At 71.4% G+C, this 55780-nt stretch carries 52 protein-coding genes, 1 other RNA gene and 1 pseudogene (2 of these 54 only partly in view); 24 read left to right on the top strand and 30 right to left on the bottom strand.

Going from position 1 to position 55780, the window contains the following annotated elements:
- Together OV079_RS36855 and xdhB are read left to right on the top strand one after the other, a co-directional pair.
- Nucleotides 1-394 carry the 3' portion of an FAD binding domain-containing protein gene (locus tag OV079_RS36855; RefSeq protein WP_267774247.1) on the top strand. 275 nt of this gene lie to the left of the window's left edge, so the window shows 394 of its 669 coding nt (coding positions 276-669); the start codon falls outside the window, past its left edge; it ends in the stop codon at nt 392-394.
- A 271-nt stretch (nt 395-665) separates the two neighbouring features.
- On the top strand, nt 666-3086 hold the full coding sequence (gene xdhB / locus OV079_RS36850; RefSeq protein ID WP_267774246.1) for a xanthine dehydrogenase molybdopterin binding subunit: 2421 nt from the start codon (nt 666-668) through the stop codon (nt 3084-3086).
- A gap of 229 nt (nt 3087-3315) precedes the next feature.
- Here the strand turns inward: xdhB and OV079_RS36845 are convergent, their stop codons facing one another.
- The 3 genes from OV079_RS36845 to OV079_RS36835 all read right to left on the bottom strand — a co-directional run bounded on the left by OV079_RS36845 (nt 3316) and on the right by OV079_RS36835 (nt 7321).
- Nucleotides 3316-5109, bottom strand: coding sequence for an IgGFc-binding protein (locus OV079_RS36845; protein WP_267774245.1), 1794 nt, complete (start codon nt 5107-5109; stop codon nt 3316-3318).
- A gap of 309 nt (nt 5110-5418) precedes the next feature.
- Nucleotides 5419-6327: an acyl-CoA dehydrogenase family protein gene (locus tag OV079_RS36840; protein WP_267774244.1), complete on the bottom strand. Its 909-nt coding sequence runs from the start codon at nt 6325-6327 to the stop codon at nt 5419-5421.
- On the bottom strand, nt 6260-7321 hold the full coding sequence (locus OV079_RS36835) for an acyl-CoA dehydrogenase family protein (protein WP_267774242.1): 1062 nt from the start codon (nt 7319-7321) through the stop codon (nt 6260-6262). Before OV079_RS36835 ends, OV079_RS36840 begins: the two co-directional genes overlap by 68 nt.
- Nucleotides 7322-7602: 281 nt before the next feature.
- Here OV079_RS36835 and OV079_RS36830 point away from each other — a divergent pair, with 281 nt between their 5' ends.
- The gene (locus tag OV079_RS36830; RefSeq protein ID WP_267774241.1) at nt 7603-8649 is read left to right on the top strand and encodes a hypothetical protein; all 1047 of its coding nucleotides are present in this window, start codon (nt 7603-7605) and stop codon (nt 8647-8649) included.
- Between the two features lie 44 nt (nt 8650-8693).
- On the opposite strand, the gene OV079_RS36825 is transcribed toward OV079_RS36830, so the two are convergent.
- Nucleotides 8694-9011 (bottom strand): hypothetical protein, encoded by a 318-nt coding sequence (locus OV079_RS36825; RefSeq protein ID WP_267774240.1) that lies wholly within the window; start codon nt 9009-9011, stop codon nt 8694-8696.
- Between the two features lie 1244 nt (nt 9012-10255).
- Between OV079_RS36825 and OV079_RS36820 the strand changes: the two genes are divergently transcribed.
- From OV079_RS36820 to OV079_RS36810, 3 genes are all read left to right on the top strand, one after another.
- Nucleotides 10256-11281 (top strand): radical SAM/SPASM domain-containing protein, encoded by a 1026-nt coding sequence (locus tag OV079_RS36820; RefSeq protein WP_267774239.1) that lies wholly within the window; start codon nt 10256-10258, stop codon nt 11279-11281.
- Nucleotides 11254-11538, top strand: coding sequence for a hypothetical protein (locus OV079_RS36815; protein WP_267774237.1), 285 nt, complete (start codon nt 11254-11256; stop codon nt 11536-11538). Before OV079_RS36820 ends, OV079_RS36815 begins: the two co-directional genes overlap by 28 nt.
- A gap of 229 nt (nt 11539-11767) precedes the next feature.
- On the top strand, nt 11768-12223 hold the full coding sequence (locus tag OV079_RS36810; RefSeq protein ID WP_267774236.1) for a hypothetical protein: 456 nt from the start codon (nt 11768-11770) through the stop codon (nt 12221-12223).
- A 43-nt stretch (nt 12224-12266) separates the two neighbouring features.
- On the opposite strand, the gene OV079_RS36805 is transcribed toward OV079_RS36810, so the two are convergent.
- Both OV079_RS36805 and OV079_RS36800 read right to left on the bottom strand, forming a co-directional pair.
- Nucleotides 12267-12860 (bottom strand): hypothetical protein, encoded by a 594-nt coding sequence (locus tag OV079_RS36805; RefSeq protein WP_267774234.1) that lies wholly within the window; start codon nt 12858-12860, stop codon nt 12267-12269.
- Nucleotides 12861-13376: 516 nt separating this feature from the next.
- A complete protein-coding gene (locus OV079_RS36800) occupies nt 13377-14117 on the bottom strand; it encodes a hypothetical protein (protein WP_267774232.1) in 741 nt (246 codons plus the stop codon).
- 191 nt (nt 14118-14308) lie between these two features.
- On the opposite strand from OV079_RS36800, the gene OV079_RS36795 reads away from it, so the two are divergent.
- Nucleotides 14309-15094, top strand: a complete 786-nt coding sequence (locus OV079_RS36795; protein ID WP_267774230.1) for a coiled-coil domain-containing protein — start codon at nt 14309-14311, stop codon at nt 15092-15094.
- A gap of 279 nt (nt 15095-15373) precedes the next feature.
- Here OV079_RS36795 and OV079_RS36790 read toward each other — a convergent pair whose 3' ends face one another.
- The gene (locus OV079_RS36790) at nt 15374-16153 is read right to left on the bottom strand and encodes a GNAT family N-acetyltransferase (RefSeq protein WP_267774229.1); all 780 of its coding nucleotides are present in this window, start codon (nt 16151-16153) and stop codon (nt 15374-15376) included.
- A gap of 122 nt (nt 16154-16275) precedes the next feature.
- On the opposite strand from OV079_RS36790, the gene OV079_RS36785 reads away from it, so the two are divergent.
- Entirely contained in the window at nt 16276-16608 is a 333-nt protein-coding gene (locus tag OV079_RS36785; RefSeq protein ID WP_267774228.1) for an OmpA family protein, read from the top strand.
- 130 nt (nt 16609-16738) lie between these two features.
- Here the strand turns inward: OV079_RS36785 and OV079_RS36780 are convergent, their stop codons facing one another.
- Genes OV079_RS36780 through OV079_RS36765 form a run of 4 tightly spaced genes read right to left on the bottom strand, consistent with a single transcriptional unit; the run spans nt 16739 to nt 20180 of the window.
- Nucleotides 16739-18130, bottom strand: a complete 1392-nt coding sequence (locus tag OV079_RS36780; RefSeq protein WP_267774227.1) for a high affinity choline transporter 1 — start codon at nt 18128-18130, stop codon at nt 16739-16741.
- A gap of 13 nt (nt 18131-18143) precedes the next feature.
- Entirely contained in the window at nt 18144-18965 is an 822-nt protein-coding gene (locus tag OV079_RS36775; protein ID WP_267774226.1) for an SDR family oxidoreductase, read from the bottom strand.
- Nucleotides 18966-18983: 18 nt separating this feature from the next.
- Entirely contained in the window at nt 18984-19499 is a 516-nt protein-coding gene (greB, locus tag OV079_RS36770) for a transcription elongation factor GreB (RefSeq protein ID WP_267774224.1), read from the bottom strand.
- A gap of 33 nt (nt 19500-19532) precedes the next feature.
- Nucleotides 19533-20180 carry a hypothetical protein gene (locus tag OV079_RS36765; protein WP_267774222.1) on the bottom strand — a complete coding sequence of 216 codons (648 nt, stop codon included), beginning with the start codon at nt 20178-20180 and terminating at the stop codon, nt 19533-19535.
- 55 nt (nt 20181-20235) lie between these two features.
- Here OV079_RS36765 and OV079_RS36760 point away from each other — a divergent pair, with 55 nt between their 5' ends.
- Both OV079_RS36760 and OV079_RS36755 read left to right on the top strand, forming a co-directional pair.
- On the top strand, nt 20236-21099 hold the full coding sequence (locus OV079_RS36760) for a hypothetical protein (RefSeq protein ID WP_267774220.1): 864 nt from the start codon (nt 20236-20238) through the stop codon (nt 21097-21099).
- Nucleotides 21099-21356 carry a hypothetical protein gene (locus OV079_RS36755; protein ID WP_267774219.1) on the top strand — a complete coding sequence of 86 codons (258 nt, stop codon included), beginning with the start codon at nt 21099-21101 and terminating at the stop codon, nt 21354-21356. The genes OV079_RS36760 and OV079_RS36755 overlap by 1 nt, the downstream gene beginning before the upstream one ends.
- Nucleotides 21357-21381: 25 nt before the next feature.
- Here OV079_RS36755 and OV079_RS36750 read toward each other — a convergent pair whose 3' ends face one another.
- From OV079_RS36750 to OV079_RS36725, 6 genes are all read right to left on the bottom strand, one after another.
- Nucleotides 21382-21666 carry a hypothetical protein gene (locus tag OV079_RS36750; RefSeq protein ID WP_267774217.1) on the bottom strand — a complete coding sequence of 95 codons (285 nt, stop codon included), beginning with the start codon at nt 21664-21666 and terminating at the stop codon, nt 21382-21384.
- On the bottom strand, nt 21663-23303 hold the full coding sequence (gene lysS / locus OV079_RS36745) for a lysine--tRNA ligase (protein ID WP_267774216.1): 1641 nt from the start codon (nt 23301-23303) through the stop codon (nt 21663-21665). The genes OV079_RS36750 and lysS overlap by 4 nt, the downstream gene beginning before the upstream one ends.
- Nucleotides 23221-24663 (bottom strand): hypothetical protein, encoded by a 1443-nt coding sequence (locus tag OV079_RS36740; RefSeq protein ID WP_267774215.1) that lies wholly within the window; start codon nt 24661-24663, stop codon nt 23221-23223. The genes lysS and OV079_RS36740 overlap by 83 nt, the downstream gene beginning before the upstream one ends.
- Nucleotides 24660-25055: a hypothetical protein gene (locus OV079_RS36735; protein WP_267774214.1), complete on the bottom strand. Its 396-nt coding sequence runs from the start codon at nt 25053-25055 to the stop codon at nt 24660-24662. Before OV079_RS36735 ends, OV079_RS36740 begins: the two co-directional genes overlap by 4 nt.
- 325 nt (nt 25056-25380) lie before the next feature.
- Nucleotides 25381-25995, bottom strand: coding sequence for a retropepsin-like aspartic protease family protein (locus tag OV079_RS36730; protein ID WP_267774213.1), 615 nt, complete (start codon nt 25993-25995; stop codon nt 25381-25383).
- Nucleotides 25996-26190: 195 nt separating this feature from the next.
- Nucleotides 26191-26583, bottom strand: a complete 393-nt coding sequence (locus tag OV079_RS36725; protein WP_267774211.1) for a hypothetical protein — start codon at nt 26581-26583, stop codon at nt 26191-26193.
- Between the two features lie 253 nt (nt 26584-26836).
- On the opposite strand from OV079_RS36725, the gene OV079_RS36720 reads away from it, so the two are divergent.
- Nucleotides 26837-27841 carry a response regulator gene (locus tag OV079_RS36720; protein ID WP_267774209.1) on the top strand — a complete coding sequence of 335 codons (1005 nt, stop codon included), beginning with the start codon at nt 26837-26839 and terminating at the stop codon, nt 27839-27841.
- A gap of 178 nt (nt 27842-28019) precedes the next feature.
- On the opposite strand, the gene OV079_RS36715 is transcribed toward OV079_RS36720, so the two are convergent.
- The 3 genes from OV079_RS36715 to OV079_RS36705 are packed head-to-tail and all read right to left on the bottom strand — an operon-like array spanning nt 28020 to nt 29264.
- Complete coding sequence (locus tag OV079_RS36715; protein WP_267774207.1) at nt 28020-28403, bottom strand: hypothetical protein; 384 nt, start codon at nt 28401-28403, stop codon at nt 28020-28022.
- Nucleotides 28404-28428: 25 nt separating this feature from the next.
- A complete protein-coding gene (locus tag OV079_RS36710) occupies nt 28429-28728 on the bottom strand; it encodes a hypothetical protein (protein ID WP_267774206.1) in 300 nt (99 codons plus the stop codon).
- A 26-nt stretch (nt 28729-28754) separates the two neighbouring features.
- On the bottom strand, nt 28755-29264 hold the full coding sequence (locus tag OV079_RS36705; protein WP_267774204.1) for a Fur family transcriptional regulator: 510 nt from the start codon (nt 29262-29264) through the stop codon (nt 28755-28757).
- Nucleotides 29265-29344: 80 nt separating this feature from the next.
- Between OV079_RS36705 and xseB the strand changes: the two genes are divergently transcribed.
- Nucleotides 29345-30520: an exodeoxyribonuclease VII small subunit gene (gene xseB / locus OV079_RS59215; protein ID WP_420829445.1), complete on the top strand. Its 1176-nt coding sequence runs from the start codon at nt 29345-29347 to the stop codon at nt 30518-30520.
- Nucleotides 30521-30658: 138 nt separating this feature from the next.
- On the opposite strand, the gene OV079_RS36690 is transcribed toward xseB, so the two are convergent.
- Both OV079_RS36690 and OV079_RS36685 read right to left on the bottom strand, forming a co-directional pair.
- On the bottom strand, nt 30659-31876 hold the full coding sequence (locus OV079_RS36690; protein ID WP_267774202.1) for an ATP-grasp domain-containing protein: 1218 nt from the start codon (nt 31874-31876) through the stop codon (nt 30659-30661).
- Between the two features lie 11 nt (nt 31877-31887).
- Entirely contained in the window at nt 31888-33048 is a 1161-nt protein-coding gene (locus tag OV079_RS36685; protein WP_267774200.1) for an ATP-grasp domain-containing protein, read from the bottom strand.
- Nucleotides 33049-33209: 161 nt separating this feature from the next.
- On the opposite strand from OV079_RS36685, the gene OV079_RS36680 reads away from it, so the two are divergent.
- The 7 genes and pseudogenes from OV079_RS36680 to OV079_RS36655 all read left to right on the top strand — a co-directional run bounded on the left by OV079_RS36680 (nt 33210) and on the right by OV079_RS36655 (nt 39715).
- Nucleotides 33210-34133 carry a Type 1 glutamine amidotransferase-like domain-containing protein gene (locus OV079_RS36680; RefSeq protein WP_267742411.1) on the top strand — a complete coding sequence of 308 codons (924 nt, stop codon included), beginning with the start codon at nt 33210-33212 and terminating at the stop codon, nt 34131-34133.
- Nucleotides 34133-34885: pseudogene (locus OV079_RS59210) on the top strand (alpha/beta hydrolase); the annotation flags it as partial. The gene OV079_RS36680 and the pseudogene OV079_RS59210, both read left to right, overlap by 1 nt.
- Nucleotides 34886-35039: 154 nt before the next feature.
- Nucleotides 35040-35300, top strand: coding sequence for an alpha/beta hydrolase (locus OV079_RS36675; protein ID WP_267774198.1), 261 nt, complete (start codon nt 35040-35042; stop codon nt 35298-35300).
- Nucleotides 35301-35375: 75 nt separating this feature from the next.
- Nucleotides 35376-36887 (top strand): ATP-grasp domain-containing protein, encoded by a 1512-nt coding sequence (locus tag OV079_RS36670; RefSeq protein ID WP_267774196.1) that lies wholly within the window; start codon nt 35376-35378, stop codon nt 36885-36887.
- A gap of 227 nt (nt 36888-37114) precedes the next feature.
- Nucleotides 37115-37723, top strand: a complete 609-nt coding sequence (locus OV079_RS36665) for an alpha/beta hydrolase-fold protein (protein ID WP_338088980.1) — start codon at nt 37115-37117, stop codon at nt 37721-37723.
- A gap of 55 nt (nt 37724-37778) precedes the next feature.
- The gene (locus OV079_RS36660) at nt 37779-39020 is read left to right on the top strand and encodes an ATP-grasp domain-containing protein (RefSeq protein WP_267774193.1); all 1242 of its coding nucleotides are present in this window, start codon (nt 37779-37781) and stop codon (nt 39018-39020) included.
- A gap of 341 nt (nt 39021-39361) precedes the next feature.
- Nucleotides 39362-39715 (top strand): hypothetical protein, encoded by a 354-nt coding sequence (locus OV079_RS36655; protein WP_267774191.1) that lies wholly within the window; start codon nt 39362-39364, stop codon nt 39713-39715.
- 420 nt (nt 39716-40135) lie between these two features.
- Here OV079_RS36655 and ssrA read toward each other — a convergent pair.
- Nucleotides 40136-40496, bottom strand: a transfer-messenger RNA (tmRNA) gene (ssrA, locus tag OV079_RS36650).
- A 164-nt stretch (nt 40497-40660) separates the two neighbouring features.
- Here ssrA and OV079_RS36645 point away from each other — a divergent pair.
- Together OV079_RS36645 and OV079_RS36640 are read left to right on the top strand one after the other, a co-directional pair.
- Nucleotides 40661-41572 (top strand): diguanylate cyclase domain-containing protein, encoded by a 912-nt coding sequence (locus tag OV079_RS36645; RefSeq protein WP_267774189.1) that lies wholly within the window; start codon nt 40661-40663, stop codon nt 41570-41572.
- 75 nt (nt 41573-41647) lie between these two features.
- Nucleotides 41648-43993 (top strand): lytic transglycosylase domain-containing protein, encoded by a 2346-nt coding sequence (locus tag OV079_RS36640; RefSeq protein WP_267774187.1) that lies wholly within the window; start codon nt 41648-41650, stop codon nt 43991-43993.
- A gap of 284 nt (nt 43994-44277) precedes the next feature.
- Here the strand turns inward: OV079_RS36640 and OV079_RS36635 are convergent, their stop codons facing one another.
- The 4 genes from OV079_RS36635 to OV079_RS36620 form a co-directional block, all read right to left on the bottom strand.
- Entirely contained in the window at nt 44278-45066 is a 789-nt protein-coding gene (locus tag OV079_RS36635) for a helix-turn-helix domain-containing protein (RefSeq protein ID WP_267774185.1), read from the bottom strand.
- Between the two features lie 323 nt (nt 45067-45389).
- Complete coding sequence (locus OV079_RS36630) at nt 45390-47726, bottom strand: M20/M25/M40 family metallo-hydrolase (protein ID WP_267774183.1); 2337 nt, start codon at nt 47724-47726, stop codon at nt 45390-45392.
- A 472-nt stretch (nt 47727-48198) separates the two neighbouring features.
- Nucleotides 48199-50685: an efflux RND transporter permease subunit gene (locus OV079_RS36625; protein ID WP_267774182.1), complete on the bottom strand. Its 2487-nt coding sequence runs from the start codon at nt 50683-50685 to the stop codon at nt 48199-48201.
- Between the two features lie 156 nt (nt 50686-50841).
- Complete coding sequence (locus OV079_RS36620; protein ID WP_476703784.1) at nt 50842-51675, bottom strand: SGNH/GDSL hydrolase family protein; 834 nt, start codon at nt 51673-51675, stop codon at nt 50842-50844.
- Between the two features lie 261 nt (nt 51676-51936).
- Between OV079_RS36620 and grxD the strand changes: the two genes are divergently transcribed.
- Entirely contained in the window at nt 51937-52269 is a 333-nt protein-coding gene (gene grxD / locus OV079_RS36615) for a Grx4 family monothiol glutaredoxin (RefSeq protein WP_267774180.1), read from the top strand.
- 22 nt (nt 52270-52291) lie between these two features.
- Here grxD and OV079_RS36610 read toward each other — a convergent pair whose 3' ends face one another.
- Nucleotides 52292-52432, bottom strand: coding sequence for a hypothetical protein (locus OV079_RS36610; protein ID WP_267774178.1), 141 nt, complete (start codon nt 52430-52432; stop codon nt 52292-52294).
- Nucleotides 52393-52944 carry a hypothetical protein gene (locus OV079_RS36605; RefSeq protein ID WP_267774176.1) on the bottom strand — a complete coding sequence of 184 codons (552 nt, stop codon included), beginning with the start codon at nt 52942-52944 and terminating at the stop codon, nt 52393-52395. Before OV079_RS36605 ends, OV079_RS36610 begins: the two co-directional genes overlap by 40 nt.
- Before the next feature lie 347 nt (nt 52945-53291).
- Here OV079_RS36605 and OV079_RS36600 point away from each other — a divergent pair, with 347 nt between their 5' ends.
- Together OV079_RS36600 and OV079_RS36595 are read left to right on the top strand one after the other, a co-directional pair.
- A complete protein-coding gene (locus tag OV079_RS36600) occupies nt 53292-53933 on the top strand; it encodes a hypothetical protein (protein WP_267774175.1) in 642 nt (213 codons plus the stop codon).
- Between the two features lie 49 nt (nt 53934-53982).
- On the top strand, nt 53983-55197 hold the full coding sequence (locus OV079_RS36595; RefSeq protein WP_267774174.1) for a patatin-like phospholipase family protein: 1215 nt from the start codon (nt 53983-53985) through the stop codon (nt 55195-55197).
- A 423-nt stretch (nt 55198-55620) separates the two neighbouring features.
- On the opposite strand, the gene OV079_RS36590 is transcribed toward OV079_RS36595, so the two are convergent.
- Nucleotides 55621-55780 carry the 3' portion of a hypothetical protein gene (locus OV079_RS36590; protein ID WP_267774173.1) on the bottom strand. The gene runs 260 nt beyond the window's last position, so only the last 160 of its 420 coding nucleotides appear in the window; its start codon lies off the right edge, out of view; it ends in the stop codon at nt 55621-55623.

Raw genomic sequence — 55780 nt, 5'->3', positions numbered from 1 at the left:
CGCGGGGGCGCGCATGGCGGCCTACAAGGTGTCGAAGCGGCGCGAGCTCGACATCAGCGCGGTGGCGGCGGGGCTGTACGTCGAGACATGTCCCGAGGGACTTGTCACGGAAGTGCGCGCGGCGTTCGGCGGGATGGCGGCGACGCCCGCACGGGCCCGCGGGCTCGAGGCGGCGCTGCGCGGCAAGCCGTGGACGGAGGCGACGGTCGAGGCGGCCCTGCCGGCGCTGGCGGGCGACTTCACGCCGATGACGGACCACCGCGGCTCGGCGTGGTTCAGAGGCCAGGTGGCGGAGAACCTGGTCCGCGGGTTCTATCTCGAGACGGCCGCGACGCCGCGCCCGGACCTGCCGCCGCGCCCGGCCGCGACGGTGCGTCTGGAGGTGGTGCCGTGAGCGAGACCTCTTGCGCTTTCACGACATGTCCCGGAGGACATGGTACCGAGGACGCGGACCGCGAGGTGCCCGCGAGCGGCGGTGAGGCCGGGGCGGGGCGGGCTCGTCGCGGTGATGCGGCCGCGGGCGGAGACGAGGCGGCGTTCGGCCGCGCGCGGGCGGAGCGTTCCGTGGGGGCATGGGATGCATGGCTTTGGAGACATGTCGATTTGGACATGTCCGAAGATGATTGTCACGCGACGGCCGTCGAGCCGCGCCGGGAGGTGGTGCCATGACGGAGGTCTCGCAATCGCCGCTGGGGCGGCCGGCCGTCCACGAGAGCGCGCTCGGGCACGTGACCGGGTCGGCGCGCTACGTCGACGACCTGCCCGAGCCGGCGGGCATGCTGCACGGGCTGCCGGTGGGCTCGCCGGTGGCGCGGGGGCGGCTGGTGGCGCGCCGGGCCGAGCGCGCGCTGGCGCTGCCGGGGGTGCGCGCGGTGCTGTTCGCGGCCGACGTGCCGGGGCACAACCGGATCGGGCCGATCGTCCACGACGAGCCGCTGCTGGCCGAGGACGAGGTGTTCGCCGAGGGGCAGGTGGTCGCGCTGGTGCTGGGCGACTCGGTCGCGGCCTGCCGCGCGGGGGCGAAGGCGCTGGAGCTCGAGTTCGAGGAGATGCCGGCGATCCTCACCGTCGCCGAGGCGCTGGAGGCCGGGTCGCTGCTGGCGCCGCCGCACGAGATGCGCCGCGGCGACGTGGCAGGGGCGATGGCCCGCGCGGCGGTGATCGTCGCGGGCGAGCTGCACACCGGCGGCCAGGATCACTTCTATCTCGAGACCCAGGCGACTCTGGCGATCCCCGGCGAGAACGACACGCTGCACCTCGAGAGCTCGACGCAGCACCCGACCGAGGTGCAGGTCGCCTGCGCCGAGGTGCTGGGCTGCGCCCGCAATCAGATCGTCGTGGCGGTGCCGCGCATGGGCGGGGCGTTCGGCGGCAAGGAGTCGCAGGCCTCGCAGTTCGCGGCCCTCGCGGCGCTCGGCGCCCGTCACACGGGGCGGCCGGTCAAGGTGTGGCTGAGCCGCGACCTCGACATGACGATGACCGGCAAGCGCCACCCGTTCTGGTCGCGCTACAAGGCCGGCCTCGACGTCCGCGGGCGCCTGCTCGCGCTCGAGGTCGAGCTGGTCGCCGACGGCGGCTGGAGCGTCGACCTCAGCCCGGCGATCCTCGACCGCGGGATGTTCCACCTCGACAACGGCTACTTCGTGCCGAACCTGCGCTTCGTCGGCAAGGCGGTGCGCACCAACAAGGCCTCGAACACGGCCTTCCGCGGGTTCGGCGGGCCGCAGGGGATGGCGGTGATCGAGGAGGTGCTGTCGCGCGCGGCCGAGCGGCTCGGGCTCGACCCGGCGGAGATCCGCCGCCGCAACTACTACGGCGACTGTCCCGATGAACATGGCCCGGAGAACATGGTCGATGTGCCAGTCCCGGACGGGGACCAGACGAGCGCCGGCGCCAGCGTGATCAGCCTGGTGCGCGCGCGCTGCCTGACGCCGTACTACCAGGAGGTGCCGCACTGCCGGCTGCCGCGGATCCACGCCGAGCTGCTGGCGCGCTGCGACTGGGAGGCGCGGCGGGCCGAGATCGCGGCGTGGAACGCCCGCTCGCCGTGGCAAAAGCGCGGGCTCGGCTTCATGCCGGTGAAGTTCGGGATCTCTTTCACCAACACGATGCTCAACCAGGCCGGCGCGCTGGTGCTGGTCTACGCCGACGGCAGCGTGCAGCTCAACCACGGCGGGACCGAGATGGGCCAGGGCCTGCACACCAAGATGGTGGCGGTGTGCGCCCACGAGCTCGGGGTCACGACGGCGCAGGTCCGCTGCATGGCAACCGCGACCGACAAGGTGCCCAACACGTCGGCGACGGCGGCCTCGAGCGGGTCCGACCTCAACGGGATGGCGGTGCAGGCGGCGTGCGCGGAGATCCGCGAGCGCGTGCGACCGCTGGCGGCCGAGCTGCTCGGCACGACGTCCGAGGCGGTGCAATTCGCCGACGGCGCGGCGCACGGCCCGGGCGGCCGCAGCGTGCCGTGGAGCGACCTGGCCAAGACCGCGTGGATGCGGCGGATCTCCCTCAGCGCCGCCGGCTATTACGCGACGCCCAACATCGCCTACGACCGCACCGCGGGGCGCGGCAAGCCGTTCCACTACTTCGCGTACGGGGCGGCGGCGGTCGAGGTGGAGATCAGCGGGTTGACGGGCGAGCACCGGATCTCGCGCGTCGATATCCTCCACGACGTCGGCAGCTCGTTGCTGCCGACGATCGACGTCGGCCAGATCGAGGGCGGCTTCATTCAGGGGGTCGGCTGGCTCACCGGCGAGGAGCTGGTGTGGGATCCAAAGGGCCGGCTCCTGACGCACGGGCCGTCGACCTACAAGATCCCGGCGATCGGCGACTGCCCGGCGATCTTCAACGTCGCGCTGCTCGAGCGCGCCGAACAGGACAGCACGATCCACGGCAGCAAGGCCGTCGGCGAACCGCCGCTGATGCTCGGCCTCGGCGTGGTCTCGGCGCTGCGCCAGGCGATCGCGGCGTTCGGGCCGGGGGAGGTCGAGCTCGGCATCCCCTGCACGCCCGAGGCGATCCTGCGCGCGGTGGTCAAGCAGCGCGCGGCGGCGGTGACGCGGGCGGCCGACGCGGCGGAGTGAGGGCGCGAGCTCGGGCGAGCCCGAGCCAACGAGGCCTCGCGCGCGAGCTCGGGCGAGCCCAAGCGAACGATCCCCCGCGCGCGAGCTCGGCCGGTCCGAGCGAAGATCTCTGGCGCGCGAGATGAACGCTGCGCCGGCGATGCCAGGAGAAGTCTTCTCTCAGGGGCGTCGATGCGCGAGGCTGTTCATCAGGACATGACCTGATGCGCATGCTTTAAAGGACATGCGCTCATTCAGGCGGGAGCAGCGCGAGGTCGAGGCCGCCGGGGTACCAGTAGCTGCCGTAGTCCATGACGCCGTAGGTGCTGACGCCGAACTTGACGGTGGAGCTCATGCTGTGGCCGCCGGTGGGGGTGTCCTGCAGCTCGAGGTGGGCGAGGGAGTAGCCGGCGCCGATGGGCTTGAAGCCGGTGACCATGGCGCCGTCGACCGTCACGTTCGCGCCGTCGGGGGCGATGATGTCGGCGAAGTTCTGGACCCACAGCTTGTTGGCGTAGACGATGTAGTTGTCGCGGTACTGCAGGATGGGGACGGCCTGCAGCATGGCGGGGTCGCTGGTGCCGTAGCCGGCCTCCTGGCTGACCATGTACTGGACGACGAGGACGCGCTTGTCGGCGTCGACCTTGAAGCGGTCGGTGGTGGTGGCGATCTCGATGAAGTCGCCGGCCTTGGCGATGGTCTTCGCGGCGGCCTGGTCGGGGGTGTAGACGATGTTGGTGTCGTCCTCGGCGGCGATGATGCGGACGAAGGTCGCCTTCTCGAGCGCGTTGTCGGGGGTCTGGACCGGCGGGCCGACGAAGTACTCGCCCGAGAGGGTCTCGAGCGGGAACAGCGACTCCTCGAGGTGATCGCAGGCGACCACGCCGATCGGCACCTGCGTGCACTCGTGGCCGCCGATCACCTGCACCGGCTTGTCGGCGTGGACGAACGAGCCGGTGAGGTCGCCGCCGGCGGCGCTGAAGACGGTGAGCACGTCGCCCGTGTTGAGCAGCGCCATGCCGCTGCCCTTGTTGTCGACGCCGCCGCCGGCCTGGGTGTTGGTGCCGCCGGGCGGGCCCTGCAGCTTGACGATGGTGTTGTCCTGGCTGGCGACCACGGAGTAGAAGCCGGGCAGCAAGTAGTCGTCCCAGTACTGCCAAGAGGCGACCAGGTAGTTGCCGGTCCAGGTGTTGACGGGGAGGAGCAGCGAGGCGTCGTTCGACTGGGCCGCGTTGAGCGGCATGAACTGGTAGACGGTGACGGGCTTGGTCGAGCGCAGGCGGTAGGCGCCCTTCTTGGCGTGCTTGGTCGGACCTGACCCTTGAATCAGCTCGGTGACGAACGGCAAGGTGATGACCTTGACGTCCTCGGCGGGCACGGTGACCTGAGCGACGAGCTCGTCGCCGCGGGTGATCGTCACCATCGCGGTGGCGTCGGCGGCGTTCGAGACGGCGACCGCGAACGGGTTGTTGAGGTCGAAGATGTCGTACTGCTGGGTGACCGTCGGGTAGTACTCGCAGCCGATGTAGCTGAGGCTGCCGAGCTGGGCGCAGGGGCCGACGCAGCCGCCCCACTGGCCGTCGCAGCTGAGGCCGAGCAGCGGGTCGCAGTACCCGTCGTCCTCGTAGCCGGTGCCCTCGGCGTTGCACACGAGGACGTTCTGGCCGTCGCACTCCTTGGTGCCGGGGACGCAGTCGGCGCAGCCGATCCCGGGGGCGCAGGCGCTGACACACTGGGTCTCGTCGCTGAAGCCGCCCATGCCGTCGCACACCTGGGCGACGTCGCCGTCGCATACGATCTGGCCCATGGGACAGGGTCCCGGCGGATCGGTGGTGGGCGGGTCGGTGGTGACGTCGCCGCCGGTGCTCGTGGTGCTGGTGGTCGGCGCGTCGGTGGTCGCGTCGCTCGTCGGGTCGCCCGACGTGGTGGTCGTCTCCGGCGCGGTCGCGCTGGTGGGCTGCGGCGTTCCGGTGACCTGGCCGGTGCTGTCACCGCAGGCCGCGAGGGCGAGGACGAGAGACACACACGCGAGAGAGCGGACCATGAGCGCATGGTATGAGGCCCGACCGCCAGGCCTGGCCGCCGATCCGTGAGTTACGGAGGGAGGCCGAGGCGACATGTCCTTTGGGGAAGGTGGCCGGCCGGCCGGAGCAGGGCGGCGGCCGGGTTTCGGCGGGGGCGAGAACGCGCAGGGCCGTTCACGGTGCTGACGCACGCCGAAACCGGGGCGTCTGCGCGTGGCGACAGCGGTCGGTGTCGAGGAGCGAGGTGCCCCACCGGTCGCGCGGTAGGGGAGCTTCCGTCGGAGCCGCGTCTCGAGCGGGCAGGCGAGGCGTCGTAGGGCTATGTCGCGTCACTCGGCGGCGATCCGGCTGTCGTCGCGGTGGAGGCGGATCGTCTCGTCCTGCAGCTCGCGGAGCGCGGGGCTGTCGGCCAGGCCGGTCTCCAGCAGCTCGCTGAACTCGCCGTCGAGCAGGCGGCGGGCGGCGCCGTAGCGGACGCGGTCGTCGTTGGAGCGGATGGCCCGGAAGCGGTCCTCGACGCGGCGGCGGGTCTGGCGGGCGAAGATGTCGGCGAGCTCGACCGCGCCTGTCCCTTCGGGCAGGCCGGTGCGCTGCAGCGCCGCGGCACGAGTGACGGCAGCGGTGACGGTGAACAGGTCGGCGCCGATGTCGACGCAGCGGAACAGCAGCGCCTGGCGCTTCTCGAGGCTCGCGCCCTTGCCGACCATGAGGTGGAAGATCGCCCGCGACAGGCGTCGGGTGGTGCGCTCGAGCCAGCGGACGTGCCGCGCGAGCTCGCCGAACTGGGCGTAGCGCGGCCAGCGGCCCCAGCCGAGCCAGCGCGTCGGATACCACAAGGCGTAGAACGCCCCGACCTTCGGCAGCTTGGCCAGCTTCTGCTTCAGCGGCACCTTCGGATCGACCAGGTCGCCGGCCACCGCGAGGTGACGGTCCAGCGCTTCGCGGGCGATGAAGAGGCGCAAGATCTCCGAAGAGCCCTCGAAGATCAGGTTGATCCGGAAGTCGCGGAGCATGCGTTCGACCGGGATCGGCGGCTCGCCGCGGGCCTCGAGCGACTCGGCGGTCTCGTAGCCGCGGCCGCCGCGGATCTGCAGGGTCCGGTCGACGATCTTCCAGCCCTCCTCGCTGTTCCACATCTTGGCGACGGCGGCCTCGAGGCGGATGTCGCGGTCACCGAGGTCGGCCATCGACGAGGCCAGGTCGGACAGCGCCTCCATGGCGAAGGTGGTCGCGGCCATGTCGGTGAGGCTGGGCGATCGCGTCGTGCTTGCCGATCGCCTGGCCCCACTGCACGCGGTGGTTGGCCCACTGGCGGCAGATCTCGAGCGCGCGCTTGCTGGCGGCCGCGCACGAGGCCGGCAAGGTGAGGCGGCCGGTGTTGAGGGTGACGAGCGCGAGCTTGAGGCCGCGGCCCTCCTGCCACAGCAGGTTCTCCCTGGGGACGTGGACGCCGGTGAAGCGGATGACGCCGTTCTCGATGGCGCGCAGGCCCATGAAGCGGCAGCGGTGGACGACCTCGACGCCGGGCCAGTCGCGCTCGACGATGAAGGCGGAGATCTTGCCGGTGTCGGGGTGCCGGGCCATGACGACGTAGAGCTCGGCGATGGTGCCGTTGGTGCACCAGAGCTTCTCGCCGTTGAGGATGTAGTCGCCGTTCTCGGTGCGCTCGGCGGTGGTGGTGAGGTTGCCGGGGTCGGAGCCGACGTCGCGCTCGGTGAGGGCGAAGGCGGACACGGCCCCGCGGGCGCAGCGGGGCAGGTACTTGGCCTTCTGGGCGTCGGTGCCGAACAGCTTGACCGGCTGCGGGACGCCGATCGATTGATGCGCCGACAGGAGCGCGACGAGGTTGCCGTCCTGGCTGGTGATGAGCTTGATGACCTCGCAGTACTCGCGCTGGGTGAAGCCGAGGCCGCCGTACTCGACGGGGATCTTCATGCCGAAGGCGCCCATGGCGGCGAGCTGGTCGACGACGTGCTTGGGGATCTGGCCGTCGCGATCGATGGCGTCGGAGTCGACCTCGTTGGCGAGGAAGCGGCGCATCTTCTCGTAGAAGGCGCGGAAGGCCGGGCGCTCCGGCGGGGCGTCGGGGAACGGGTGGACGAGGTCGAGGCGGAAGTTGCCGAGGAACAGCTCGCGCAGGAAGGAGGGCGCGCTCCACTCGGTCTCGCGGGACTCCTCGGCGACCTGGCGCGCCTCGGCTTCGGTGAACGTCTTGGTCGAGCGAGTCGGCATGTGGCGAGTCTGATCGCACTTGCGCGGGCCCGCCCCGAGCGCCCCGGGCGCCCGCGGCTCGACGCCGCAGAGGCCCCCGAGCGCGGCTGCGGACTTTGCGCGACGTGGCGCGGCGGGCCCCGCGGGCACAAATGGATGCGCCCGCTCGCTCGCGGCGATCTGCAACAGCCCGCTCGCGGTGTTTCACCACGCATGTCTCTGCGGACATGTTGTATGGGGCATCCGCGCGAGTGATTCCGCGGTGTTCGGGCTGGCCCGCGGAGTGATAGAAGAGGCCGCTCATGCGAACGCGATTGGCTTCATGCTTGCTCTTGCTCGCCGCCTGCCCGGGCGACGAGGCGACGACTGTCTCTTCGGCCAGCTCGACCGCGGAGCCGCCGACCACCGAGGCGCCGACGACGGGCACGACGAGCGGGGGAGCGCCGACGTCGAGCACGACTTCGGGCACGGAGGGGCCGACGAGCACGGAGGGGCCGACGAGCACGACGGGCGAGGCGGGGGTCGAGGGGCTCGAGCTGATGCAGCGAATGGCAGGCCTGTGGAGCGGGCCGGCCTCGATGACGCCGCTCGGGACGTTCCCGCTGATGAACATGGACGTGCGCGCGGCGTCGGGCGACGTGCTGTTCAGCCGGGTGGACCTCGACGCGAACAACAGCCTGCGCTTCGCCTTCGAGGTCGCGGACCACGGCGCGGGGCCGGTGCTGGTGTACCGCAACGGCGGCTACTTCCTCGGCCTGCTCCGCGACTCGCGGGCGGTGCTGACGGAGCACGACGACTCGAGCTGGCGCTTCTGCTCGGCCACGAAGGGCTGCGAGTACATCGATGCCACGTTCGGCTTCGACGGCGACGACCACCTGATCCTCGACGTCAAGGTGAAGGGCGTGCAGCACGTGTACTGGGACGCGCTGCGCGAGGAGACGCGCGCGCTGCCGGAGCCGTTCCCGGCCGACCTCGAGCCGCTGGCCCCCGACGCGCCGTTCCCGGCGATGCCGAGCTTGAAGATCGACGTCGGCTGGGCCGCGCCGCTGGAAGAGGAAGGCGGGGTGTGGGCGATCCTGACGACCGAGCCGTGCGACCTGCAATTCACCTGCAAGCACAGCCGCTCGCTGCTGGGCCCGGCGACGGCGGGGTCGACTTCCGCGTCGCTGCTGATCGACCAGCTCCACCCGGGCGACTACAAGCTGACGGTGGTGCTCGACCGCAACGGCAACATGGCCGAGACGCTGTTCCCCGACGCGGGCGACGGGGTGTCGGTGCCGAACCAGGCGGTGAAGGTGGCGCCGAGCGGCGAGACGAGCGTGAAGGCGACGATCCTCGTCGATCTTTGAGGAGTGTCGAGAGACATGTCTGAAGAGACATGTCTCTTCGAGTTTCAGAGGTCGCCGCCGTGGAGCCGGCCGAAGACGCGGGCGAGCATCACGGACATGGCGACGAAGCCGGCCGCGGTGGCGGCGAAGTGCGCGCCGCGGCGGAGGTCGAGCTGACCGACGCGGAGCAGCAGCAGGTAGGCGACGAGCAGGTTGAAGAGGCCCCAGGCGACGTTGACGGTCGCGGACGAGAGGCCCTCGCCGGGCGGGTCGGCGAAGGGGCTCTGGAACGGCGCGCCCGAGACGCCCTGGACGAAGTGCGGGACGAAGTTGGCGAGGAACGCCCCGCCGAAGAAGTACGCGACGTAGTGGTACCAGCGCATGCCTGCCTCCGCCGGCGAGGATAGGGCCGCGGGTGGCGTCGCCGCCAGCGGGTGCTCCGGGATCGCGGATGAGTAGGTGGCTACTGAAACATGTCCTTTCGGGCATGTGTGACGTCGAGGGCATGGCGAGTACGGGCGGCGGGTCGTCGGTCTCGCCGCGACGGTGATCCGAGAGAGTCGCCCGGTCGAGCATGGGCCAATGCAGGGCGACGGGGCGTCGCGCGCGAGGCGAAGTGCTATGCTCGCGCGCGTGTCGCCCGAGGTCCTGCGGCTCGCCGCGCTGTTCGAAGAGGTACTGCAGGCGCTGGCCGAGGTGCCGCTGGCGGAGCTGGTTGCAGGGCGCGCGCTGCCGGAGCCGAGCGCGGCGCTGGTCGAGCACCTGCGGGCGCACCGCGCGACGCTGGCGGGCTGGCTGCGCTCGCCAGGCTGCGCGGAGGCGCTGTGCGTGCGGCTGGCGCGGTGGCTGTGGAGCCGCAACCAGTACGTGCGCCTCGACCGGGCGGCGTTGACCGCGGCGTGCGACCGGGCGGCGAGCGAGCTGGCGGACGAGCTGGCGGGCGAGCCTGACGCAAAGGACATGTCCGAACGGCTAGTACGCACGGGGCAGGAGCTGCAGGCCCGAGTGGCAGCGCTGGTCCGGGCCGGCGGCGGCAAGACCGACGTGGTCTGCAGCGAGTACGCGGTGACGCTGCAGCGCGACGCGCTCGGCCTCGGCGACGCGCCGCTGACGGCGCCGGTGCTCGACGTCGGCTGCGGGCGCTCGGCCGGGTTCGTGCGCGCGCTGCGGGCCGAAGGCGTGGCGGCCACCGGGCTCGACCGCGAGGCGCCGGAGGACGTGGCGCTGGTCGGCGACTGGCTGACCTTCCCCTTCGGACAGGATCGCTGGGGCACGATCGTGTCGCACCAGGCGTTCTCGCTCCACTTCGTGCATCAACACCTGGCCCAGGGCCCGGAGGCGTTCGCGTACGCGCGGGTGTACATGGCGATGCTGCGCTCGCTGAAGCCGGGCGGGCGCCTGGTGTACGTGCCAGGGCTGCCGTTCGTGGAGTCGATGCTGCCGGCGAAGACGTACCGCTGCACGAAGGTGCCGCTGCCGGAGGCGATGCTGACCGAGGCGGTCCATGCGCTCGAGCGCGCGGCCGGGTTCGAGCTGGCGTACGCGGCTCACGTCGAGCGGCTGGTCCGAGGTTCAGTGATAACCTGCAGCGGTGGGGATCCGCGAAGAGCGTCGCCGCCTGCCGATCGTGGCGTTGGCCCCGCCGACGCGCTCGCGCAGGGCGCTGCCGGTGGCCGCCGGACAGGCCCCGGTGCCGCGGATCGTGGTGTGGGAGTTCACGAGCGCGTGCGACCAACACTGCGCCCACTGCGGGCCGCGCTCGGGCAAGCGGCGCCCGGACGAGCTGAGCACCGCGGAGGCGCTGCGCCTGGTCGAGGAGCTGGCGACGGCCGGGGTCGGTGAAGTGACGCTGATCGGCGGCGAGGCGTACCTGCGCCCCGATGTGCTGCAGATCGTGCGAGCCACCCGCGAGCGCGGGATGAGCTGCACGATGACCACCGGCGGCTACAGCCTGACGCGAGAGATCGCCGAGGCGCTGGTCGAGGCCGGGGTGCAGAGCGTGTCGGTGTCGATCGACGGGCTCGCAGCATGTCACGACGCGCTGCGCGGGCGACCGAACAGCTTCGCGCGGGCGTTCGCGGCGCTGCGCCACCTGAAGGCGGCGGGCTCGCAGATCTCGGCGAACACGCAGCTGAACGCGAAGACGCTGCCGGACCTCGAACCACTGCTCGAGCTGTTGCACCCGGAGGGGATCCACAGCTGGCAGGTGCAGGTGACGATGGCGCACGGGGCAGCGGCGGACCACCCGGAGATCTTGCTGCAGCCGTACCAGATGCTGGCGGCGTACGAGGTGGTGGAGCGGCTGCTGGCGCGCTGCGAGGCGCTGGGGATCCGCCTGTACCCGGGCAACAGCCTCGGCTACTTCGGTCCGCTCGAGCACCGCCTGCGCCGCAACTCGACCCAGCGCGGGCACTACTTCGGCTGTCAGGCGGGGATCTCCGGCGCCGCAGTGTCGAGCCACGGCGAGGTGAAGAGCTGCCCCAGCCTCGGCGAAGAAGGGGTCGGCGGATCGTGGCGCGAGCACGGGTTCGCGGCGCTGTGGGAGCGCGCGCCGGAGATCGTGTACATGCGCCAGCGGACCCGCGCGGAGCTGTGGGGCGCTGCGCGAGCTGCTACTACGCGTCGGTGTGCATGGGCGGCTGCACGTCGATGAGCGAGCCGCTGCTCGGCCGCCCGGGCAACAACCCGATGTGCCACCACCGCGCGCTCGAGCTCGACCGCGAGGGGCTGCGCGAGCGCATCGAGCCGGTCCGCGCCGCGCCGGGCCAGCCGTTCGATCACGGGCTGTTCAGGCTGATCCTCGAGCACAAGGACCCGGAGCTGCGGGCGCGCCACGGGCCGCTGCAGATCGACGAGCCCCGGCGTTCGCGGGTCGACGAGCCGCGCGGGCCGGGCTCGCCGCTCGAGTGAGCTGTCCTTCGGGGCATGACCTGAAGCTCATGTGGTTGCGGTGCGGACGGCGCCGCGAAGCGTGGCGGCCCGCTCGCTCGCTCGCGTCCGTGGCGGCGGGGACCGGGGAACGCCGAGAAGCGACCGTTCATCGGGGTTTGCTGCATGGCTCTGGGCTACCGGCGACGGGAAGACGGACATCGGCCGCCCGAAGCGAGTAAATCGAGGCATGCGTATCCCCTTGGTACTTATGTGTCTCCTGGGCGCGCCGGCCGAGGTCGTCGCAGCGCCGGCGTCGAGTCCCGAGCGCTTCACGACCGGCGCGACGATCTCGCCGCAGCAGCGCTATCGCGTCGAGCTGCCCGCCGCGACCAGCGGGATCGTCGATCCGCGAGCGTTCCCCGACTGGCGCGCCCGCGACGAGCGACTCACGCGGGCGATGGTCGTGACCGGCGGGATCGCAGGCTTCACGGGGGCGCTGTTCCTCGGCTCGCTGATCTATCTCGGCACCTTCGCGGCGAACCGCGACCCGCGCTGCTGCATCGACGGTTATCCGGGCATCTTCCCGGCGATGATCACCGGGCCGCTGGCGCTCCTCGGCCTGGCCGGCTTCTCCGGGGTGGCCATCGCTCGCCGGATCCACCGCCGGCCGCTGCGGCGCTATCAGGCCAGGCCGTCGCTCGCGGGGCTGCAGATCCAGTTCTGAGAGATGCTCTTGGGACATGTCTTTAGAGACATGTCCCGATATGCTAGTTGAGGTCGTCGTTCTGGGCCGGCGGGGCGCCGTAGGGCAGCGGCAGGGTGTCGAAGGTGTCGTTGGTGGTCGAGTCGGTGTCGGTGCCGGTGCTCGTGGTGGTGGTGCCCTCGGTGTCGAGGGTGGTGGTGCCCTCGGTGTCGAGAGTGGTGGTGCCCTCGGTGTCACCGGTGGTGGTCGTGGTCGTGTCGAAGGTGGTGGTGCCCTCGGTGTCGACCGTGGTCGTGACCGGACCGTCGGTGGCGGTGTCGGTGGCCGTCGGGTTGCCCGTGCTGGTGGAGGTCGAGGTGCTGGTGGTGCCCGTGGTCCCGGCGGTGTCGCTGTCGGTGCCGGTGCTCGTGACGGGCTCCTGCGTGGTCTGGGTGGCGTTGGTGCTGGTGCCGTCGCTGCTGTCGCTGCCGTCGCTGTCGCTGATGCTGCCGACGGTCTCGTCGACGGGCCGATCGGCGCAGGCGGTGAGGCCGACGCCGAGCATCGCGCCCAGGACGAGGGCGGGGATCATCGAGGATGAACGCAGGGCAGCGCCGCAGAAGCAGCAGGTGGCGACTTCGCCCAGGATGTGACGGGAACACGCGGGACAGAGCTGCACAGCGGCAGCATAGGCGAGTTCGCCGCGGCCGAGTAGCCCTGCGCGTCAGGACGACGGTCGTGCCCACGAGGCTGGCGATGACCTCGCGCGCGAGGTCTGCTCACGGCGCGGCGTTTGCGAGAGGACGCGAGGTCGATGGCATGGGCCCGTTCGTGGCGGCTGAGTGCGCTCGGGGCCCGTCCGCGGCCGGAGCGATGCGCGCGAGGTGCAGAGACAAACCGGGCGGACTCGCGCGGTGAGATGGCTCCGTCCGGTGGTTGGCCGGATGCACTCGGCCGCGCGTCGCTTGGGTGTCTATGAGGACATGTCCTATGAGACATGTGTGGAGGACGAGGCGACGGAGATTCAGGGGCCACGGCGAGCGCGTGGATGCCGGCGAGCCGGAGGCGTGATCGAGTCGGCAGCGGTCGGAGCGTGTTCGGCGATGAACGCCGACGAGTTCACTGGTCCGGTCGACGGCGTGCTGATCTCGAGTCACTCGCTGCCGCGATCGGCTCGCGTCGACGCGACGCGGGCTCAGGGGCACTCGGGGAGCGGGCCGTCCATGCAGGGCTCGAAGCCGGGAGGCACGCAGCCGGAGGCGACGTCGAAGCCGACGTCGGGCTGGCCTGTCGGACAGACGGTGACGACCGCGGGCGGGCAGGGCGGCTGGAGCTTGTCGCAGGCGAGGAACTGCTGGGCGTCGAAGTCGGCGCAGAGCATCATGTCCTGCTCGACGTGGGGGGCGCCGAACTGGGCGGTGCAGTTGGGATCGGCGGCGCAGGTCTCCTCGTCGAAGCCGAGGCACGCCTCGCCGCACAGGGTGAGCATGGTCGTGCATGGTTCGAGGTCGGGTGGGATGCAAGTGTCCTCGAGGAGGTAGACCTCGAGGCTGTCGGGGCGACAGGCGGTCGTGGGCATCAAGCCGCAGTCGGTCTGGACGATGCACCCGAGGTAGGCCGGCAGCGGGCTGCAGCCGGGGAACTCGAACGGGGTGCCGAGGATCGGGCGACAGCCGGAGGTGGAGCCGCAGGTGAGCTCGTCGAGGCCGTCGCAGACGGGGCCTTCGGTGGTGGCGGCGGTGGTCGGGAGGGCCTCGGTGAGGCTGCCTTCGCTCGTACCCGTGCTCTCGGTGGTGGCGGCGGTGGTGGTGGTCGAGGTGGTGTCGGGCTCGACGGTGGTGGAGTCGCTGGCGCTGTCGTTGCCCGGATCCTTGGGGTCGCCGATGATCTGGCAGGCGGCGAGGCCGAGGAGAAGCGAAGAGTAGAAGATGCGCATGGGCTCATCGTAAGAGATCCAGCAAGCCGCTAGCGAAGGTCGAGTCCGCTGACCCGAGCGGGCGCGCGGCCGCGGGCGCGCGCTGCGAGGCGCGAGGAGCCGCGTTCGCAGGCGGGGCGCGACGGCGCGCGGCGGCGGCGGCCGGGGAGGAGAAGGAGCTGCGGCGGTGAAGGGTGCATAATGCGGATGCCATGCCGAAGCCCGAGTCTCCGAGCGATGATCAGGTCCACTCCGCCGACGCAGCCCTCGCAGACGCCGAGCGACGGCTGGCAGAGCTGGGCGCCGAGCTGCAGGCGGCGCGCGAGACGCTCGAGCGTGAACGATCGCAGCACCAGGCGTGGGACCTCGAGCGCGGCGCTCTGCGCGGTGACCTGGCCGAGGCGCGCCGCAGGCTCGACGCCGAGTCGCAAGCGCACGCGCAGACCCGTGGAGCCCACGACCTGATCGAGAGCCGGGTGGCGACGCTGCAGACGGAGCTGGCCGACGCGCGGCGCGAGACGAACCGCCAACGCGAGCGCGCCGACAAGGCGCAGCACGAGCTGGACGAGGCCCGCCGCCAGCTGGAGGCGGAACGCACCAATCATCGGGCGACTCGAGAGCGGACGGACTCGCTCGAGAGCGGACGCGCGAAGGCGGGGCAGGAGCTGGCGGCCCTGCAGGCGCAGGTCGAGCGCGCGGTGGCGGAGGCGAACGAGCTGCGCCTGAAGCTGACCGCCGACCAGACGGTGCTGCTCGAGGCGCAGTCGCGCTGCGAGTCGCAGGCGAAGGAGCTGGGGCTGCTCGGCGAGCGAGCGGCTGCCGCGAAGCGGGCCCTGGCGGAAGAGACAGCCGCGCACGCGGACACGCGCCGACAGCTCGAAGAGACCCGCGAGGGGATCCGCGAGGACGAGCGCCGCCGGCAGCGCCGAACGATCGCCAGCGTGGTCGGCGGAGCGGCGCTCGGGGCCGCGCTGTTCCTGCGGCGGCGGCTCGGCTGAGTCGTCAGATCATGAGATCTTCAGGACATGCGCTTTCGAGCATGTCCGGATATGAAGGTGGCGACGAAGGACTGGAGGCGCGGCGATGGCGTGGGCGAGTCCTGCGGCGGCCGAGCGGTCGGAGCATGAGTCCCCAGAGACATGCCCTTTCGAGCATGTCCCGAGATGCAGTTGCGACGAAGGGTTAAGCCGAGGAGCGGCGGCGGTCGAGCGGTCAGAGCACTAAAGTTCCGGAATATGCTCTTTCGAGCATGTCCCGAAACACTCTTTTAAAGGAATTCAGCGATTGAAGAAGACCGGCAGCTCGACGACGGGGACGAAGCCCAAGCGGGTGAGGATCGGGGCGGAGGTGGTGGCGCGGGCGTGGGTGGTGACGAGCTTCAGGCCGCGGGCGGCGGCGTGGCGGACGCGCGCGGCCAGGAGCGAGCGGTAGGCGCCGCGCGAGCGGTGATCCTCGAGCACGACCGCGCCGATGAGGAAGGCCGAGCGCGGGAGGGCGGCGTAGTTGCCGATGCCGATCGCCTCGCCGTCGCGGCGGGCGAGGAAGAGGTGGTTGCGATCGTCGGTCGGTTCGGCGAGGAGGGAGCGCTGATAGGCGAGGAGCGGGGCAGGGTCGACGTTCCAGCCGCGCGCGGTGACCTCGGCGTGGAGCTCGACGGTGTCGAGGCCGACGCGCTCGACGGTGACGCCGTCGGCCTCGGGGATCTGCAGGGAATCGATCGCGGCGGCCAGGACGACGACGCGTTCGCTGCGGAGGCCGCGACGCGCGAGCCGGTCGGCGAGGTCGAGCGGACGACAGTCGGGAGTGACGGTCCAGCGGAAGCGCAGGCCGTGCGCGGCGTACTGGGCGAGGGTGGCATCGATGACCGACTCGACCTCGTCGTCGCCGAGGCGAGCGAAGGCGACCTCGTTGAAGCCGCCCTGGCGGAAGGATGGGGTGAGGAGCTGAAACCAGTCGGGGCGCTCGTAGACCTGGGTGTCGGCGTAGGCGCCCCGGGCCTGACGCGGGGAGACGAGCGCCTCGTGCAGGAGTTCGTCGCGGGTGAAGCCGGCGAGCATGCGCGCAGCGTAGACGAAGACGGTCGCCATTGACCACGCGCTGCGGACGAGGGGCCCCAGGCGATTGTGCCGCGCCTGCTGTCGGTGCTGCACCGGCAGGAAGACGGGGCCGTGGACGCGCGTTGCGCTGGAACGATGGAAGGGCCGAAGGCGTCGGCAGCAGCGCGACGCTGCGGCCGAAGACGCGGCGAGCGCTCGAGATCTACGCGGCACTGCTGGCGAAGTACTCCGACGCCAAGGTCGAGATCGCGTCGCACAGCCGACGGATGCGGAGCGATCAGCAGGCGTACGACCTGACGCAGCGGCGAGCCGAGGCGGTGGTGGACGAGCTGGTGCGCCTCGGCGTGGCGCGCGAACGGCTGGTGGCGCGCGGCGTCGGGATGGACGAGTCGTACTGCTGCAGGGCCCCGTGCGACGGGCCGCAGCGGCTCGAGGTGACGCTGCTGAGGGAATGAGCGGGCTGCGGACGACGTGTCCGAGAGGACACGTGTGTCGAGGTCTCTTCAGAGTAAGTCTATCGGGACAGGTTGACGGTCTCGCGGCGCTCGTGGCGGCAGCGACTGTCGAGACGTATGAGGATGATCTTCAGGCCATGTCCGTGGGGACAGGTCGTCGAGCTTCGCCGCGGCGCTCGAGCAGGGCGACGGCGACGTAGACGACCAGGGCGGCGGCCATCGAGGTGAGGAAGGGGGCGGGGCCGAGGCCGATGTAGCGGCCGAGCAGCCACAGCACCAGGCCGACGAACAGGGCCGCGAGGGCGCTCTTCGGGCCGCCGAAGCGGCTCCACAGGGCGAAGGTGAAGACGACGACGAGGCCGCCGCCGGTGAAGCCCGAGGCGTCCTCGACGAGGTCGTGGACGCCGTCGGCGGCGCGGCCGACCAGGTAGGCGAGGACGCCGAACACGAGGGTGCACAGGCGCGAGATCTGCAGGCGCTGGCGGTCGCTCATGCCGGGGAGCATCGGCTCGACGAGGTTGCGGGCGACCACGGAGGAGACGGCCAGGAGGGCGCCGTCGACGGTCGAGAGGATCGCGGAGATCAGGGCGCCGATGAAGAGGACGTAGGCGACGGGGCCGAGCAAGCGCGAGGCGACGGCGGGGAGGATCTGCTCGGGGTGGTCGAGCGGGCCGACGAGGCCGACGCCGACGAGGCCGACGAGCACGGGGATGAGGCCGATCAGCAGGTAGAGGCCGCCGCCGAGCAAGGTGCTGCGGCGGGCGATCGTCGGCGAGCGACAGGCGAGGACGCGGACGATCAGCTCCTGGGCGGCGAGCGAGCCGAAGATCGGGATGGCCCAGGCGTCGAGGGTCTCGACCAGCGAGGTCGAAGATGACCCGAAGGACAGGCGCTCCGGAGCGACGCTCGCGAGCGCGGGGCCGAGGCCGCCGGCCGCGTCGACGACGGCCCAGCCGAGCAGGCCGAGGCCGATGACGAGGGCGATGCCCTGCACGAGGTCGGTGACGACGCCGGCCATCAGACCGCCGGCCGAGGCGTAGGCGACGACGGTGCCGGCGGCGAGGGCGATGGCGACCTCGATGTTCATGCCGGTGCTGGCCGCGAGGACCTGGCCGAAAGCGCGGATCTGGGCCCCCGCCCACAGGAACGAGGTCGGCGCGACGAGCAGCGCGGTGACCCGCTCGACCGCCGGCGAGTAGCGCTGGCGCATGAGGTCGGCGATCGTGGCGATCCCGCGGCGCCACAACGCGGCCGCGAAGAGGACGCCCATGAGCAGCAGGCAGACCGCGTAGCCGAACGGGTCGGCCGAGCCGCCGCCGAGGCCGTGCTCGGCGATCTGGCCGGCGGCGCCGATGCAGGTCTCGGCGCCGAACCAGGTGGCGAAGATGGTGAAGGTGGCGAGGACGTAGCCGATGTTGCGCCCCGCCAGCAGGAAGTCCTCCTGGCTGCGCACGCGCCGGGCCATCCACAGGCCGAGCGCGAGCTGGGCGAGGACGTAGGCGATGACGCCGGCGATCAGCAACGCGCGCGCGGGCTCAGTCGACGAAGAAGTCGGGGGCCAGCTCGGCGCCGGGGACCACGGAGTACTTCTCGAGGTCGGTGACGCCGGCGCTGCGCAGGAGGTCCTCGTCGACGAAGAAGTTGCCGGTGCAGCTGCGGCTCGGCCGCGTGAGGATGTGATAGGCCGCGTCGGCCATGATGTCGGGCTTGCGGCTGGCGGCGATCATCATGTCGCCGCCGAGCATGTTGACGGCGGCGGTGGCGATGGTGGTGCGCGGCCACAGGGAGTTGACGGCGATGCCGTCGTCCTCGAACTCGGCGGCCATGCCGAGCACGCACATGCTCATGCCGTACTTGGCCATGGTGTAGGCGACGTGCGGCTTGAACCACTGCGCCTTCATCGACAGCGGCGGGCCGAGGTTCAGGATGTGCGGGTTTTGGGCCTGCTTGAGGTGCGGGATGCAGGCCTGCGAGCACAGGAAGGTGCCGCGCGTGTTGATCTGGTGCATCAGATCGTAGCGCTTCATCGGCGTGTCGAGCGTGCCGGTGAGGCTGATCGCGCTGGCGTTGTTGACGAGGATGTCGATGCCGCCGAAGTGCTTGACCGCGCGCTCGACCGACGCATACACCTGCTCGTCGCTGCGGATGTCGCACACGAGCGGCAAGGCCTTGCCGCCGGCCTCCTCGATCGCGGCGGCGGCGGTGTAGATGGTGCCTTCCAGCTTGGGGTGCGGGTCGGCGGTCTTGGCGGCGATGACGACGTTGGCGCCGTCACGAGCGGCGCGGACGCCGATGGCGAGGCCGATGCCGCGGCTGGCACCGGTGATGAAGAGGGTCTTGCCTTGCAGGGTGCTCATGGGTTCTCGCGTGCGGGTTCAGGGCCGGGGCGGCTGGTAGGAGATGGCGGTGATCGTGAAGGTGACGCTGCCGCGCGGGCGCTGGACGGTGGCCTCGTCGTCGACCTCCTTGCCGAGGAGGGCCCGCGCGACCGGCGAGGCGACGCTGATCTTGCCGGCGTCGACGTCGAACTCGTCGGGGCCGACGAGCTGGTAGTGGACGACGTTGCCGTCCTCGTCCTCGAGCGTGACCCACACGCCGAAGTTGACCTTCTCGGGCGGGCGCGCCGGCGGATGAAACACGGTCAGCGACTCGATCCGCTTGGCCAGGAACTCGAGGCGGCGATCGATCTCCCGCAGCCGGCGCTTGCCGTAGATGTACTCGGCGTTCTCCGACCTGTCCCCAAGAGCAGCCGCGGCCGAGACCTCGCTCGTCACTCGCGGCCGCTCGACCTTCCACAGGTGGTCGAGCTCGTCGCGCAGCTTCTTCATGCCGTCGGCGGTGATGTAATGCGGCGCCTTGGGGCGCTCGCCCTCGGGCGCGTCGTTCGCCATGGGCCTGACGATGGCCGCGCGGGCGGCCCGAGGTCAACCCCGATCGTCTAGCCCGGGCGGAGCGCGCGGAGGGCCCGAAAGCGCCGGCGCCTCCTCGGCCTCGACGAGGGCCTGGGCGACGATCAGCTCGGCCCGCTTGCGGCCCTGGCTCAGGCGGGCGGCGGCGAGGAAGAGGGCGGCGGCTCCGACGACGCCGAGCGTGATCCCGGCCCACATGATCAGCGGGGCGAGCAGGGCGCCGAAGGCGGTGATGCCGAGCGAGAAGCCGCCGAGGATGAAGCCGCCGAGGGCGAGGTTGCTGCGGCCGGCGCCGGCGTCGACGTCGACCTTGACGAGGGCGCCGCCCTGGCCGTCGCCGTCGGCGCGGATCTTGTAGACCACGCCGGCGCTGTCATCGACGATGTCGGCGCGGCTCGGGCCCTGGCGATGGCCGGTGTGACCGACCTGCTTGGCGAAGGCGCGCCGCACGACGTCGAGCGCCTGCTCCGGCGGCACGTCGAGCCGGGTCTCGGCGCTGTACTGGGTCAGCTCGGCGCCCTCGCTGCGCTTCACCAGGGCCTTGCCGGTGGCCTGTGGGCCGTTGCGCTCGACCAGCGCCCGGCGGAGCTCCTCCGGCGAGATCCCCGCCTCCGCTGCCGCCTCGCGCAGCTCCTGTTCCGAAAGGCCAGGTCCCGCGTTCATCGCCCTCAAAGCGTACCCGATCTCGCGCTCCCGGCGCGTGGTAGAAAGCGCGGCCATGACGGACGTCGCAGCGATCGAGGCGCGGCTTTCGGCGCTCGCGGGGCGTGGGGTGCAGATCATCGATCCGCGCCAGACCTACGTGGGGCCGGAGGTGCGCGTCGAGCGGATCCACGCAGGGGTCGTGCTCCACCCGGGGACGCGGCTGCAGGGCGCGCGCACTTTTCTCGGCCCGGGCGCCGAGCTCGGGCGCGAAGGCCCGGTGGTCGCGGTCGACTGCGTGCTCGGCGAACGCGCGCGCATCGACGGCGGCTACGCGTCCGGCGCGGTGCTGCTGCGCGGGGCCTCGGCCGGCTCGGCGGCGCACCTGCGCGAGGGGACGCTGCTCGAAGAGGAGGCCAGCACGGCCCACGCGGTCGGGCTCAAGCACACGATCGTGCTGTGCTTCGGGACTCTGGGGTCGCTGATCAACTTCTGCGACGTGCTGCTGGCCGGCGGGACGTCGCGCGAGGACCACTCCGAGGTCGGCAGCGGGTTCATTCACTTCAACTTCACGCCGTGGGGGGCGCGCGGGGACAAGGCGACCGCGTCGCTGGTCGGCGACGTGCCCCGCGGGGTGCTGCTGCGCGAGCGGCGGATCTTCCTCGGCGGCGCCGGCGGGATGGTCGGGCCGCGCGAGGTCGGCTTCGGCGCGGTGACGGGCGCGGGGCAGGTGGTGCGCAAGGATGTCCCCGAGGACAGGTTGGTGGTGCAGCCGCCGCGCGCGGTCGACATCACGTACTCGTCCGAACACCTCGACGCGGCCGAACCGCGGGCGCGCCGGCAGGTCCGCTACATCGCCCGCTGCACGCGCTGCTGGCGTGGTACCGGCAAGTGCGGCTGGCCCGGGTGCCGAACTCGCGGGCGGATGTGCGGGAGGTGATGGCGGCGGCGATCTCGACGCTCGAGCTGTGCGTCGCCGAGCGCGAGAAGCGGCTCGCGGCCTTTTTAAAGGAGCGCGGGGTGGCGATGCCGAAGCTGCCGGCGCCGGAGCTGGGGTGCCCGCTGGCGATCGCGGCGGAGGAGCCGTACGTCGAGCACGTCGAGTGGGTCCGCGGGCTCGCGGACGAGGACGTGTCGCGCTGCGTGGAGTGGCTGCGCGCGGTCGAGGCGGCGGTGATCGCTGCGGGAGAGCTTTGAGGCGGAGGCGAGACCGTCGCGGGCGTCAGCGCAGGCGGTGGACGAACAGGTACATCTCGCCGTCGCCGTCCTCGACGGCCTGCGGCGAGCGCAGGTAGTCGAGCACGGGCGCGGGCAGGTTGTCGGCGCCGAGGTCGGCGATCAAGGCGTCGATCGACCGGCGGAAACCGGCGCGCATCTCGGCGACCGCGGCCGGGCTGGCGCGGGTCCAGGCGATGCCTTTGTCGTTGTACGCGCCGATGGTGCCGAGCAGCTCGAGCAGGCGGCGCCGGGCGTCGGCGGTCAGACCGACGCCTGTCTCTTCGCTCATGTCCCTGCGGGCAGGCTCGGCGTCAGCAGCGAGAGGGCGCGGGCGGGGCCGATCGCGGTGATCAGGGTGGTGAGCTTCGGGCCCTTGTCGCGGCCGATGAGCAGGTCGTAGACGACCGGGAGGAAGGTCTTGTTGTCGAGGCTGGTGCCCTCGCACAGGCTCTTCATGGTCGGGACCAGCTCGTCCTCGCGGATCTCCTCGCGGCCGCGCAGCGGGGCGACGAGGCGGGCGAGGCAGGTGGCCTCGTCGGCGGACAGCTCGCGCTGCTTGGGCTCGCGGCGGAGCTTGTAGCGGAACTCGTCGGGGCCCCACTCGGCGATCCAGTTCCACACGCAGCGGGCGCGCTGGCGGGTCAGGCGGCGCGACTCGTCGCCGACGACCTGACCGGCCTCCTCGTAGTAGGCCACGGTCTTGTCGAGGTCGCCCTCGAAGATCTGCAGCGTCATGCTGAGGTGGCGGAAGCCGGGCACGAACGGCATGACGTCGCCCTCGGCGATCCGCCGGTGGTCGACGCTGGCCAGCTGCATGGTGCGCTGGGCGACCAGGCGCGCCTGGGCGTCCTTGGCCGGCTCGACGCCGTAGGCGATCCGCCGCGTGCGGTCGAAGTTCTCGTAGAGGGTGATGACGTCGAGGTCGAAGCTGATCTGGAACTCGGTGTTGGGGCGGAACGAGACGAACAGCCAGCGCAGCACCTCGGGCTCGTAGATCTCGAGGCAGTCGGAGACGGTGACGACGTCGCCCTTGGAGCTCGAGATCTTGCCGGCGCGGCCCTTGATCCGCACGAAGTCGTAGCCGACGTACTCGGGGGCCTGCCAGCCATAGACGACGCGGACGATGTCCTTGGCGGTGTCGAAGCTGCCGCCGGCGGTGCTGTGGTCCTTGCCGCCGGGCTCGAAGCAGACGCGCTCGTGGGCCCAGCGCATCGGCCAGTCGATGCGCCACGGGAGCTTGAGGTTGCCGCCCTGGCGCAGGTCGACGTCGGCGGCGTGCTTGCACGCGCTGCAGTCGTAGTGGACGGTCCACTCGCCCTCGACGGCGAAGGTGAGGGTGTCGCGGCCGCAGTTGTCGCAGAAGCCGGACAGCGGCAGCCAGTTGTCCTCGAGGCGGGTGTTGGCGGTGGTCTTGTCGCGGACGCTGTTGAGGACGGCGCGGATGTCGGCGGCGTGCTTGAGCGCGAGGCGGATGCCGTCGGCGTAGGCGCCGGCGCGGTAGCGCTGCGACTGACGGATGAACTCGGGGCGGATGCCGAGCGGGGCGAGGCTCTTTTCGAAGGCGGCGATGTTGTGCCCGGCGTAGCTGTCGTGCTCGCCGTACGGGTCGGGCACGGCGCTGATGCTGCGGCGCAGGTTCTCGGTCAGCATGTCGCGCTGCGGCATGTCGGCCGGGACCTTGCGCAGGACGTCGAAGTCGTCCCACGAGTAGATGAAGCGCACGTCGGCGCCGCGGTCGCGCAGGGCGCGGGCCACGAGGTCGACGGTGATGACCTCGCGGAAGTTGCCGACGTGCACGACGCCCGACGGGGTGATGCCGGCGGCGACGGTGACGACCTTGGCGTCAGCGTGCGCGGCGAGGGTCTTGGCGGCGGCCGCGTCGGCCCAGTGGTTGAGGTACGGATCGTGACCCGCTGCGGGATCCATGGCGGGAAGTGTTGTCGCAGATGCGCGCCGCCGCAGAAGCCCCGCGCTCACGACCGCTGGTGACTTTGCGGCGGCGCGCGGAGAAGACAGGGTTTGAACGCTGCACCCGCGGGTCGCGGGCGGGTCGCGGTGCCGATCGACGAGCGGCGAGCGCGGCGTGAGCGAGGCGACCCACGCGGCGGACGCGGTGCGTGGCGCGGGGGCCGATCGAGGCCGAGGTCGCGGCGTGACCGTCGGAGGCTTCGGCCGCCGCGCGACGGTCGGAGCTCGGCCGCCGCGCGCGAGGCCGAGGCGTGACCTCCGGAGCGCGTAGAAGTGGGCCGCGCGCGAAGCTGAGGCGCGCCGGCCGGAGCGCAGAAGGGGGCCGCGCGAGGTGGGTCGGATCAGGAGGGGACCGTCTCGGCGCACCGGGGCAGTGCGTGCGAGAGGGCCGGCGTTCGGAGCTCGATCGAACGCCGCGCGTGGCGGCGTTCGGGACCCGAGCGAGGGCGAATCGACGACCTCGCTCGCGGGCGGGCGGGTGCTCAGGGCGTGGCGGCGGCCGGGGGCCGCAGCTGGCCTCGTCCTGGAGCGCGTTGGCCGCGTCGATCAAGGGCTGGCCGGCGCCCTTGCTGGTGTAGATCTTGGTGGCCTCGCCGATCAGGCGGCACGCCTCGGGCGTGTTCTTCTTGTCCTTGTAGCGGACCACGGCGGCCTGGCCCTCGAGCGCGCGGGCGCCGATGAGTTCGTTGCCGGGCTGCTTCTCGACCAGGCGCTGGGCCTTGACGAAGGTCGAGGCGGCGGAGTCGAGCTCGCCGGGGTTGACGATCGCGTTGTCCTCGCCGCCGAAGGCGAGGTTGATCTTGGTGTTGCCGTACATGACGAGGGCGAGGCCGGCGTTGGGGCCGTCCTTCTGGAGGTTGTAGGCCTCCTCGAAGTCGGCGGCGGCGCCGGCGAAGTCCTCGGTCTTGAGCTTGTAGGTGCCCTGGGCCAGCTTGGCGGCGATCTTCACCTCGGGGTCGCCGGTCTGCTCGGCCATCGCCTGGGCGTGGTCGGCCGGGTCCTTGGCGTTCTCGACGACGTCCTCGGCGAGCGCGAGCGACAGCCAGGCGGCGCCGAGGCCCGAGGCGCGGGCCTTCTGCTTCGACTTGAGGTCGTCGACCAGCGGCTTCATGCTCTCGATGACCTGGCCGTACTGGCCGGCGATGTACTTCTGGCGGGCCTCGGCGATGGCCGGCGGGTCGGGCTCGCTGGGCGCGGCGGCAGGCTTGTCGCCGACTTCGGTGGTGGGCTTGTCGTCGGACGGCTTGTCGGTGTCCGCGGACTTCTTGCAGGCGGCGGTCAGGCTGAACGCGGCGAGGCAGACGAGGATGCGCTTCATTCGGTGGTCTCCTGCGGGGCCTGTGCGGGGGAGGGAGGGGAGGATAGCGCCTCGGCGGCGGCGCGGACGGGAGTTTCTGCGGGCGCGGGCGGATTCGGCCGGCTGTGAACCCGCACGTAGAGGTTGCCGTCGCCGCCCAGCGAGCCGTAGACGAGCCGGGTCGGGTCGGGGTCGCTGCCGAAGCGCTCGGGTTTGAACCGACCGATGACCTCGACCTCGTCGCCGATGTAGAGCCCCGTGCTGGCCACGCGCGGGCCGGCCTTCTCTTCGGGGCCGATGACCTCGGCGCGCTCGAGGTTCTCGACGGTGGCGCGGCCGCTGCTGTCGGCGACGACGACGAACTCGGCGGCGACGGCGGCGTCACGCGGGGCGCCGCTGCGGTTGCGCCACACGCACTCGCGCCCCGGGGGCCGCCGAGGTTGCCGTCGGCGGAGGTGATGACGCCGCGGATCATGATCGGCTGGGCCTCGGCGGAGGCGATCGGCGTGAGCAGGCCGCGCTCGAGGGCGCGGGCGACGAAGCCGGAGAACTGCGCGTCGGTCTTGATCGCGCCCTTGGGCATGCGACGACCCTTGGGCTCGAGGTTGCGGGCGCTGCCGAGGCGCTTCGCCCGGAAGTTGCCGAGCATGTAGACGAGGATCGCTACCGGGATCAGGACGGCGAGGACGACGTAGGACCACTCGAACGCCGGCGCGGCTTCTTCGACCATCATGGCGATCACCAGTAGGCCTCGGCGAGCGCGAGGGTGAAGCCGAGCTTCTCGTGGTCCTCGGCGAGCGTCTTGCCCTCGACCAGCGAGCGACCGGAGCCGCCCGGCTCGATGCGGGCGATCGGCGCGCCGGCCATGCGCTGGCCGTCGGAGAAGTGGACCTCGGGGACCACGTTCTCGATCGCCACGGTGCTGCGGTTCTTGACCAGCAGGACCCAGCGGATCCGTCCGAGCCAGATCTCCGGCGAGCCCTCGACCTCGATCTGCACCGCCGGATAGATGTCGTAGGCGCGGTTGGCCCGGCCCTCGTGCGGGCGCGGCAGCAGCTTCATGCGCTCGGCCTGGTAGTCCATCTCGACCAGGAACTCGCGCATGACGTTGAGCCCGAGCAGACCCTGCGAGCGGTCGTTGGCGCAGCCGTCACACACCGACACGAGCAGGCCCTTGAGCTCGATGCCGCCGAGGCGCAGCTTCGGCAAGTAGACCATCCGACTCTCGCGCGGGCCGCTGGCGGTGTTGAACTGCAGCGTGGGCGCGTCGGGCGGGACGTTGAGCCCGAGCTTGGCGGCGGTCTCGGTGTGCACCGTGGTGAACGAGGCGCCGGTGTCGAACAGATACGGCAAGCTGAGTCGACCCGCGGGGCCTCGAGCTCGACGTTCATGAGGATCGCGTTGCCGGCGGCGGAGAACGGCACGGCGATGGCGGTGCCGGGCGCTGCGCCCGCGACGGCGGTGATCGGCGCGGGCGTGGGCGCGGACTCGCGCGCTGCGGCGCGGGGAGCGGCGGGGACGGGCGGGGCGAGGCGATCTGCCAGTCCGTTACCCACCGCACTGAGGATCCGCGCGACCTTGTGAGAGTCGCCGAAGCGCTTGCCCGCGAGGTCGCCCTGGGCCCGGAGCGACTGGACGAGCAGGCCCGGGATCACCTGAGTGCAGAGGAGGATCGCGGCCAATCCACAGCAGCGGCAGCCACATCATCGCCGCGGACAGGCGTCGGCCGTCCGTGCCGTACTTCCACACGGCGAGGGCGACAGGCAGGCCCAGAGTGACGATGAACGCGAGGATCCACAGCCACGGGGCCGACACGCGGGCGTCGAGCTGGGCGGTGCGCGCGAGCGAAAAGTTGCACCACAGCGCGAACGGCACCACGAACATCGACGCGAGGACGAGCGCAAAGGCGCCGAGCGAGCTCAGCGCCACGGACGCGCTCATGCCCGGCCTGGCGTGCCTCGGTGCGCTGCGCGAAATGTTCACTTGCAGATACTATCTCGAGTGAGTGGCGTGGGGGCCAGTGAAGACTGTCGTTGGATCCTCGCGGGGAAAACCCGTAGGATGTCGCGACGGGAATGGCTGACGCGCCGAAGCCTGCGAAGATCGCCACGTTCGGCGTGCGCTCGAATCCTACGACGACTTCCTCGTAGAGTACACAGACAACCTGCGACGCGGGTTCCTGTTGCTCCCCGGCGTGCGCAGCCTCGAGGCGAACCAGCCGGTGCGAGTGAAGCTGAGCCTGCCCAACCGCGCCATTTTGTACCTGAGCGGGACGGCGGTCGATCTCGGGGCCGACGGCGGCAAGGGCACGCTGATCCAGCTGGCCGCGTTCACGGCCGAGCAGGAGCGGATCTTCGGCCTGTGCGTGAACTCGGTGCTCGACGCGTCGACCAGCCCGAAGGCGGAGCCGCCGCCGACGCGCCCGCTCAACGTGCTGCTGGTCGACGACCAGGCCAGCGTGCGCACCGAGCTGGCCGCGGCGCTGCGCGAACGCGGGCTGAACATCACCACCGCCGACAACGGGCTGATGGCGATCTCCGCCGCGCTCAAGAGCGAGCCGGACCTGCTGCTCACCGACGTCGAGATGCCGGAGATGGACGGCTGGACGCTGCTGCGGATGGCCCGCGGCCGCAAGAAGCTGGCCCACGTGCCGGTGGTGTTCCTGACCGCGCTGTCCGACGACATGTCGCGGCTCCAGGGCTATCGCATGGGCGTCGACGACTACCTGCCGAAGAACCTGTCGCCGGACGAGATCGTCGCGCGCCTGCAAGGAGTGGTCGCGCGCCGGGCCGGCCTCGGGGCCGTCGAGAACCGCGGGCTGCGGGGCGACCTGCAGCACGTGCGCCTCGGCAGCGTGCTGTCGTTCCTCGAGGCCGAGAAGAAGACCGGCGACCTGCGGCTCGAGAGCGGGCAAGACAGCGCGGTGCTGCGGCTCGTGCAGGGCACGCTGCGCGACGTCAAGAACCTCGGCTACGCCGCCTCCGCGATCGACCGCGTGTTCGACCTGCTGAGCTGGGAGGGCGGCCAGTTCGAGTTCTTCACGCTCGAGCCGCGCGAGATGCACGACCTCACGCTCGAGCCGCTGTCGATCACCTACCTGCTGATGGAGCACGCCCGCCGCGAAGACGAGGCCAACGAGAGCGCGCGCCTCGAGCGGCTGATCGCCAGTCAGTCCGGCTCGTTCGACCAGGATCTTTAAAGTAGGTCCGTCAGGGCAGGTCCGAGAGGACATGCTCTGACGGACATGTCTGGACGGGCATGCGCCCGGGGACATGTCCAGGCGAGCATGCGCCCGGAGACATGTCTCCTGGGGCAGGTCCTCGGGGGACACGCGTGGACGTCCGAGCGCCCGGCTCGCGGGCGCCCGGCGGGCCGGCTCAGCGGGCGGGCTTGCCCTTGCCGGAGGTGTTGGCGGTCTTGGGGGCCGTGCCGTCGGTGCCGCAGGCGGCGTCGGCGATGTAGCGGCTGCCGGACTGATAGGGCTCGGTGTTGAGGATCAGCAGGTTGCCGCCGTTCATGCCGCAGTGCTGCTTGGCCAGGTCGACGGCCTCCTGCGCGGTGGGAGCCTTGCCGATGGCGGTGCCGAGCTGGGTGTACGCGGTGTCGCCGAGGGCCTCCTTGGAGGCGACGGTCTTGACCTGCGAGGCCGGCACGCGCGCGCCGGTGCCGTTGCCCTTGAACCTGCCGGAGTAACCGCCGGCGCAGGCGCCCAGGGCGAGGGCGAGGGAGACGAGGAGGAGAGGACGCGAGGCTTTGCGCATGGGTGAGAGGCTCCGATGTGCCGGGTCAGACGGCGGGGGGCCCGGGCAGATTTCCCGGGTGAGCGGCCGAACCGGGCCCGGACTGCATGACGCGGAGGGCGGGTACACGCACGCCGCGGGGCGAAGTGGAGCTCGGCCCGGGCCCGGGCGGGGCTGTCCCACCAGCCTTCTCGCACGCGCTCGCGCCCTCGCAGCGGGCACACGAGCCGCCGCAGTCGGCCCGGCGGCGGATCAGCCAGCGCGCAGTGAGCCAGCCCGCGGCCAGGGCGACGGCGGCGAGCGCGGCGAGCTGTTGCAGCAGGACCTGGAGATCGGCTTCGGGCATGGTGACGCGGAGCACAAAAGCTTACGTCAGTCGCTGAGCTTGCGCTGCTCTTCGTTCGGGCACCACCCGCCCTTGATCCCACGCGCTCTGGGGCAAAGGCCGTAGAGCTCGAGCCGGTGGCGGACCAGGCTGAACCCGAAGCTGCGGGCGACCCGCTCCTGCTCGTGTTCGATGTCGTCGTTCTGGAACTCGAGCACGTGCTGGCACTCGATGCAGATCAGGTGGTCGTGGTGCTCGGTGTCGCCGGCGGTCTCGTACATCGTCTGGCCGTCGCCGAAGCGGCGCTGGGCCGCGAGGCCGCACTCGGCGAGCAGCTTCAAGGTCCGGTAGACGGTCGCGTAGCCGATCCGCGGGTTCTCGGCGCGGCTCAGGTTGAGCAGCTCCTCGATGCTGATGTGGCCGTGAGCGGCGAAGAATTTCTGGGCGATGAGGTCGCGCTGGCGGGTCGACTTGAGCTGCTTCTTGCTGAGGTAGGCGTGGAACTGCCCCATCAAGCTCTCGATGTCGGGCTCCGCGGAATGCCGACGGTCGTGCATCGGCAGGAAACCTATCGCGGCAAAGCCGCCGCGGCAAGCGTTGCGAGGGCGGATCTCCGGCCCGTATACTCCGCGGCCGCATGGCGTCCCCGGGCAAACCGAACCCATCCAAGCGCCCCGCCGCCGGGAAACCCGCCGACCCCGCGGCGGAGCCGGCGCGCGACGGCCCCGCCATCGATCAGGTGCTCGCCAGCCTCGAGCGTGTGGTCGCCGAGCTCGAGGCCGGGGACCTCCCGCTCGAGACGGCCTTGCAGCGCTTCGAAGACGGCGTGCGACTCGCGCGGCGCGGCACGTCCCTGCTCGACGCGGTCGAACAGCGGGTCGAGGTCCTCCTCGAGGGCCGCGACGAGGCGGTGCCGTTCCCCGGGGCCGGCGAAGCGGAAGAGAGTGACGACGATGACGAAAACTTTGAGCTCAACGCTTACCTCGGCGAGCGCCGCCGGCTGGTCGACGAGGCCATCGTGCGCGCGCTGCCCGAGGCCGGCGCCGGCGACCCCGGCCGCCTCAAGGAAGGCATGCGCTACGCGGTGCTGCAGGGCGGCAAGCGCATGCGACCGCTGGTGATCATCGCCGCCTGCGAGGCCGTCGGCGGCACCGCCGAGGCCGCGCTGCCGGCCTGCTGCGCGCTGGAGATGGTCCACGCCTACTCGCTCGTGCACGACGACCTGCCGGCGATGGACAACGACCTCGAGCGCCGCGGCCAGCCGACCGTCCACGTCGCGTTCGGCCACGCCGGCGGGATCCTCATCGGCGACGCGCTGCTCAGCCAGGCCTTCATGGCGCTGATGCGCGGGGCCGACGGCGTGCCGCCCGCCAACCTGGTCGCAGCCGCCCGCGTCCTCGCCCACCACTCCGGCGTCGACGGCATGGTCGGCGGGCAGGCGCTCGACCTGGCCCTCGGGCAGGACGCCCACGACCTCACCGCGCTCGAGCAGGTCCACGCGCTCAAGACCGGGGCGCTCTACGCGGCCGCCGGCGCGCTCGGGGCCCTCTACGCCGGCGCCGACGCCGACACGGTGCGCTCGCTCGAGACGTGGGGCCTCAAGTTCGGCATCGCGTTCCAGCACGCCGACGACGTCCTCGACGACGACCAGAAGGCCCTGCGCACGCAGGCGCTGGCCCGCGTCGACGAGCTGGTCGGCGAGTGCGACGCGATCGCCGCCCCGCTCGGCGACAGGGCCGAGCCGCTGCGGGCGATCTCCAAGTGGGTCCGCGACCGCGCCCACGCGGCCGCGGCCGGCGTCAAGGCCGACTGAGCCGACGCAAGGGGCATGTCTGAGAGGACATGCTCATTCGTGCATGTGAAAAGGGACATGTCCGGAAGGACATGTCCCTTTGTTCTCTGCCCGGAGCGACCGTCAGCTGGCGTGTCAGCTGGCGTGTCAGCTGGCGTGTCAGCTGGCGTGGATCCGCAGGGTCGAGATGGCGAAGCGCATCATGTCCATGCAGGTGCGGAAGTCCGGGTGGCGCAGGATCATGAAGCCGTCGGACAGCAGGGTCTGGCGCCAGTCGCGGCGGTTGCTGCCGACCGGCAGCAGGTCGGTGACGACCAGGCTCGGCCCCAGGCGCTGCTTGATCTGCTCGAGGCCCTCGATGCGGCGGATCTTGCCCTGGCCCATGGCCCGCTTGAACAGCGCGGCGACGTGGTAGCGGCGCTGCGGCTTGGCCTCGAAGCTCTTCCAGCAGATCGCGCGGGCGGTCTCGCGGTAGAGGTCGAAGTCGTTGGCGAAGTTCATCTGGTCGACGAGCTTGCCGCCGGGCGAGCGAGCGGCGATCTCGCCGAACACGGCCTCGCCGTTGGGCTTCTTGTACCACTCCATGTGGGTGAAGCCGGTCGTCATGCCGAGCGCCTTGATCACCTTGCGCCCGAGCTCGATGCCGGGCATCAGCGCCGGCTGGTACGGGTCGCGGAAGACGACCTGGGCCGGCGTGATCCACTCGTTGTTGCGGCCCTCCATCGGCTTCGGGAAGTACTGGGCGACGCTCTCGAACACCGGCTCGCCGTCGATGCAGACGGTGTCGTAGGTGAACTCCTCGCCCTCGATGTACTCCTCGAGGTTGATCTCGGGGTGGCGCTCGACGGCGCCGAGGACCGCGCGCAGCTCGGCGTCGTCGCCGACGCGGTAGGTGTCGGCCGAGCCGGCGCCGGCGACCGGCTTGACGCACACGGGGTAGCCGATCGCGTAGGCGGCTTCGAACGCCTCGCGGGCGGTGCGGACGCGGGCGAACCGCGGCACGCGGAGGTCGGCCTCGAACAGCCGCTGCTTCATGATCGGCTTGTCGCGGAAGCCGATGGCGACGTCGGGGCTCATGCCGGGCATGCCGAGCTCCTGGCGCACGCGCGCGGCGAGCACGACGCAGGGCTCCCACAGGCACTCGACGCGGTCGGGGCGGATCCGCCGGGCCGCCTCGACGATGTGGCGGACCGCGGCGTCCTCGTCGAAGAGGCTGGGGATCTGCAAGTAGTCGCGGAGGTGCCGCTGGACCTTCGCCGGCAGCGCGCCCTTCGGCAGCTCGCCGACGCCGTAGACCTGCGCCCCGACCTCGGCGAGGCCGCGGGTGAAGTCTTGCATCTCTTCGGGGTAGTGGGGGGAGATGAAGAGAACCTTCATGGACTGGCTCCTCAACCGGCGCGGACCTTCACGGTGCGGCCGATGATCTCGAAGATCTCGCGCATCGTGTCGTAGTCGGGGTGACGCATCTGAATCCAGGCGTTGGCCATGTAGCCGGCCTCGATCGGCTGAGTCGGCCAGCCGGCGGGCGGCAGGTGGGCGCGGCAGATGTACTGGCCGAAGCGGCGCTGGACCTCGTCGATGCCCTCGTAGCCGCGGATCCGTCCGTCGCGGTCGGGCCGCAGGGCGATGATGCCGCTGGCGAACCGCCGCGACGGCCGCCGCTCGACGCGACCGTGCACGACCGCGTTGGCCCACTCGCGGTAGATGTCGATGTCGTTGCCGTCGGCGTAGACGTCCCACTGACCGACGCCCGGCGGACGCGAGCCGATCTCCGAGAACTTGAGGCCCTTCGGCCCGACGAACCACTCCATGTGGGTCGCGGTGGTGCCGAGGTCCATCACCTCGATCACCTTGCGGCCCATCGCCTTGAGCTCGTCGTAGCCGGAGGCGTCGATGCGGTTGGTGGACACGATGTAGGGCGTGATCCACCGGTTGCGCATCGCGTCGAGGACGTTGGGGTAGTAGTGCGAGACGAACTCGTACACCGGGCGGCCGTCGATCGAGAGCGTGTCGTAGAAGCCCTCGTGACCCTCGATGAACTCCTCGAGCGCGACCGAGGCGCCGCGGCCGACGTTCATCTCGCGGAGGGTCTGCACGAGGTGCTGCTCCTCGTCGACGCGGGTGGTGCCGGAGGCGCCGGCGCCGGCCCGCGGCTTGACGATCAGCGGGAACCCGACCCGGCGGGCGAACGCGAGGCCTTCTTCGATCGTGTCGACGCCGGTCGACTGCGCGCACGGGATGTCGTGCTTGCGCAAGAACTCCTTCATCATCGGCTTGTCGCGGCACAGCATCGCCGACTGCACCGAGGGCCCGGGGATCTTCGTCGCTTCACGCACCTTGGCGGTGGTGATGATGTGGGCCTCGATGGTGCACTCGAGTCGGTCGACCCACTCGCGCTTCTGGCAGCGCCGCACCGCGTCGTACAGCGCGCCCTCGTCGACGACCGAGGGCACCTGCTCGTAGCCGTGCAGCCAGCTCTTCAGTTCATCATCGAGCTGCGATGGATGCGCCTCGCCGATCCCGGTCACACGGGCGCCGACCGAATGCATGGCGCGGACAAAATGCCTCTGGTAAGAGGGAAAGTGCGGGGCGACGAACAGGACATGCATGACGAGATTGTACCCCTCCGGGCCGCCGATTGCGTCGGACGGGTCGACGCGCAGGGGCCCCTCGAGCGCCTTACCACGGGCCTGCGCAGGAGAACAACTCCATGACGCGCGGCGTGCTCCTCGGCCCCCAGCGCCACCACCAAATCGTCGACAAGGCCGCCGACATGCTCGGCATCGACGGCCAGATCGCCGCCGTCACGGCGGGTTGGCAGGAGCGTGAGGCCGAGGACCAGGAGCTGTGCGCCGCCCTCGGCAACCGGGCCGTCAATCTGATGCTGCACGCGCGGGCCGAGACGGCCTTCCGCGAAGATCCCGAGCTGTTCGCGGCCCACCGGGCCAAGCAGGACCGCCTGCGCCAGCTGCAGGACCTCTACCGCCTGCGGCTCGCCAGCCACCTCAAGGCGGCGCGGCGGGTCCAGCAGGCTCAAGCGCCGCGCGACCTGATCGAGTCCGAGTTGGAGGAGGCGGTCCAGGCGATCCGCCTGCTCGACGCCCACCACGTGGCCAAGACGCAGCACATCCAGAAGGACTTCGACCGCAAGGTGAAGCCGCTGGAGCGGCCGGCGGTGGTGAAGCAGTTGAAGGAGATCGAGGCGATCCTGGCCGACTGCGCCGGGGTGGCGATCGCCGGCGGGCACGTCGCCGTCCTTTATAATCGCCTGCGGCTGTTCGACCTCGGCCCGCGCCTCGCCGACCTGCCGATCATCGCCTGGTCGGCCGGGGCCATGGTGGTGGCCAGCCGGATCGTGCTGTTCCACGACAGCCCGCCGCAGGGCCGCGGCAACGCCGAGGTCCTAGAAGGCGGGCTCGGGCTGTTCCCGGGCGTGGTCCCGCTGCCGCACGCGCGCCGGCGGCTCAACCTGCAGGATCCGGGGCGCATCACGGTGTTCGCCCGCCGGTTCGCGCCGGCCACCTGCGTGGCGCTCGACGAGCGCTGCTTCATCCACTTCGAGGGTCCGCGCTGGAGCGCCGGGGCCAACACGTTCCAGCTTCGCACCGACGGCCACCTGGTGGCGCTGCACTGATGCCGGCCATGAACACCCGTCTGAACCCGCCCATGAAGCTGGCGATCCAGAGCCTCCTCGCGCACGGCCCGGTCGACGCGGCGGCGATCGACAAGTTCCTGAAGACGCACTCGTTCCCGCTGATCGAGGGCCGCAACGCGACGTTCGTGTACCGCGGCCCGGGCGACCAGGTGAACCTGCGCCACTGGGTGTTCGGGCTCGGCTCGTCGCAGCCGTTCACGCGGGTCGGGAACAGCGACTTTTGGTACCACACGCTCGAGCTGCCGCCGCAGTCGCGCGTCGAGTACAAGCTCGAGGTGATCCTCGGCGGCGTGGGCACGTGGATCCGCGACCCCTTCAACCCCAACCTCGCGCACGACCCTTTCGGCGCCAATTCGGTGGCCCACGGCCAGGGCTACAAGACCCCTGGTTGGACCGAACATGACCCCGAGGCCAGGCCCGGGACGATGGTCGAGACCCAGCTCGAGAACACGCCGCTCGGGACCCAGCGGGTCAGCATCTACCTGCCGGCCCGCTTCCGCGAGAGCCGCCGCTACCCGCTGTTGATCGTCCACGACGGCGGCGACTACATGCGCTACGCGGCGCTGAAGACGGTGCTCGACAACCTGATCCACCGCCTCGAGGTCGCGCCGCTGGTGGCCGCGGTCACCCACCCCGGCGACCGGATCGGCGAATACCCCAACAACCCCCTGCACGCCGCCTTCATCGCCGAGCACCTGCTCCCGTTCATGGAGAGCCGTTATCCGCTGTACGCGGCGCCCGCGGCGCGCTGCCTGATGGGCGCGAGCTTCGGCGGCGTCGCCTCCCTCCTCGACCGCGTGGCGCTATCCGGGCACGTTCGGGCGGCTGCTCCTGCAATCGGGGAGCTTTGCGTTTACCGACATCGGCGAGAGCAAGCGCGGACCGGTGTTCGCCAGGGTCGTCGAGTTCGTCAACGCCTTCCGCGAGAGCCCGGGCAAGCCGAGCGACAAGGTCTATTTGAGCTGCGGCACCTACGAGAGCCTGATCTACGAGAATCGGTCGCTGGTGCCGCTCCTCCAATCGACCGGCATGGAGGTCAAGTACGAGGAGGCGCGCGACGGTCACAACTGGGAGAACTGGCGCGATCGCCTGCGGAGCGGGCTCTCGTGGCTGTTCCCGGGGCCGCTGTGGATGGTTTACGAGTGAGGGGCGGCGCGGGCGGCGGCCCTTGCAAACTGGGGCGAATTGGCAAGAGTCGCGGCTGCCGTAGGAGGCGCCGACATGGCCAACATCACCAAGAACATCGGATTGTCTCTCGGGGCCGACCTGTGCTGGCCCGCTTGCTACGAAGAGATCGTCAAGCGTCTCGATCTGAACATCCCCTCCGGCGAGGACGCGATCAAGTTCCACGTCGAGCGCGTCAGCGTCGAGCCGTTCAACCTACGCCAGCCGGTCCGCTACGACATCGTCCTCGATCGCCTGACGCACTGGTTCCACACCAGCCGCGAGTGGATCAAGAAGGCCGTGGTGATGGACGGCCTGTACGTCCTCAACAATCCGTGGTCGCTCCAGTCGATGGAGAAGCACACGACCTACTCGGCGATGATGGCCCTCGGCATGCCGATCCCCGACACGTGGATGGTGCCGCCGCGCGAGGTCTCGCCCGACAACCCCGACATCTATCCGACCCTCGAGCGCTACGGGCGGAAGTTCGAGCTGGCTGAGATCGGCGAGAAGCTCGGCTACCCGCTGTTCATGAAGCCCTACGACGGCGGCGCGTGGGTCGGGGTCACCAAGATCAACAACACCCAGCAGTTGCTCAAGGCCTACGAGCAGAGCGGCCGGCGGGTGATGCACCTGCAGCGCGCGGTCGACCCGTTCGACCTGTTCGTGCGCGCGATCGGCATCGGCCCGCAGGTCCACATCGTCCGCTACGACCCCGACGCCCCGCTGCACGACCGCTACAAGGTCGACTTCTTCTTCGTCGACGGCGAGGAGTGGAGCGTCCTCCAGGACACCTGCCTCACCATCAACGCGTTCTTCGGCTGGGAGTTCAACTCGTGCGAGTCGCTGCGGAAGGAGGGCACCTTCTACCCGATCGACTTCGCCAACGCGTGCCCCGACTTCCAGGTCACGTCGCTGCACTTCCACTTCCCCGAGCTGGTCAAGAACATGGTCCGCTGGTCGCTGTTCTGCGCGGCCACCGGGCGCAAGAAGGCGCTCAACCTCGACTGGGCGCCGTTCTTCGAGATCGCCAAGAAGGACCTGCCGTACCGCGAGCGCCTGGCCGGCTACGCCAAGATCGCCCGCGAGCGGATGGAGCACGACCGCTTCCAGGAGTTCGTCGCCAAGCACCTGTCGCACCTCGACGAGGTGACGTGGGAGTTCTTCGGCACCGACATGGCCAAGGGCTTCGTGCGCCAGAAGGTCGCCGCGCTGTTCCCGGCCCACGAAGTGGAGATGTTCACCGACCACTTCTTCGGCCTGATCCAGTTCTGGCGCAAGTGTGAGGCCGACCGCATGAACTCGGCCAAGGAGCAGGCAGCAGCGGCAGCGGCCGAGGTGGTGACGACGCCCGAGGCCGTCAGCACGCCCGAGGTGGTGACGACGCCCGAGGCCGTCAGCACGCCCGAGGTGACGACGCCTGAGCCCGCGAAGGCCGAGCCTGCGGTCGCGGCCGAGAAGGCGCCGGCGGCCGAGGTCGCCGCGCCCGAGCCCGAGCCGGCCGCGTTCGCGCCGGTCAAGCCGGCCGCCCCGCCGAAGGGCGGCAAGGGCAAGAAGGTCAAGAACTAGTCTGTGCCGAAGGACATGTCCTCAAGAACCGGTTCGTCCGGCCCCGCGAAGAGGGGCCGGCGCCGGTCGTCCGGCCCGCCTCGCGGCGCCCCCTCAGCCATGGCCATGGATAAGACGCGCTCGACCTGGTACTCGTCGCGCCTCCGTCAGGAGGTCTCGTTCGCTCGCTGGGGCAGCTACGGCCGCCCGGTGCTGCTGTTCCCGACGGCCGGGGGCGACTGCGAGGAGTGCGAGCGGATGCTGATGATCCGCGCCCTCTCGCCGCTCATCGACGCCGGGCGGATCAAGGTCTACTCGCCCGACAGTACGGCGGGGAAGAACTGGATCCGCGACGACCGCTCGCCGCAGCAGAAGGCGTGGCTGCAGAACCAGTACGACGCGTTCGTCGCCGAGAGCTGGTGCCGGCGATCCGCACCGACTGCCGCACGCCCGACATCGAGATCGTCACGGCCGGCGCGTCGATCGGGGCGCTCAACGCGGTGGCCTCGCTGACCCGCCACCCCGACGCGTTCGCGCTGGCGATCGGCATGAGCGGCACCTACAACCTGACCGGCTGGATGGACGGCGTGCACACGCTCGACTTCCACTACTTCTCGCCGATCCACTTCGTCCCGACGCTGCCCGAGGGCCCGCAGCTGACCCGCCTGCGCTCGCGCCTGGCGATCCTCGCCGTCGGCGAGGGCCGCTGGGACCGCCCCGGCAACTCGTGGGAGATGGCCAGCGTGCTCGGCCGCCGCGGCGTGCCCAACCGCGTCGACCTGTGGGGCCAGGACCACGACCACGACTGGCCGACCTGGCGCGAGATGCTGCCCAAGTACCTCGCCGATCACTCTTGAGCACCTGTCCGCAGGTTCCTGTGCGAAGGGACCTGCGCGAAGAGACATCCGAATCATGCCCGCCGTCATCTTCATCGCGCCCTTCCACCTCCCGGTGACGATGCGCTTCGTCTACGCCGTCGCGGCGCTGCCGAACGTGCGCCTGGGGCTGATCTCGCAGGAGCCGATCGAGAAGCTCGCGCCCGATCTGCGGCGCCGGCTGGCGGCCTACGAGCGGGTCGCCGACGCGCTCGATGTCGACCACCTCGAGGCGGGGGTCAAGGCGGTGGCGAAGCGCCTCGGCGGCGTCGACCGCCTGATCGGCACGCTCGAGCAGCTGCAGGTCCAGCTCGGCCAGCTGCGCGACCGCCTCGGCATCGAGGGCATGGGCGAGGAGGCCTCGCGCAACTTCCGCGACAAGGCGCGCATGAAGGACGTGCTGCAGCGGGCCGGGGTCCCGTGCGCGCGCCACCGCCGGATCACCTCGGCCGGCGAGGGCTGGACGTTCGCGCTCGACGTCGGCTACCCGCTGATCCTGAAGCCGCCGGACGCGGCCGCGGCCAAGGGCACCTTCCGCGTCACCGACGCCGAGACGCTGCACCAGGCCCTGGCGGCGCTGCGCCCGTCGCCCGAGCGCCCGGCGGTGGCCGAGGAGTTCGTCACCGGCCGCGAGCGCTCGTTCGAGACGGTGACGATCCAGGGCAAGCCGGTGTGGTTCTCGTCGACGCTGTACGACCCGCCGCCGCTGCACGTGCTCGAGAACCCGTGGATCCAGTGGACCGTGCTGATGCCGCGCGAGGAGGAGACCGAGGACACCCGGCTCGCGCGCCCGCACGCGCTGGCGGCCCTGCAGGCGCTCGGGATGGGCACCGGCCTGTCGCACATGGAGTGGTTCCGCCGCGACCGCCCGGGCGGCCCGCCGGTGGCGATCTCCGAGGTCGGCGCGCGCCCGCCGGGGGCCCAGATCGTCAGCCTCAACTCGTACGCCCACGGCGTCGATTTCTACGAGCGCTGGGCCCGGCTGATCGTGTTCGAGCAGTGGGAGGCGCCGCCGCGCAAGTACGCCGCCGGGGTGGCGTTCTTCCGCGGCCAGGGCAAGACCCGCCCGGGCGCCCGCGTGGTCGCGCTGCACGGCGTGGCCGAGGCGCAGCGCGAGCTCGGCGAGCTGGTGGTCGACGTCAAGCTGCCGCAGATCGGTCAGCCGCGCGCGGAGTCGTACGAGGGCGAGGGCTACGCGATCCTCCGCCACCCCGACACCGACGTGGTGGCCCGCGCGCTGCGCCGGATGATCTCGACGGTGCGCGTCGAGCTCGGCTGACCCGAAGGGCATGCTCCGAAGGGCATGCCCGATGGCACATGTTTTAAAAAGCATGTCCTCGAGGGCATGGCGGCTGCGCGGCTGCGCGCAGGCGGTGCTGTACGGGCGCGCAGGCGGCGAGCTCATGCGCGGGCGCGCGAGCGGTCGGCTCACGCCGCGTCCACAGCACCCCCGAGTCGCCGGGGAGCTGGCGTTGCGGCGGCTCTGCAGGCGTTTTCGGGCTTGTCCACAGCGCCGCTCCACAGCTCCGGATCGACCGGCTCGCGGGCTGGCCGGCGATGGCGCTTGACGGCCGCGGCGGCGGAGGCTGTTAAATGGCCTCTGGAGTCGGAGGCGGATCGATGCGTGCTTACGAGGCCTGGGAGCAACTGGACTTCGCGACCTTCATGACCCCGGAGACACGGGCGGCGGCCCGCCCTGCGCCAGGCGCGACGCTCGAGATGCACGTGTACGGCGACGACTTCGCGCTGGTGCGCGTCCGCGACGGTTTTTATGCCGACGATCGCCGGGTCTTCTACGTCTCGCGCGGCCGCGTGTACCTGCTCCGCTCGCCGCGGCTGCGCCCCGGCCAGGGTTTTCGCCGGATCGCCGCCCTGCCGGCGGCCGCCCAGAGCGTGGACGAGGCCTGCTTCGACCCCGATGACGCCGGCGACCAGGCGCTGTTCGCCGTGGCCGACTGCATCGACGGAATCTAAAAAGCACGAGTGCGCGGGCAGCGAGGGCGCGAAGACGAACCCACGAGGCCGGTTCGAGCATGCCGCTCACGGCGGCCGCTCGCGGCAAGCAGGACACGGCCGGGCTCGGAGAGAGCCGAACGTTAAAAGTTACGCCCCGCTCAGGCTGCCGTTGAGGGCGGTCTGCCAGCGAGGCGGCAAGGTCGACGAGACCTCGCTCGTCGCCGTGCAGAGAAACTACGCCTCGCTCAGGCTGCCGTGGAGGGCGGCCTGCCAGCGAGGCGGCAGGTCGACGAGACCTTGCTCGTCACCGTGCGAAGAAAGTTACGCCTCGCTCAGGCTGCCGTGGAGGGCGGCCTGCCAGCGAGGCGGCAGGTCGACGAGACCTTGCTCGTCACCGTGCGAAGAGGGGTGGCCGGACTCTGGTTGCCGAGTCCGGCCGAGTGGAGGCGCCGGGAATTGAACCCGGGTCCGCGAGCCATCCGGTGGGACCACTACGTGCGTAGCCGCTGTATTTGATTTAGCCCCGGAGCATGCCCACGGCAGGCCCTCTCCGGTGCGATCCCCTCATTTCACGTGTGCGCTCGGGGCGAGGCGCTCACGCTAGCTCCGGTAATCACACCCCCGTTCCTATCGGAGCCTCTCGGGCGGGGATGTCGCGGGTTCTTACGCCGCGAGGGCCATCTGGCCGTAGCTGTTGTCGTTGGCAGCTATGATTCCCACTCATTTTTACGTGGCTGAGTAGGCAGCCCCGGCACGCGATCCGTCACGTTCAGTACCCCCGTCGAAACCTGACACCCCCGTGAGTGGTTGGACCTTCGTCGCAGCGACGGGCGCAGCGGCGAATCACGAGTATGAGTCGGCGGACCGGCTCGCGCAAGGCCGCGAGCGCGCGCTGCGGGCGCCCCGGCGCGGGAGGCCCAATTTGTTGCCCCACGGGGGACCCCGGCCCTACGATGCCGGCGAGTGGCCGCCGCGCCCGGACGTTTTCAGCCCCCCGACCGCCCCTCCGACAAGGAGGGACCGCGGAGGGCGTTCGTCGTCGTGCTCGCGGGCGACCGCATGGGCGAGATGTTCGAGCTCGACCCCGCGTACACCACCATCGGCCGCGGGCTGACCGCGACGGTGCGGATCAACGACGAGGGAATCTCCCGCACCCACGCGGCCGTATCCGTCGACAAGGGCGTGTACTACCTCTCCGACGCGGGCTCGACCAACGGCACGTTCGCCAACGGCGACCGCGTCGACCGCCATCCGCTGCGCGAGGGCGACAAGATCCAGCTCGGAGCCGCCAGCGTGCTCCGCTTCACCTTTCACGAGGACACCGACGACGACCAGCAGCGCGAGCTGTACGAGTCGACGCTGCGCGACCGCCTCACCGGCCTGTTCGCCCGCGGGTACTTCCTCAACCGCCTCGAGAGCGACGTCGCCGTCGCCCTGCGCCACGGCAAGCCGCTGGCGCTGGTCCGCTTCGAGTTCGACCGCTTCGAGGACGTGCGCGCGGCCGTCGGCGACGCCGCGGCCGACCATGTCCTGCGCACCATGTGCCTGACGATCGTCGAGAGCACCCGCAGCGACGACCTGCTGGCCCGCCTCGGCGACGAGGACTTCGCGTTCCTCTGCCGCGACGTCGACGCCATGCGCGCCTCGCGAGCGGCCCGACGGCTGCGCGAGACGATCGCGGCGCGCGAGCTGCCCGCGGCCGAGCCGACGCGCCTGACCCTCTCGCTCGGGGTCGCCGACCTGGCGCTGCTGCACGAGCCGACCGCCGAGGCGCTGATCAAGGCCGCCGAGTCGGCGCTGATGATCGCCCGCCGCGCCGGCGGCGACCGCGTCGAGATCTACGACCCCGAGAACGAGCCGACCCGGCTGGTCTAAGGAGCAGGTGATGCAACGCCCATCGATTCGCGGCCCGGTCGCCTTGCTCGTGCTGATGAGCCTGTCCTTTGGGGCATGTCGGGGCGAGTCGACGCCGCCGCTGTTCACCGGCGACCTCGGCAAGTCCGACGGCGAGCCCGACAAGAAGAAGGAGCCGGCGCCGGTCGCCGAGCCCGAGCGCAAGCTAGGTTCTCCAGCGGGCCCGGCCGCGACGCGATCCTCGCGCGCGAGCGCCAGAACTTCCCGGCTGCGATCAAGCTGCTCGACGAGGTGCTGCAGGACGGCGCGCTCGCGGCCGACGACCGCGGCGCGGCGTTGTGGCTGCGCGCGCTCGAGGACCTGCGGGCGCAACGGTTCGCCGAGGGCGCCGCGCGCCTGGCCGAGGCTCGCACCGCGCCGGGGCTGGCCACGGTCGCCCCGCGCCTGCGCCTGCTCGAGGCTCAGGCGTGGCTCGACGCCGGCATGCCCGACAAGGCCAAGGCGCCGCTCGCCGGGCTGGTCGAAGCCGCGGCCGGCACCGCGATCGAGCCGGCCGCGACGATCACCGGCGCCGACGCCAAGGCCCGTACCAATGATCGGGCCGGCGCGCTTTCGCAGTACGCCGCCTTCCTCGCCAAGTTCCCCGAGTCCGCGCGGCGCCACGAGGTGCGGGCCAAGCGGGCCCGGCTGCTGGCCGAGGGCGAGGCGCCGGAGGAGCTGCGCGAGGCGATCGATCTCTACGAGAAGTTGTTGCTCGACGTGCCGCTGTCGGACTACGGCACCGAGGCCGAGGAGCGGCTGCCGGCGCTGGCGCAGAAGGTCGGCCTGCGGCGCAGCTTCACCGAGGACCGCGACGCCGTGCGCCAGCGCCAGCTGGCGAAGATCCGCGACCAGCTGGCGCGCAGCCGCTACGCCGGGGTCATCCGCGACGTCGACGAGTTCCTCGCGCTGCAGCCCCCCGACGCCGACCGCTGCGAGGCGCTGTTCCTCAAGGGCACGGCGATCTTCAAGCAGCGCAAGCGGGCCAAGTCGCGCCCGGTGTTCGAGTCGTCGGCGGCGGCGTGCCGCAAGTCCGGACCTGGCCGCAAGGACACCCTCGTCAAGGCCCTCTACCAGGCCGGCCGCGGCCGCTACGCCGAGGGCGAGTACGAGCGCGCGGCCAAGCAGTTCTCCGCGGTCGCCGACGAGTTCCCCGACCACAGCTACGCCGACGACTCGCTGCTGCTGGCCGGCGAGTCGTGGGCCGAGAAGGGCGACAAGCCGCGCGAGCGCCAGGCCTACGAGCGCATGCTGGCCGACTTCGGCGGCGGCGACATGGCCTTCGAAGCGCGGCGCCGCCTGCTGGTGCTGGCGCTGACGCAGGACCGCCCGGCCGACGCGCTCCAGCTGGCCGACGACGGCCTGACGCAGAAGGGCCTCGACCTGCGCGAGCGCGCCAAGCTGCACTACTTCCGCGGCCGCGGCCTGCACCGCCTCGGCCGCGCCGACGATGCCGTGGCCGCCTGGCTCGACGTCATCGCCACCGCGCCGCTCAGCTATCCTGGTCTTCAGGCCATGTCACGCCTGCGCGAGGCCGGCGACGAGCCGCTGGCGCGCGGGGTCGCGGCGCTGTCGAAGTCGGCCGATCAGGCGGCCGTGCGCCTCGATCTGCCGGCCACCCCGGCGGCCGAGCGCGCGCTCCTGCTGGCCCGCCTCGGCCTCGGCGACGAGGCCCGCGAGGAGCTCAGCGACGCCAAGATCGACGGCTGGCCCGCGGCCGCGGTGCTGGCCCAGGCCGGCCTCTACGGCGAGTCGCAGCGGCTGCTCGGCGCGCTCGGCAGCACCTGGCGGCAGAGCCCGCCGGCCGCCGCCAACCGCGAGCTGTGGACGATCGCCCACCCGCTCGCGTTCTCCGACCTCGTGCGCGCCGGCGAGGGCGCGCATCAGGTCCCGTGGTTTTTGACCTTCGCCATCATGCAGACCGAGAGCCGCTTCGAGCCCGGCGTGACGTCGTGGGCCGGCGCCCGCGGCCTCGTGCAGCTGATGCCGGCCACCGCGAAGGACCTCGCGCGCCAGGCCGGCGTCGACGGCTTCGACGAGGCCCGCCTCTACGACCCGTCGCTCAACCTCGACCTCGGCACGCTCTACCTCGGCAACCTCGTGCGTCGCTACGGCGGCGACGATGCCGCGGTGCCGCTGGCGATCCCCAGCTACAACGCCGGCGCCGGCGCGGTCGACAAGTGGCTCGAGAAGCGCAAGGACTGGGACTTCGACCTCTTCATCGAGGCCATCCCCTACGACGAGACCCGCGCCTACACGCAGTCGGTGCTCGAGCGTTGGCTCAGCTACCGCTGGCTGCACGCCCCCGCCGAGCTCACCGCCGACCAGCGCCTGCCCTACGTGCCGCTGACCCTGCCGAGCCGCGCGCGGGGCGTGTCGCCGGGCCCGGTCGACCACGGCTGAGGCGCCTGTCCGAAAGGCCAGACGCTCTCCGCGAGCGACCCGGGACGGCTGAGCCGGCCGAGTCGCGATGCGCAGAGCCTGCTCAGGCGTCAGCCGCGGCGCGGCTCGGACGGGCCCGCGTGTCCATCACGCCAGATTCGGTCGCCGCGCACGGAGTCGGGGTTCGCTCGTCTCGGAGACGCCAGCCGGGGGCTGCGTATCCCTCATCTGTCACGAGAGACATGCCTGAACGGACATGCGCTCGAGAGCATGTCCCTTCGCGCATGCTTTAAAAGGCATGCGCGTCAGGTCGGGCGCGGCGACGGCAGCTTCTTCGGCCCGGCGGCGCCCGGCGGGAGCGCGTGGTTGTCCTCGGCCAGCTTGCGCTCCATGCTGCGGATCTTCGCGGTCAAGAACGCCTCGGCGCCGGCGTACAGGCACACGAACGTCCACACCGGCGAGAGGTGGGTGATCCACGCGAGGCTCCACACCGCGAACACCAGCGAGGCGCGGCCGATGTCGCCGTTGAGCAGCTGGCCGGTGCCGGGGAGGAACAGGCTGAGCAGGCCGGCGGTCGCGGGCAGGCGCGGCTCCTCGTCCTCGAACGGCACCAGAGCTGTCTCTGTGGACAGGCGAGCCAGCAGCGCGTGCTCGCCGAGCTCCTGCGCGGCCGCGCGGAACTCGGCCTCGAGCTCGCCCTTCGTCTCCGGCGTGACCCCGTAGCGGACCACCGAGCCGCCGCCGATCGCCACCAGCAGGCCGGCCTGGCGCATCGCCTCGAGCGCGTTCTCCACGTCCTGTCGCGGCGAACCGAGCGCGTCGGCGGCCGAGGCCACCGTGAGGAAGTCGATCCGCGGGTCGGACAGCAGGCTCAAGATCCGCGCCGACAGCGGCGAATCGAGCGGGTCGGTCTCGCGGAACGGGGTCGTCTCGAGCGCCGCCGACTGGTCCCAGCCGACGCCGCGCCGCGCCAACGCTTGCGACTCCGAGGCCTCGCGGTCGGCCTCCAGCCCGCCCTCACGAGCGAGGTCGGGGCGCAGGCGACGCGCGGTGCCGAGGGGCCGGCGCCCCTTCGTGGGCCGGAGACGATTCATGAGAGCGCCAGAGTAGTCCGTCGTGAAGAGTTGTCACGGCCCGTCGCTCGCGCGGCCAGCCGCCTTCCGGTTCACCATAGCAAATGTCGCGGAGCGTCGCCGCCGGACGTGCGGAGGACGACAATTTCGGGCAGCTTCGCGCCGCGGGTGAGCTCGCCGACGCGACCCGGCAGACGCGCAGCCCGGAGCGCCGTTCGAGCCCGCCCCGCTGCCGGCCTCGGGCCCGCGGCCTCCGCCGCAGTGCGATGCAGGTCCGAGTGCCGCGGGAGCCTCGGTCGACGCGTGACATCTGCGACCATGTGGACGGAACTGCGCGCGGGTCGTCACAGCGAGATCCGGCGCGACAGCATGGTCCGGTCGCCACCGTGCGAGGGCACGGCCCAGGTCGGGCGCGCCGCCTTCAGCGCGTCGCCCGCCGCGGGAATCCCTTCCGACAGGTCCCAAACAACAGCCTCGACCGGGGCTTCACGGTCCAGCTCGAGCGTCACCACCACGCCCTCCGGCGGCGGCGCGACGATCCCGTAGACCTCACCGCCGGCGACGTACTTGCGCCGATGCTCCGGATACGGCGGCAAGGCGACCCCGTTCATGGCCACCGCGCGCAGCCCCGCGGCCTCGGGCACGAACATCGCCATCACGCGCGCGCCGCGGGCCGACCGCACGCGCACGACCACCCGCCGACCCGAGCTCGGCGGCGGCTCGGGGTCCGGCACCGGCTCGACGACCGGCGGCGCGAGCTCGGGCGGCGGCGACCCGGCCGGCGCGACGAAGCTGGGCGACTCGTCGGTGTCCCAGGCGAACGCGGGCCCGGCCGGAGCGAAGGCTGCGGCCGCCTGCAGCGCGGTCGGCAGCGGCGCGTCCGCGCCGACGATCCACCGCCCCGCGCCGCTGTCGGCGTCGAGGTGATACAGCAGGCTCAGGCGCCGCGGCCGCGCGTCGGTGTACGCGGGCGAGGTGACGGCGATCGCCGTGGCCCCGGCGCCGACGAGCGCGAGCGCCAGCACGAGCGGCCTGCGCAGGCGCCCGAGGCCGAGCCACAGCGGCGCCAGCAGCGAGGCCAGCAGCGCCAGCACCCCGGCGGCCGCCGGCCCGAGGCCGAACACCGCCTCGACCCGCACCGCCGCCTGCAGCCACATCAGCGCCGGCAACGCCAGGCCGAGCAGCACGACCAGTCCGGAAGGCCATGTCCCCCACGACATGCCCGATGGGTCATGGCCGATGCGACATGCCCCAAACGCCAGCAGCCCCGCGATCAGCGCGGGCGGCAGCACGCCGACGCTGGCGCCGGGCAGGGCGACCGCGGTGACCGCGGCGATCGCCGCCAGCCACAGCCACGGCCCGAGCCACAGCCACGCGCGGGCGGCCGCGTCGGCGCGCGCGAGCGGCCCGACCAGCGCGCCGCCTGTTGCGAGCACGCTCGTCCACAGCGCGACCCGGGCCGGCAGCGGGGCCGCGTGGCCGGCGACCTCGGCCGCGGTGAGCCAGGCGATCGCCGCCATCAACCCGGCCCCGAGCGCCGCCGGCCCGCCGACCAGCGCGACGAAGCCGAGCCCGCGCGCGAGCCAGGTCCGGCGCGCGCCGCCGACCTCGCGCGCGAGCCGACGCGCGACCGGGACCAGCAGCCCCAGCGCGAGCGCGGCGAGCCCGGGGATCCACAGCGTCCGCAGGTGCAACAACTTCGCCCCGAGCGCGTCGACGTAGACCCGCGAGCGCTCGGGCAGGGCGACGAGATCGGCCCCGGCCAGCGCGCGCACGGCCGCGAGCGCGGTGTCGCCGAGGTGCTGCACGCTCGCCGGGTCGAGGTTGGCCAGGCGATCGAGCGGGGTGTGGTAGTGGGCCTTGTCCTCGCCGAAGCCGAAGTCGAGCGCCGGCCAGCCCGCATTTTTGTAGACGGTGAAGTCGGTGTCGTAGGGCGTGAGGCCGTAGACGGCCCCGATCACGCTGGCTCCGTACGGCCGCGGCACGGCCTCGGCGATCGCGGCGACCAGGCCGTCGTCGTTCGCGGTGGTGCGCGTCAGCGAGGTGACGCCGCGAGTGCCGCCGGCGTCGAGGTTGATGACCGCGCCGATCGAGGCGGCGCGCGGGTGGGCGTCGACGAACGCCTGCGCGCCGAGCAGGCCCGACTCCTCGCCGTCGACCAGCACGAACACGACCGGGTTGCGCGGCCGCGGACCCGCGAGCAGGGCCCGCGCGACCTCGAACGAGGCGGCCACGCCCGAGCCGTCGTCGCCGGCGCCGGGCCCGGCCGCGACCGAGTCGTAGTGCGCCGAGACCAGCAGCGCCGGCCCCTCCTCGCGCCCCGGCAGCGCCGCGACCACGTTCCACACCCGCCCGCAGCCGGCGCTGCGCGGCCCGCAGGCGAAGCCCTCCTGGACCTCCGCCTGTACGCCCAGCGCCGCGAACTCGGCCAGCATGCGCTCGCGCAACGCCGCCGCCGCAGGCGAGCCGACCGGGTGCGGCGCGTCGTCGCCGATCAGCCGCTCCAGCCGCTCGAGCGCACGTGTCGCCGAGAACATGTCCTCGGAGACATTTTTTTCCAACGGCGGCGGCGGCTCGAGCCGCGCCCGCACCAGCGCGAGCGCCCCGGCCAGCAAGGCGACCGCGGCGACGAACACCACCGCGCCGCGCAGCTCGGACCCCCGCTCGCCGGTCGTCGTCACCGGCACATGCTAGCAGCTCGCGCGAGGCCGCGACGCGGGGCTCGGACCCCACTGGCTGGTCGCAGTGACCGCGCATGCGACCGACTCCCGAAAGAGCGTGACAACGCGGGCTCGGACCCTACTCGCGCCGCTGTGACCGCCCGGGCGACCGATCCCCGCGAGGACGCGACGCCGCGGCCTCGGAACCTGCTCGGGTCGCAGAGACCGCCCGTGCGACCGGCCCCCGCGGGGACGCGAAGTCGCGGCCGCGAAACCTGTTCGCGGTCGCAGCCACCGCTCGCCCGGCCGACCTCCGCGAGGTGGTCCGTGGGCGGTCGTATTCACCGCCCATGCGACCGCCTCCCGCGAGGTCGGGACGCCGCGGCTCACACCGGCGACCCCATACTTTTCATAACATGCCCTTGGCGACATGCCCTCGGCGACATGCCCTTAGAGGCATGTCCTCGGCGACATGTCCTTCAGCGCACTCGCGCTACCGCTTGCGCCGCGCGGCGATGGCGGCCACGCTCGGCAGCACCAGGATCGCGGTCACGGCCGCGATGCCGATGCCGAACACCGCGAGCACCCCGATCCCGCGCAGGCCGCCGGAGTCGGCGATGCAGAACGCGCCGAAGCCCATCGCCGTGGTCGCAGTGGCCGCGCCGATGGCCGCGCCGGTCTCGCCGAGGGCGTGGGCGATCCCGCCGGCCTCGTGGCGCATGTGGCGGATGCGGTCGGTCAGATACACCCCGTTGTCGACGCCGATGCCGAGGATGGCCGGCAAGATCGGGATGTTGAACAGGGTGAAGCGGACGCCCGCCGCCGCCATCAGGCCGACCAGCCACAGCATCCCGAGCAGCAGCGGCGCCAGCGTCCACAGCGTCCGCGACAGCGAACGGATCTGCGCCACCACGATCACCGCGATCAGCACCAGCGCCATCGCCAGCACCGTCGGCGCCTCGGACTGCATCAGCTTGTACATCAGCGCGTAGACCGTGGTCTCGCCGACGAACAGCGCGTCGTCCGACTGCAGGCCCTCGACGCCCTCGGTGTACTTGGCCGTCTCCTCCATGAACTTGAGGCCCATGGAGATGTCGGCCGCGTCGAAGTTCGGGTAGGCGTAGACCGCGAAGCGGCCGTCCTGGCTGTACACCTTGTCGCGGATCGCCGGCGGCAGGCGCTCCACCGTCACCGGCTCCGCCTTGAGCATGTTCCGCAGCCGGCGCGCGTCCTCGGGCGAGAGCCCCTCCTCGCCGTCCTCGCCGCCGCCGGCCGCCCGCTCCTCGAGCCGCTTCCACGTGCGCTCGGGGATGTCGGCGGTCATCGTCGCGATCGCCTCCTTGCGCTTGGCCGGATCGATCCACGGGTCGGGCAGGAGGTCCGGCGCGCCGAGCAATTCTGCGACGACGGTACCTGTCCCATCGGCCAGGCGGTCGGCCTGCACCTGGCGCGCCTGCGTCAGCACCGCCCGCGCCTGGTCGAGCGTCGACACCACCAGCACCCCGGCGTGGATGTCCTTGCCGAAGATCTTGCTGATGAGGAACACCTCGGGCTTGTAGAGCGCCCGCGTCCGGGCCGACTGCAGCTCGCGCGTCGAGTTCTCGAACTCGGCCTCGGGCGCCATCACTGCCGCGCCGACGGTCAGCGCCGCCACCAGCGCGAGCATCAGCCCCGGGCGCGCCAGTACCACCCGCGTGAGCAGGCCGGGGCGCCGCTCTTGCTCGGCCTGCGGCTCGCCGACCCGCTTGACGCCGACGAGGCAGAGGATCGCCGGGTACACCGTGAGCATCGCCAGCAGGCACAGCGCCACGCCGAAGCCGGCGATCAGGCCGAACTCCTGGAACGCCGGGAACACCGAGCTCGCCATCACCGCGAACGCGCCGAGCGTGGTCGCCGAGGCGATCAGCAGCGGGCCGGTCACGTTGGCGAAGGCGCGGGCGATCGCCTCGCGGTCGCTGCCGCGGCCCTGCTCCTCGCGCACGCGCACGAGGAAGTGGATGCCGGCGTCGATGCCCATGCCGACCACGACCGTGGAGATCAGGCTGGTGATCGCGTTGAGCCGGCCGAGGACGATCTGGGTCACGGCCATCGACCAGGTGACGCCGCAGATCAGCGGCACCAGCAGCGTCAGCACCGCGCGGCCCGAGCGGAACAGCAGGTAGAGGATCGCTACGACGCCGAGCACCCCGAACGCGCCGCTGCGCAGCATGTCGCCGCGGATCGTCTCGCGCTCCTCGGCCTTGATCGTGTACGGGCCGACGACGCTGTAGTGGATGCCCGAGTCGGCCCACGCCGCGCCCGGCTGGTTGACCACCTCGGCCACGTCGGCGCGGACCTGGTTCGACACCGCCTCGGCGAAGTCGAGGTCGCTCGACGGCTGGGTCGGGTGGATCAGCAGCACCAGCGCGGAGATGTCGTCGCGCTCGAAGTAGTCCTTGAAGCTGGTGCGGGCCAGCGCCGCGTCCTGCTTGCTGCGGATGAACGTGCGCAGGGCCTTGGGCGCCTCGGGGTCAGGCTCGTCGAGGCACACGTCGGGCTCGGCGCGGCACAGCTCGTAGTGCGTCCACGCCTGGAAGTGCTCGTCGAGCGCCTCCATCTCGGCGTCGGTCAAGTAGTAGAGCGCGTGCTCGGCGAAGAAGTCGCTGCGCAGGCGGTACTCGACGTCGCGCACCAGCGGGCTCTTGCTCGCGCGCTCGGCGATCGCGTCGGCGAGCGCGTGGCGCTGCTCGGGCGAGCCCTCCTTGAGCACGACGTTGACGCTGCCGAGCGCGCCGAACGAGGTCTCGATGCGATCGATGCTGGCGAGGACCGGGTGCTCCTCGGGCAGCAGCGAGCGCAGGTCGCTGTCGACGCGCAGCAGCGACGCGATGTAGACGGAGACGACGGTGAGGACCAGCGCCAGCGCGAGCACGAGGCGGTGCTGCGCGAGGACCCATGCGATCCACCGTTCACGCAGGCGCTTGTGCGAGGCCTCGGACACGGGCGGGGCCATCTTGCCCCAAGCGGCCGGCCGAGCGCGAGGTGCATGTGCATCGTCGCGCGCTCCGCGGGTGAGTTTGCCCGTCGAATTTTGCCACGCCCGTCTGCGCTGACCGGACCCCGAGGACAGCTGTCGCCCGCGAAAGACCCGGCGAGCTCACCCCGCGGGCGTGGGCGCGTCCGCCGGCGCACCTGCCACCGCGAGGTCGGTCGATGTGTCCGGCTGCCCCCCGGACAGGACCGCGTGGATGAAGGCCCGCACATGCGCCTCGACCCGCTGCGCGCCCGCGACGCTCAGGTGGATCCCGTCGCCCGCGCGGACCCGGACCGTCTTGCCCCCGGGCTCGCCGTCGGCGTCGAGGCGGTCGGTGTAACCGCCCTTGTCGTCGGCCAGCAGCCGCCAGATGTCGATGAAATGCGCGTTCGGCCGGATCGCCATCTCGGCGCGGTAGATCGTGTTGACCCGCTGCACCCGCACGTGAAACTTCTCCGGCCGCATCACCGGCATGCCGATCCAGAACAGCGGCTTGCCGCCCGCGGCGACGATGTCGGCGAAGGCGTTGACGCGCCGCGCGTACTCCTCCGGCCACTCCGGCTCCGGCCAGGTGATCCAGCCCTTGTCCGGCATGCGCAGGCCTTGCACGTCGTTGCCGCCGAACATCACCACCGCGGCGTCGGGCGCGAACTCGTCGACCTGCTTCTGCGCCTCCTTGGGCCAGGCGAAGAAGTCGGGGCGCGCCAGGCCCGTGCTGCTCTTGCCCTTGCGCCGCACCACGTAGCCGTGGACCTTGTGCAGGCCGTTCTCGAGGAACAGGCCGACGCCGCCGGCGATCATGCTGTCGCCGACGATGAGGATGCGCTTCTTCGCGGGCTCGGCGGCGACCTCGGCCGCGCGCGTGGGTCGGGGCAGGAGCGCGGCTCCGGCGGCGGCGGCGAGGCCGTGCAGCCAGGTCCGACGTGAGCACTGGGGCGAGGGCAGAGTCGGCGCCATGCGAGCGGAAGTGGTTATGACCCGAGCGGCCGACCTTCCGCAAGAAGGGCGTTCGCGGCGCCTTGCTGGGGTGCGGGCCAGCGTGTATCTAACGCCGCGAGAGCCGGCCCCCGCGATCGATTGCGCGCGAGCCCCGGCCCCCGGGACCACTCCCGGCACGGTCCGCGCCCGGACTGGCCACTCTCTTCACGGCCCCCTCCGACTCACCGGCCTCCGGGCCACCGACTTCACGGTCCTCCGGACCTGATTGTGAGACCGCCGATGCAAGCCCACGAGGACGTCCAGAAGTTCATCGCCCACCTCGTCGCCAACAACAAGGTCATGCTCTTCATGAAGGGCAACAAGAGCTTCCCGCAGTGCGGCTTCTCGGCGGTGGTCGTCGAGATCCTCAAGAAGCACGCGGTGCCGTTCGAGACCTTCAACGTGCTGTCCGACCCGGCCGTGCGCGAGGGCGTCAAGCAGTACGCCAGCTGGCCGACGATCCCGCAGCTCTACATCGGCGGCGAGTTCGTCGGCGGTTGCGACATCGTCCGCGAGATGGACGCGAACGGCGAGCTCGAGGACAAGCTCAAGGCCGCCACCGCCGCGGCCTGAGCCCCTCGCGACCGCGGACCCGTCAGCCCGGCGGGTACGTGCAGACGCCGAACTTCATCATCTGCATCTCGGGGATGCCGATGTCTTCGCACGTCGAGCCCTCGGGGCAGTCGTCGTTGGCGATCACGCACAGCAGCGCGCAGATGTCGGCCTTCTGGTCCATGTCGGTGTCGAAGGCGCAGATCGCCTGGACGTCGGGGTCGAGGCCGGGGGCATCGGGCACGTGCCCTGGCCCATGCACTTCGGGGCGCAGAACGAGCCCATGATCTTGCCGCTGGTGCTGGTCGAGTCGACGCAGGCGGCGTTGCCGTCGCACTCGACGTTGTTGGCCACGCTACAGCTCTCGTAGGGGCCGGTCGAGGGGATCACCATCATCGTCGTCGTGCCGGCCGTCTCGGGCTCGCCGGTGGTGGTCGTCGTCGACGTCGTGCTCGTCGTGGTCGTGGTCTCCTCGGCGGTCGTCCCGGTGGTCGGCGTCGGGCCGGTGGTGGGAATCGCCTCGGTGGCCGTCTCGCCGGTGGTGGTCGTCGTCGTGTTCTCCCCGGTGGTGGTCGTCGTGCTCGTCCCTGGCGTCTCCGTCGCGGTTTCCGGCGCCGTCGTGGTGCCGTTGGTGGTGCCGTCCGTCGCCGAGGTCGCGGGTTCCTTTTCGTTACACGCGGCGAAAGCGAGCACCATGGAGAGAGCGAGAAGGGCGTTTGAGCGCATGAACCTAACTCCTGGAAGGGGCCTGCGAGAGCGGCGATGCGTACCGGCTCCCGCGTTCCCGGTGTCAAGCGCTAGATACCTGGGGTTGAAATGTAGTCTCCGTGCATCTGCTCGCGCAGCGCCATGAAACAGCGGTCGGCGCGAGGTCTCACCCAGGCGATCGCGGAGGTGCGTGGTCAGCGAAACATCGGCTACGATGCACCGCTGAGAGCAAAGAGGAACGAGACGATCATGATTCGCCTTCGAAGAGTGTTCGGTGTCACGAGCTTCGCGATCGCGGGGTTCTTGTTCGGCTGCTTCGCGGAAGACAGCGGCGAGTGCAGCGCGGGCGCCCCTGTCCGCGTCGCGGCGAGGCGTGCGACGACACGACCAATACGTGCGAGCTGCAGATGCTCGACGTCGACGGCACCGGGCCCAATCCCGCGCCCGCCGGCTTCACCGACACGCTGCCGTTCTTCCGCGGCACCGTGTGCGCGGCGACGAACGTCCAGCCCGGCGACAAGATCCCGGTGAAGATCGAGATGTGCGTCGATCCATGCGTGACGTCGAAGGGTCACAAGTTCAAGAGTCAGTACAAGTGCAACGGCACGGTCTGCGAGGCGGCGCTGGTGGTGTACCTGCCCGACGCCGTCGGCGCCGACTGCCCCGCCGCCGCGTTCGGCGAGTTCCCCAAGGCCAACTGCGAGTACGTCACGATCGAGGCCTCGGCGGGCCCGCTGTCGACGCAGAACACGGGCGCGATCACGGGCACGGGCACGCTCGAGCTGCCGTTCCTCACCAACGAGGACGCCAAGGAGATCAACGCCACCAACAACTACGACGCGGTCTGGCAGATCATCTACAAGTACCCGCAGGACGCGGGCCGCGTGTTCCAGCTGTCGATGAATGCCAACAATCCGCCGGCGCCGCCGGACTGCAAGGACGCGGCGAAGTGCACTTGCAAGGAGATCGGCTTCTAGTGCTGCGGCCGCGCCAGGACGGCGAGGTCGTGGGCCACGGAGCGTCCGCATGAGCGGCGAGCGCCCCAAGATCGGCCTCGTGTTGTCGGGCGGCGGAGCGCGCGGCGCCTACGAGGTCGGTGTCTTGCGTTACATCCGCGAGCGGATCCGCGGCGAGGCGCGCTTCGACATCATCACCGGCAGCAGCATCGGCGCGGTCAACGGCGCCTATGTGGCCGCCACCGCCGACCGTCCGCGCGCGCAGGGACGTCTGCTCGCGCGCGTGTGGACCGAGCTCGACCTCGACGAGGTGTGTCGATTCGGCTGGACGCAGATGCGCAGCCTGCCGCAGGTGCTGTTCGGCCGCACCGGCGACAAGGCCGGGCACGGGCAGCAGATCGGCGGGCTCATCGATCCGCGCGCGATCCAGAACTTCGTGCGCGCGCGCCTGCCGTGGCGCGGCATCACCGAGAACCTGCACCACGGTCACCTCTCGGCGGTCGCCTGCACCGCCACCGAGGTCGCGACCGGCACCGTCACCACCTTCGTGCAGACCGCCGACGGCAAGTTGCCGCAGCGCTGGCCCGAGAGTCAGCGGCAGAACGTGGTGCTCACGCCCATCACTGCCTCGCACGCGCTGGCGTCGGGGGCGATCCCGGTGCTGTTCCCGGCCGTGCGCGTCGGCGACCTGCTCTACGCCGACGGCGGCCTGCGGCAGCAGACGCCGCTGCGTCCGGCGATGCGGCTCGGCGCCACGCGGCTCCTGGTGGTCAGCCTGCGCCACACCCCCGGCGACGAGGAGGTGCGGCAGATCCGTCACGAGGCCGAGGGCACCTTCCCGAGCGCGATGTTCATGCTCGGCAAGGTGCTCAACGTGCTGCTGCTCGAGAAGGTCGAGGCGGACATCGAGCGGGTGACGCGGATGAACCAGATCCTCGCCGCCGGCGCGCGCGAGTTCGGGCCCGACTTCGCCCAGCGGCTGGCGAACGGGATGCAGAAGGAGAAGAGCACCGCGTACGATTCGATCGACACGCTGCTCATCCGCCCGAGCCAGGACATCGGCCGGATCGCGTTCGAGACGGTCCGCCGCACCGGGCTCAGCCGCTACTCGGGGATCGTCGCTCGCCTCATCCGCTGGGCCGTGGCCGCCGACGACGCCCGCCAGGAGAGCGACCTGGCGTCGTACCTGCTGTTCGACCCCGACTACTGCCGCCAGCTCATCGAGCTCGGCTATCAAGACGCCGCCAGCCGCCACGCCGAGCTGATGGCGCTGTTCGATCGCTGAATGAACTGTCCTGCGGGACAGGCTCGCATTGCCGTCGGGGGCCGGTGATCCGCGCGCCCGCGGCACGGCGCGGCTTTCAGTTCATTGCCGTCCGGGGCCCGGTGATTCGCGCGCCCGCGGCACGGCGCGGCGTTCAGTCAGATGTCCTTCGGGACAGGGCGCCCGGGCCGGCAGACGAGCGGGCCGCGCGGAGGATGGCCGAGCTTCAGCGCAGGTGCGCCGGACGACGCTCGCGGGGCCCGAGTTCGCAGGCGCTCGCTGTGACCCCCGGTTCGGGCCGAGGTCGGTCGATGGGGATATGTCCTTCGAGACAGGCGATCCCCAGCGCGGGGCGAGCTCGGCGACGAGCTGTCGAGGCGCGCCACGACCGCTCGCGCAGGTCGGTGAGCGACGGTGCTCCGCCGTCCGGGCGTGGGCCGGCGCTTACTTGGCCTTCTTCTTCTGCTTGGCGGCCTTCTTGGCGGCCTCTTTGTCGGCCTTGGCCTTGGCGGCGTCCTCGGCCTTGATGTGGGCCTCGATCTGCTGCTTGGCCGCGCACTGGCACAGGGTCGCGCCGCCGAACAGGTCCATGCAAGCGGCGGCG

This window comes from Nannocystis pusilla, assembly GCF_026626665.1.
Classification (GTDB): Bacteria; Myxococcota_A; Polyangia; order Nannocystales; family Nannocystaceae; genus Nannocystis; species Nannocystis pusilla.
The sequence above is the reverse complement of the archived record's forward strand: the minus strand, read 5'-3'. Positions and strand labels throughout refer to the sequence as shown.

Coding starts and splice junctions, on each gene's coding strand:
- xdhB (WP_267774246.1), top strand. CDS start 666: ATGACGGAGGTCTCGCAATCGCCGCTGGGGCGGCCGGCCGTCCACGAG.
- OV079_RS36845 (WP_267774245.1), bottom strand. CDS start 5,109: ATGGTCCGCTCTCTCGCGTGTGTGTCTCTCGTCCTCGCCCTCGCGGCC.
- OV079_RS36840 (WP_267774244.1), bottom strand. CDS start 6,327: ATGGCCGCGACCACCTTCGCCATGGAGGCGCTGTCCGACCTGGCCTCG.
- OV079_RS36835 (WP_267774242.1), bottom strand. CDS start 7,321: ATGCCGACTCGCTCGACCAAGACGTTCACCGAAGCCGAGGCGCGCCAG.
- OV079_RS36830 (WP_267774241.1), top strand. CDS start 7,603: ATGCGAACGCGATTGGCTTCATGCTTGCTCTTGCTCGCCGCCTGCCCG.
- OV079_RS36825 (WP_267774240.1), bottom strand. CDS start 9,011: ATGCGCTGGTACCACTACGTCGCGTACTTCTTCGGCGGGGCGTTCCTC.
- OV079_RS36810 (WP_267774236.1), top strand. CDS start 11,768: ATGTGTCTCCTGGGCGCGCCGGCCGAGGTCGTCGCAGCGCCGGCGTCG.
- OV079_RS36800 (WP_267774232.1), bottom strand. CDS start 14,117: ATGCGCATCTTCTACTCTTCGCTTCTCCTCGGCCTCGCCGCCTGCCAG.
- OV079_RS36795 (WP_267774230.1), top strand. CDS start 14,309: ATGCCGAAGCCCGAGTCTCCGAGCGATGATCAGGTCCACTCCGCCGAC.
- OV079_RS36790 (WP_267774229.1), bottom strand. CDS start 16,153: ATGCTCGCCGGCTTCACCCGCGACGAACTCCTGCACGAGGCGCTCGTC.
- OV079_RS36775 (WP_267774226.1), bottom strand. CDS start 18,965: ATGAGCACCCTGCAAGGCAAGACCCTCTTCATCACCGGTGCCAGCCGC.
- greB (WP_267774224.1), bottom strand. CDS start 19,499: ATGGCGAACGACGCGCCCGAGGGCGAGCGCCCCAAGGCGCCGCATTAC.
- OV079_RS36765 (WP_267774222.1), bottom strand. CDS start 20,180: ATGAACGCGGGACCTGGCCTTTCGGAACAGGAGCTGCGCGAGGCGGCA.
- OV079_RS36760 (WP_267774220.1), top strand. CDS start 20,236: ATGACGGACGTCGCAGCGATCGAGGCGCGGCTTTCGGCGCTCGCGGGG.
- OV079_RS36755 (WP_267774219.1), top strand. CDS start 21,099: ATGGCGGCGGCGATCTCGACGCTCGAGCTGTGCGTCGCCGAGCGCGAG.
- OV079_RS36750 (WP_267774217.1), bottom strand. CDS start 21,666: ATGAGCGAAGAGACAGGCGTCGGTCTGACCGCCGACGCCCGGCGCCGC.
- lysS (WP_267774216.1), bottom strand. CDS start 23,303: ATGGATCCCGCAGCGGGTCACGATCCGTACCTCAACCACTGGGCCGAC.
- OV079_RS36740 (WP_267774215.1), bottom strand. CDS start 24,663: ATGAAGCGCATCCTCGTCTGCCTCGCCGCGTTCAGCCTGACCGCCGCC.
- OV079_RS36725 (WP_267774211.1), bottom strand. CDS start 26,583: ATGAGCGCGTCCGTGGCGCTGAGCTCGCTCGGCGCCTTTGCGCTCGTC.
- OV079_RS36715 (WP_267774207.1), bottom strand. CDS start 28,403: ATGCGCAAAGCCTCGCGTCCTCTCCTCCTCGTCTCCCTCGCCCTCGCC.
- OV079_RS36710 (WP_267774206.1), bottom strand. CDS start 28,728: ATGCCCGAAGCCGATCTCCAGGTCCTGCTGCAACAGCTCGCCGCGCTC.
- OV079_RS36705 (WP_267774204.1), bottom strand. CDS start 29,264: ATGCACGACCGTCGGCATTCCGCGGAGCCCGACATCGAGAGCTTGATG.
- xseB (WP_420829445.1), top strand. CDS start 29,345: ATGGCGTCCCCGGGCAAACCGAACCCATCCAAGCGCCCCGCCGCCGGG.
- OV079_RS36690 (WP_267774202.1), bottom strand. CDS start 31,876: ATGAAGGTTCTCTTCATCTCCCCCCACTACCCCGAAGAGATGCAAGAC.
- OV079_RS36685 (WP_267774200.1), bottom strand. CDS start 33,048: ATGCATTCGGTCGGCGCCCGTGTGACCGGGATCGGCGAGGCGCATCCA.
- OV079_RS36680 (WP_267742411.1), top strand. CDS start 33,210: ATGACGCGCGGCGTGCTCCTCGGCCCCCAGCGCCACCACCAAATCGTC.
- OV079_RS36670 (WP_267774196.1), top strand. CDS start 35,376: ATGGCCAACATCACCAAGAACATCGGATTGTCTCTCGGGGCCGACCTG.
- OV079_RS36660 (WP_267774193.1), top strand. CDS start 37,779: ATGCCCGCCGTCATCTTCATCGCGCCCTTCCACCTCCCGGTGACGATG.
- OV079_RS36655 (WP_267774191.1), top strand. CDS start 39,362: ATGCGTGCTTACGAGGCCTGGGAGCAACTGGACTTCGCGACCTTCATG.
- OV079_RS36640 (WP_267774187.1), top strand. CDS start 41,648: ATGTCGGGGCGAGTCGACGCCGCCGCTGTTCACCGGCGACCTCGGCAA.
- OV079_RS36635 (WP_267774185.1), bottom strand. CDS start 45,066: ATGAATCGTCTCCGGCCCACGAAGGGGCGCCGGCCCCTCGGCACCGCG.
- OV079_RS36620 (WP_476703784.1), bottom strand. CDS start 51,675: ATGGCGCCGACTCTGCCCTCGCCCCAGTGCTCACGTCGGACCTGGCTG.
- grxD (WP_267774180.1), top strand. CDS start 51,937: ATGCAAGCCCACGAGGACGTCCAGAAGTTCATCGCCCACCTCGTCGCC.
- OV079_RS36610 (WP_267774178.1), bottom strand. CDS start 52,432: ATGGACCAGAAGGCCGACATCTGCGCGCTGCTGTGCGTGATCGCCAAC.
- OV079_RS36605 (WP_267774176.1), bottom strand. CDS start 52,944: ATGGTGCTCGCTTTCGCCGCGTGTAACGAAAAGGAACCCGCGACCTCG.
- OV079_RS36595 (WP_267774174.1), top strand. CDS start 53,983: ATGAGCGGCGAGCGCCCCAAGATCGGCCTCGTGTTGTCGGGCGGCGGA.